The sequence below is a fragment of the Methylocystis sp. Se48 genome, from assembly GCF_056269425.1.
Genome location: NZ_CM149850.1, coordinates 1820624 through 1878294 on the forward strand (window position 1 = coordinate 1820624; position 57671 = coordinate 1878294).

Annotated in this window: 51 protein-coding genes and 1 riboswitch (2 of these 52 running past the window's edge); of the genes, 37 read left to right on the forward strand and 14 right to left on the reverse strand. The window is 65.4% G+C overall.

What is annotated here, in order from left to right; translation table 11 throughout:
* Positions 1–1694 carry the 3' portion of a DUF4159 domain-containing protein gene (locus tag ACV959_RS08965; RefSeq protein WP_475739546.1) on the forward strand. Its footprint begins 1102 nt before the window's first position, so 1694 of the gene's 2796 nt are visible here — the last part of the coding sequence; the start codon falls outside the window, past its left edge; it ends in the stop codon at positions 1692–1694.
* The gene (locus ACV959_RS08970) at positions 1691–3769 is read left to right on the forward strand and encodes a hypothetical protein (RefSeq protein ID WP_475739547.1); all 2079 of its coding nucleotides are present in this window, start codon (positions 1691–1693) and stop codon (positions 3767–3769) included. Before ACV959_RS08965 ends, ACV959_RS08970 begins: the two co-directional genes overlap by 4 nt.
* Positions 3770–3807: 38 nt before the next feature.
* Here ACV959_RS08970 and ACV959_RS08975 read toward each other — a convergent pair whose 3' ends face one another.
* Complete coding sequence (locus tag ACV959_RS08975) at positions 3808–4107, reverse strand: hypothetical protein (RefSeq protein WP_475739548.1); 300 nt, start codon at positions 4105–4107, stop codon at positions 3808–3810.
* A 133-nt stretch (positions 4108–4240) separates the two neighbouring features.
* Between ACV959_RS08975 and ACV959_RS08980 the strand changes: the two genes are divergently transcribed.
* Complete coding sequence (locus ACV959_RS08980; protein ID WP_475739549.1) at positions 4241–5353, forward strand: anhydro-N-acetylmuramic acid kinase; 1113 nt, start codon at positions 4241–4243, stop codon at positions 5351–5353.
* Between the two features lie 14 nt (positions 5354–5367).
* Here the strand turns inward: ACV959_RS08980 and ACV959_RS08985 are convergent, their stop codons facing one another.
* Positions 5368–7707: a putative bifunctional diguanylate cyclase/phosphodiesterase gene (locus tag ACV959_RS08985; protein WP_475739550.1), complete on the reverse strand. Its 2340-nt coding sequence runs from the start codon at positions 7705–7707 to the stop codon at positions 5368–5370.
* A 334-nt stretch (positions 7708–8041) separates the two neighbouring features.
* On the opposite strand from ACV959_RS08985, the gene ACV959_RS08990 reads away from it, so the two are divergent.
* Positions 8042–8644, forward strand: coding sequence for a redoxin family protein (locus ACV959_RS08990; RefSeq protein WP_475739551.1), 603 nt, complete (start codon positions 8042–8044; stop codon positions 8642–8644).
* 35 nt (positions 8645–8679) lie between these two features.
* Here ACV959_RS08990 and ACV959_RS08995 read toward each other — a convergent pair whose 3' ends face one another.
* Positions 8680–9354, reverse strand: coding sequence for an alpha/beta hydrolase (locus tag ACV959_RS08995; RefSeq protein WP_475739552.1), 675 nt, complete (start codon positions 9352–9354; stop codon positions 8680–8682).
* Positions 9355–9405: 51 nt separating this feature from the next.
* Between ACV959_RS08995 and ACV959_RS09000 the strand changes: the two genes are divergently transcribed.
* From ACV959_RS09000 to gyrA, 13 genes are all read left to right on the forward strand, one after another.
* A complete protein-coding gene (locus ACV959_RS09000) occupies positions 9406–10590 on the forward strand; it encodes a hypothetical protein (RefSeq protein WP_475739553.1) in 1185 nt (394 codons plus the stop codon).
* A gap of 31 nt (positions 10591–10621) precedes the next feature.
* Entirely contained in the window at positions 10622–11179 is a 558-nt protein-coding gene (locus ACV959_RS09005) for an RNA polymerase sigma factor (RefSeq protein WP_475739554.1), read from the forward strand.
* Positions 11176–13221: a vWA domain-containing protein gene (locus ACV959_RS09010; RefSeq protein WP_475739556.1), complete on the forward strand. Its 2046-nt coding sequence runs from the start codon at positions 11176–11178 to the stop codon at positions 13219–13221. The genes ACV959_RS09005 and ACV959_RS09010 overlap by 4 nt, the downstream gene beginning before the upstream one ends.
* Positions 13222–13265: 44 nt before the next feature.
* Entirely contained in the window at positions 13266–14426 is a 1161-nt protein-coding gene (locus ACV959_RS09015; RefSeq protein WP_475739558.1) for a cysteine desulfurase family protein, read from the forward strand.
* 60 nt (positions 14427–14486) lie between these two features.
* The gene (sufB, locus tag ACV959_RS09020) at positions 14487–15956 is read left to right on the forward strand and encodes a Fe-S cluster assembly protein SufB (protein ID WP_475739560.1); all 1470 of its coding nucleotides are present in this window, start codon (positions 14487–14489) and stop codon (positions 15954–15956) included.
* 47 nt (positions 15957–16003) lie between these two features.
* Entirely contained in the window at positions 16004–16753 is a 750-nt protein-coding gene (gene sufC, locus ACV959_RS09025; protein ID WP_475739561.1) for a Fe-S cluster assembly ATPase SufC, read from the forward strand.
* A 3-nt stretch (positions 16754–16756) separates the two neighbouring features.
* A complete protein-coding gene (gene sufD, locus ACV959_RS09030) occupies positions 16757–18046 on the forward strand; it encodes a Fe-S cluster assembly protein SufD (protein WP_475739562.1) in 1290 nt (429 codons plus the stop codon).
* Entirely contained in the window at positions 18043–19284 is a 1242-nt protein-coding gene (locus tag ACV959_RS09035; RefSeq protein ID WP_475739563.1) for a cysteine desulfurase, read from the forward strand. The genes sufD and ACV959_RS09035 overlap by 4 nt, the downstream gene beginning before the upstream one ends.
* Positions 19285–19300: 16 nt before the next feature.
* Positions 19301–19678 (forward strand): SUF system Fe-S cluster assembly protein, encoded by a 378-nt coding sequence (locus ACV959_RS09040; protein ID WP_475739564.1) that lies wholly within the window; start codon positions 19301–19303, stop codon positions 19676–19678.
* Between the two features lie 12 nt (positions 19679–19690).
* On the forward strand, positions 19691–20116 hold the full coding sequence (locus ACV959_RS09045; protein WP_475739565.1) for a VOC family protein: 426 nt from the start codon (positions 19691–19693) through the stop codon (positions 20114–20116).
* 18 nt (positions 20117–20134) lie between these two features.
* Positions 20135–20509, forward strand: coding sequence for a HesB/IscA family protein (locus ACV959_RS09050; RefSeq protein ID WP_475739566.1), 375 nt, complete (start codon positions 20135–20137; stop codon positions 20507–20509).
* 126 nt (positions 20510–20635) lie between these two features.
* The gene (locus ACV959_RS09055) at positions 20636–23158 is read left to right on the forward strand and encodes a DUF2167 domain-containing protein (RefSeq protein ID WP_475739568.1); all 2523 of its coding nucleotides are present in this window, start codon (positions 20636–20638) and stop codon (positions 23156–23158) included.
* A gap of 211 nt (positions 23159–23369) precedes the next feature.
* A complete protein-coding gene (gene gyrA / locus ACV959_RS09060; RefSeq protein WP_475736291.1) occupies positions 23370–26108 on the forward strand; it encodes a DNA gyrase subunit A in 2739 nt (912 codons plus the stop codon).
* A gap of 42 nt (positions 26109–26150) precedes the next feature.
* Here the strand turns inward: gyrA and ACV959_RS09065 are convergent, their stop codons facing one another.
* Both ACV959_RS09065 and ACV959_RS09070 read right to left on the reverse strand, forming a co-directional pair.
* Entirely contained in the window at positions 26151–27494 is a 1344-nt protein-coding gene (locus tag ACV959_RS09065; RefSeq protein WP_475736292.1) for a peptidoglycan-binding protein, read from the reverse strand.
* Between the two features lie 153 nt (positions 27495–27647).
* Positions 27648–28775 (reverse strand): DUF3611 family protein, encoded by a 1128-nt coding sequence (locus ACV959_RS09070; protein ID WP_475736293.1) that lies wholly within the window; start codon positions 28773–28775, stop codon positions 27648–27650.
* A gap of 247 nt (positions 28776–29022) precedes the next feature.
* Between ACV959_RS09070 and tuf the strand changes: the two genes are divergently transcribed.
* Complete coding sequence (gene tuf / locus ACV959_RS09075) at positions 29023–30213, forward strand: elongation factor Tu (protein ID WP_475736294.1); 1191 nt, start codon at positions 29023–29025, stop codon at positions 30211–30213.
* 153 nt (positions 30214–30366) lie between these two features.
* The gene (locus tag ACV959_RS09080) at positions 30367–30930 is read left to right on the forward strand and encodes an NUDIX domain-containing protein (RefSeq protein WP_475736295.1); all 564 of its coding nucleotides are present in this window, start codon (positions 30367–30369) and stop codon (positions 30928–30930) included.
* 309 nt (positions 30931–31239) lie between these two features.
* Here ACV959_RS09080 and ACV959_RS09085 read toward each other — a convergent pair whose 3' ends face one another.
* Complete coding sequence (locus tag ACV959_RS09085) at positions 31240–32184, reverse strand: metallophosphoesterase (protein WP_475736296.1); 945 nt, start codon at positions 32182–32184, stop codon at positions 31240–31242.
* Positions 32185–32234: 50 nt separating this feature from the next.
* A complete protein-coding gene (locus tag ACV959_RS09090; RefSeq protein WP_475736297.1) occupies positions 32235–32435 on the reverse strand; it encodes a hypothetical protein in 201 nt (66 codons plus the stop codon).
* Between the two features lie 221 nt (positions 32436–32656).
* Between ACV959_RS09090 and ACV959_RS09095 the strand changes: the two genes are divergently transcribed.
* The 6 genes from ACV959_RS09095 (at position 32657) to ACV959_RS09120 (ending at position 38365) form a co-directional block, all read left to right on the forward strand.
* Positions 32657–33433 (forward strand): DUF1499 domain-containing protein, encoded by a 777-nt coding sequence (locus tag ACV959_RS09095; RefSeq protein ID WP_475736298.1) that lies wholly within the window; start codon positions 32657–32659, stop codon positions 33431–33433.
* Between the two features lie 136 nt (positions 33434–33569).
* Positions 33570–34571, forward strand: a complete 1002-nt coding sequence (gene pdhA, locus ACV959_RS09100) for a pyruvate dehydrogenase (acetyl-transferring) E1 component subunit alpha (protein ID WP_475736299.1) — start codon at positions 33570–33572, stop codon at positions 34569–34571.
* A gap of 15 nt (positions 34572–34586) precedes the next feature.
* Positions 34587–35969 carry a pyruvate dehydrogenase complex E1 component subunit beta gene (locus tag ACV959_RS09105; protein WP_475736300.1) on the forward strand — a complete coding sequence of 461 codons (1383 nt, stop codon included), beginning with the start codon at positions 34587–34589 and terminating at the stop codon, positions 35967–35969.
* Positions 35970–35975: 6 nt separating this feature from the next.
* A complete protein-coding gene (locus tag ACV959_RS09110; protein WP_475736301.1) occupies positions 35976–36128 on the forward strand; it encodes a hypothetical protein in 153 nt (50 codons plus the stop codon).
* Between the two features lie 21 nt (positions 36129–36149).
* Positions 36150–37097: a 2-oxo acid dehydrogenase subunit E2 gene (locus ACV959_RS09115; RefSeq protein ID WP_475736302.1), complete on the forward strand. Its 948-nt coding sequence runs from the start codon at positions 36150–36152 to the stop codon at positions 37095–37097.
* A gap of 128 nt (positions 37098–37225) precedes the next feature.
* Entirely contained in the window at positions 37226–38365 is a 1140-nt protein-coding gene (locus ACV959_RS09120; RefSeq protein WP_475736303.1) for an Mrp/NBP35 family ATP-binding protein, read from the forward strand.
* A gap of 60 nt (positions 38366–38425) precedes the next feature.
* Here the strand turns inward: ACV959_RS09120 and ACV959_RS09125 are convergent, their stop codons facing one another.
* Positions 38426–38845, reverse strand: coding sequence for an OmpP1/FadL family transporter (locus tag ACV959_RS09125; RefSeq protein ID WP_475736304.1), 420 nt, complete (start codon positions 38843–38845; stop codon positions 38426–38428).
* Positions 38846–38960: 115 nt separating this feature from the next.
* Between ACV959_RS09125 and tnpA the strand changes: the two genes are divergently transcribed.
* The 3 genes from tnpA to tnpC all read left to right on the forward strand — a co-directional run bounded on the left by tnpA (position 38961) and on the right by tnpC (position 41368).
* Complete coding sequence (gene tnpA, locus ACV959_RS09130; protein WP_475736305.1) at positions 38961–39413, forward strand: IS66-like element accessory protein TnpA; 453 nt, start codon at positions 38961–38963, stop codon at positions 39411–39413.
* Positions 39410–39766 (forward strand): IS66 family insertion sequence element accessory protein TnpB, encoded by a 357-nt coding sequence (gene tnpB / locus ACV959_RS09135; RefSeq protein ID WP_475736306.1) that lies wholly within the window; start codon positions 39410–39412, stop codon positions 39764–39766. The genes tnpA and tnpB overlap by 4 nt, the downstream gene beginning before the upstream one ends.
* A 69-nt stretch (positions 39767–39835) precedes the next feature.
* Positions 39836–41368, forward strand: a complete 1533-nt coding sequence (tnpC, locus tag ACV959_RS09140) for an IS66 family transposase (RefSeq protein WP_475736307.1) — start codon at positions 39836–39838, stop codon at positions 41366–41368.
* On the opposite strand, the gene ACV959_RS09145 is transcribed toward tnpC, so the two are convergent.
* The 5 genes from ACV959_RS09145 to ACV959_RS09165 form a co-directional block, all read right to left on the reverse strand.
* The gene (locus ACV959_RS09145) at positions 41332–42276 is read right to left on the reverse strand and encodes an OmpP1/FadL family transporter (protein WP_475736308.1); all 945 of its coding nucleotides are present in this window, start codon (positions 42274–42276) and stop codon (positions 41332–41334) included. The two genes, tnpC and ACV959_RS09145, sit on opposite strands and share 37 nt — an antisense overlap.
* Positions 42277–42453: 177 nt before the next feature.
* Positions 42454–42681: a sulfurtransferase TusA family protein gene (locus tag ACV959_RS09150; protein ID WP_475736309.1), complete on the reverse strand. Its 228-nt coding sequence runs from the start codon at positions 42679–42681 to the stop codon at positions 42454–42456.
* Positions 42682–42693: 12 nt separating this feature from the next.
* Complete coding sequence (gene dsrE2, locus ACV959_RS09155) at positions 42694–43197, reverse strand: sulfur carrier protein DsrE2 (protein ID WP_475736310.1); 504 nt, start codon at positions 43195–43197, stop codon at positions 42694–42696.
* 24 nt (positions 43198–43221) lie between these two features.
* On the reverse strand, positions 43222–45705 hold the full coding sequence (locus ACV959_RS09160) for a cation-translocating P-type ATPase (RefSeq protein WP_475736311.1): 2484 nt from the start codon (positions 45703–45705) through the stop codon (positions 43222–43224).
* 140 nt (positions 45706–45845) lie between these two features.
* The gene (locus tag ACV959_RS09165) at positions 45846–46181 is read right to left on the reverse strand and encodes a hypothetical protein (protein ID WP_475736312.1); all 336 of its coding nucleotides are present in this window, start codon (positions 46179–46181) and stop codon (positions 45846–45848) included.
* A gap of 156 nt (positions 46182–46337) precedes the next feature.
* A riboswitch (TPP riboswitch) is annotated at positions 46338–46432 on the forward strand.
* An 86-nt stretch (positions 46433–46518) separates the two neighbouring features.
* Here ACV959_RS09165 and thiC point away from each other — a divergent pair.
* The 9 genes from thiC to cysG all read left to right on the forward strand — a co-directional run bounded on the left by thiC (position 46519) and on the right by cysG (position 56851).
* Positions 46519–48345: a phosphomethylpyrimidine synthase ThiC gene (gene thiC, locus ACV959_RS09170; protein ID WP_475736313.1), complete on the forward strand. Its 1827-nt coding sequence runs from the start codon at positions 46519–46521 to the stop codon at positions 48343–48345.
* 189 nt (positions 48346–48534) lie between these two features.
* Positions 48535–48747, forward strand: coding sequence for a hypothetical protein (locus ACV959_RS09175; RefSeq protein ID WP_475736314.1), 213 nt, complete (start codon positions 48535–48537; stop codon positions 48745–48747).
* A gap of 516 nt (positions 48748–49263) precedes the next feature.
* The gene (gene mog, locus ACV959_RS09180; protein ID WP_475736315.1) at positions 49264–49809 is read left to right on the forward strand and encodes a molybdopterin adenylyltransferase; all 546 of its coding nucleotides are present in this window, start codon (positions 49264–49266) and stop codon (positions 49807–49809) included.
* A gap of 149 nt (positions 49810–49958) precedes the next feature.
* Positions 49959–50774 carry a 4-hydroxy-tetrahydrodipicolinate reductase gene (gene dapB / locus ACV959_RS09185; protein ID WP_475736316.1) on the forward strand — a complete coding sequence of 272 codons (816 nt, stop codon included), beginning with the start codon at positions 49959–49961 and terminating at the stop codon, positions 50772–50774.
* A 16-nt stretch (positions 50775–50790) separates the two neighbouring features.
* Positions 50791–51417: a 2,3-bisphosphoglycerate-dependent phosphoglycerate mutase gene (locus ACV959_RS09190; RefSeq protein ID WP_475736317.1), complete on the forward strand. Its 627-nt coding sequence runs from the start codon at positions 50791–50793 to the stop codon at positions 51415–51417.
* Positions 51418–51447: 30 nt separating this feature from the next.
* Positions 51448–52071, forward strand: coding sequence for an alpha-ketoglutarate-dependent dioxygenase AlkB family protein (locus ACV959_RS09195; RefSeq protein WP_475736318.1), 624 nt, complete (start codon positions 51448–51450; stop codon positions 52069–52071).
* Between the two features lie 210 nt (positions 52072–52281).
* A complete protein-coding gene (locus tag ACV959_RS09200; protein ID WP_475736319.1) occupies positions 52282–52677 on the forward strand; it encodes a cytochrome c-554 in 396 nt (131 codons plus the stop codon).
* 275 nt (positions 52678–52952) lie between these two features.
* On the forward strand, positions 52953–55367 hold the full coding sequence (locus tag ACV959_RS09205) for a TonB-dependent receptor (protein ID WP_475736320.1): 2415 nt from the start codon (positions 52953–52955) through the stop codon (positions 55365–55367).
* 74 nt (positions 55368–55441) lie between these two features.
* Positions 55442–56851, forward strand: coding sequence for a siroheme synthase CysG (gene cysG / locus ACV959_RS09210; RefSeq protein WP_475736321.1), 1410 nt, complete (start codon positions 55442–55444; stop codon positions 56849–56851).
* 536 nt (positions 56852–57387) lie between these two features.
* On the opposite strand, the gene ACV959_RS09215 is transcribed toward cysG, so the two are convergent.
* Positions 57388–57671, reverse strand: the final stretch of a protein-coding gene (locus ACV959_RS09215; RefSeq protein WP_475736322.1) for a helix-turn-helix transcriptional regulator. It continues 850 nt past the right edge of the window; the window shows 284 of its 1134 coding nt (coding positions 851–1134); its start codon lies beyond the right edge, outside the window — the gene reads right to left on this strand; the stop codon is at positions 57388–57390.

The window sequence follows — 57671 nt, forward strand, 5'->3', positions numbered from 1 at the left end:
TCGCGGACGTCGGCCTCGCGCCTGGCGAAACCTACGACGCGCTGGCCCGCTTCGTGGAGGAGGGCGGGACGCTCATCCGCTTCGCCGGCCCGCGCCTCGCCAACGCGGGCGACGATCTCCTGCCCGTGCGGTTGCGCCGCAACGGCCGCGTGCTCGGCGGCGCGATGTCGTGGGAGGAGCCGAAGGCGCTCGCCGAGTTCGACGCCGCCAGCCCCTTCTTCGGCCTCGCGGCCTCGAAGGACGTCAGCGTGCAGCGTCAGGTGCTGGCGGAGCCGGACCCCGGCCTTGCGCAGAAGACTTGGGCGCGGCTTTCGGACGGCACGCCGCTCGTCACAGCCGAACGACGGGGAAAGGGACTGATTGCGCTCTTTCACGTCAATGCGGACACGGGCTGGTCGAACCTGCCGATCTCCGGTCTTTTCGTCGACATGCTGAAGCGCATTTGCGCCATGGCGGGGGAGCCCGCGCCCGCGCAGGGAGAGGAGCGGGCGGACTCCGTGGCCGTCGGCGACCAGCGGCTTCTCGCGCCGCTGAAGGCGCTCGACGGTTTCGGAGCCCTCGGCGCGCCCGGACCGAACGCGAAAGCGATCCCCGCCAATTTCGACGGCGCCGCCAGCGCCGAGCATCCTCCGGGGCTTTACGGGACCGGGGACGCCTTTCTCGCGTTGCAGACGGTTCGCGCCGGAGAGGAGATCTCGCGGTTCGATTTCGCCGGCGCGGGAGTGACGCCCGTCGCGCTTAAATTCGGCGCGCCGGTCGATTTCCGCGGCCCATTGCTCGCCGCGGCCTTCGTCGCCTTCGTCGCGGACGCGCTGATCGCGCTCTTCGTCTCGGGCAAGATTCGGCTCAGGCCCTTCGCGGCGATCGCCGGCGCCTTCCTTGTTCTTTCCGTAACGTCGATTCCTCGCGACGTAAGGGCGGAGACGGAGACGCGGTCCGCCGCTACGCAGCGCGACCGGGAGGCGGCGTTGACGACGCGCCTCGCTTATGTTGTCTCGGGCGACGCGAAGGTCGACGAGATCTCGCGCCTCGGGCTCGAGGCGCTGTCAAAAGCGCTGTCGCTGCGCACGTCCTTCTCGCCCGGCGATCCCGCCGGGGTCGATCCCGCAAAGGACGAACTCGCCTTCTATCCCATGCTCTATTGGCCGATCGTCGCAAGCGCGCCGCAGCCGTCCGCGAAGACCGCCGCCCGGGTCGCCGCTTACATGAAGCAGGGCGGCACCATCGTGTTCGATACGCGCGACGCGCTCGACCGGCGTCCCGGCGACGCCCCGACGCCCGAAACGCAATGGCTGCGCGATTTTTCGAAAAACCTCGACGTCCCGGAACTCGAAGTCGTCCCGCGCGATCACGTGATCACCAAAACTTTTTATCTGCTCGACAATTTCGTGGGCCGCTACGCGACGGGCGACACATGGGTCGAAGCGCTGCCGCCCGAACCGAGTGAGGCGGCGGCGCGGCCGGTTCGCGCCACGGACAGCGTCTCCGCCATCGTGATCACCTCCAATGACCTCGCCTCGGCCTGGGCGCATGACAAACGCGGCCAGCCGCTTTTCCCGCTGACCCCCGGCGGCGCGCGCCAGCGTGAACTGGCCATTCGCGGGGGCGTGAATCTCGTCATGTATACGCTGACCGGAAACTATAAATCCGACCAGGTGCATGTGCGCGACCTGCTGGAGAGGCTGGGGCAGTGACCGACCTCGACCTCGCCTTCTCGCCGCTGCTCCCCTGGCCGATCCTCGTCGCGCTGACGATCGCCGGGGCCGTCGCGCTGATCCTCGCCGCCGTTGCGGGCCAGCGGGGAACGGCGCTCCGCGCGCTTGCGCTCGCGCTCGTGCTGGCGGCGCTGACCGACCCTTCGCTCGTCCGCGAAAAGCGGGACCCGCAAAAGACCATCGTCGCCGTCGTCGTCGACAAAAGCGAGAGCCAGAATTTCGGCGCCCGCGCCGCGCAGACGGAGGAAGCCCGCAAGGCGCTCGAGTCGTCCCTCGCGAAATTCGCCGACGTCGAAACCCGCGTCGTCTCCGTGACGAACGACGCGAGCGGCAATGACGGCACGAAGCTTTTCGGCGCGCTGGAGCAGGCGCTCAAGGACGTTCCCCCCGAGCGAGTCGGGGGGGCGGTGATGATCACCGACGGCGTCGTTCACGACATACCGGCCCGGGCCGAGGCGCTCGGCTTCCGCGCGCCGGTCCACGCGCTCGTCACGGGCAAAGAGGGAGAGCGCGACCGCCGCATCGAACTCGTCGAGGCGCCGCGTTTCGGCATCGTCGGCAAGGAGCAGACGATCCGCGCCCGCGTCGTCGACACGGGCGGAGACGGCGCCCGCGCGCCGATCGCCGTGCGCCGCGACGGCGAGCGGCTGCCGACCTACAGCCCCGTGCCCGGCGACATCGTCAACATTCCTGTGAAGATCACGCATGGCGGAGCAAATATCGTCGAGCTGGAGGTTCCGCCGGCGCCGGGCGAACTCACGCTCGTCGACAACAAGGCGGTCGTCTCGATCGAGGGCGTGCGCGACCGGCTGAAAGTGCTGCTCGTTTCCGGCGAACCGCACCCGGGCGAACGAAGCTGGCGCAACCTTCTGCGCGCCGACGCCAATGTGGAGCTGGTGCACTTCACCATTCTGCGTCCGCCGGAAAAACTCGACATCACGCCGGCGAGCGAACTGTCGCTGATCGCTTTCCCGACGGCCGATCTCTTTGGGCGCAAGATCAACGAATTCGATCTCATCATCTTTGACCGCTATTCGAATCAGACGCTGCTGCCGTCGATCTATTTCGACAACATTGCCCGATATGTGGAAAATGGCGGCGCCTTTCTCGCGGCAGTGGGGCCGGATTACGCGACGTTGCGCGGGCTTTATTATTCGCCGCTCGAAAACATCCTGCCCGCGCGTCCAGATGGCGCGCTGTTCGAACAGGCGTTCAAGGCGCGCGTCAGCAAGGACGGCGAAAAGCATCCCGTCACGCGCGGGCTGCCCGGCGCCAAGAGCGAGCCGCCGCAATGGGGCGACTGGTTTCGGCAGGTGGACGCCGCGGTGCTGAAGGGAAACTCCATTCTCTCGGGCGCGCGCGACAAGCCGCTGCTCGTGCTGGCGCATGAGGGCAAGGGCCGCGTCGCGCTGCTGCTCTCGGACCAGATCTGGCTCTGGGCGCGCGGTTACGATGGCGGCGGCCCCAACGCCGACCTCACGCGCCGCCTCGCGCATTGGCTGATGAAGGAGCCCGACCTCGAAGAGGAGGCGCTGCGCGCCGAAGCGCGCGGCCGCGAGGTGACCGTCGAACGCCAGACGCTGAAAGACGAGGCCGCGCCGGCGATGGCGACCTCGCCCTCCGGCGCGCGCGAGGAGATCGTGCTGCGCCAGAGCGAACCGGGCCTGTGGCGCGCCCAGCTCAACGCGACGGAGAAGGGCCTGTGGCGCTTCGAAAGCGACGGGCTGACGGCGCTCGTGAACGTCGGCCCCGCGAACCCGCGCGAGTTCCGAGAGGTGGCGTCGACGACCGAGAAGCTCGCGCCGCTCGCGGAGGCGACCGGCGGCACGGTCCGGCGCCTGAGCAAGACGAGCGACGCCGTGACCATGCCGCGCGTCGTGGAGATGCGCGACGCGAGCCGGTATGGCGGGACGGACTGGATCGGCGTGCGCCAGACGGGAGCGTCGACGCTGGTGGGGGTCGAGGTGGCGCCTTTGGGGCTGGGCCTGTGGGCGATGCTGGCGCTGCTGGGGATGGTTGTGGCGGCCTGGGCGTGGGAGGGAAGGCGGCGGTAGAGAAAGCCACCGCCACCAGGCGGCGTTCGCTCTCTCGCTCATCGGCCGCCGTTGAAATAGCCGTTGGCGTAGCCCTGACGGAACAACATCTCGTAGCGGCCGTCGAATTTGCTCTGATGGCGCCCATATTCGGCGCTCTGACCGCCGGCCTTGTCGGCTTTTCCCGCGGCGATCCCCGCGTTGTAAGAATCGCAGCCCCCCTGATCCGCGGCGCCTGGACAGCCTGCGAGATTGCCGGGGGGCGGCGGCGCTGCTGGCGTCGCGAGCGGTTGCTGGACCGGCTTATTGCAGGCGGCGAGGGCGAGCAAGGTGGCCGAAACAAGAATATAACGCGTCACATCTCAACTCCATGGCCAGGAGGCCGCCTTGATGACGCGCTGATTTGGCCGAAATTTGCTTGCCGCGGCCGGCAGGCTCGGCGGCGATGTGGGAAATCGCGTAATCTGCTCCTACCTTTCAGGAGATTCGCCCTTGCCCATCTACCGCTCGATCGGCCTCATGTCCGGCACGTCCATGGACGGCGTCGACGTCGCGCTTATCGAGACGGATGGCGACTCGGCCGTCTCCTTCGGGCCGACGGGACATTTCCCTTATAACGACGCCGACCGCGCGCTGTTGCGCAACGCGCTGGCCGAGGCCGCGACGCTGGAGGATCGCGACGCGCGGCCGGGCGTGCTCGCCTTCGCGGAACGCATGGTGACCGACCGCCATGCGGAGGCCGTCGAGACGTTCCTGCGCGACAACGCCATAGAGGCGGGCTCGATCGACCTCGTCGGCTTCCACGGCCAGACCGTGCTGCATCGGCCGAAGCAGAAGCTCACCATACAGATTGGCGACGGGCAGGCGCTCGCCAACCGGCTCGGGATCGACGTGGCCTACGACTTCCGCGCGGCGGATATCGCCGCGGGCGGAGAGGGGGCGCCTATCGTGCCGGTGTTCCATCGCGCGCTCGTGCTCGCCGGCGGCATGAAGGGCGAGGTTGCGCTGCTCAACATCGGCGGCGTGGCGAATGTCACTTACGTCGCTGACGGCGAGCCGCCGATCGCCTGCGACACCGGCCCCGGCAACGCCCTCATCGACGATCTGATGCTCCAGCGCACCGGCGCGCCGATCGACCGCCACGGCCACATGGCCGCGCGCGGGCGCGTGAACGAGGCGGCGCTGTTGCGGATGCTCGCGCATCCCTTCTTCGACCAGCCGCCGCCGAAATCTCTCGACCGTAACGCCTTCGCGCTCGAGCCGGTGATGAAGCTCGCGACGGAAGACGCGGCCGCGACCCTCACCGCCTTCACGGCGGCCTCCGTGCTGCGGCTTTTCCCGCATCTGCCGAACCAGCCGCAATTGCTCATCGTCTGCGGCGGCGGCGCGCGCAATCCGATTCTGGTGCGCGAACTCGTGATGCGCCTGCCGTGCAAGGTCACCACCGCCGACGCGGTCGGCTGGTCGGCGGACTCGATGGAGGCGCAGGCCTTCGCCTATCTCGCCGCGCGCGTGGCGGAGGGGCTGCCGCTCACCTTTCCCACGACCACCGGCGCGCCCGAACCGATGCCGGGCGGGCGGCTCGTGCGGGCGGGGGAGGCGTAGGGCTTCTCGCCCGGTCAGGCGGCGGCTGTTTCGAGGCGTTTTTCTTTCGCCACAAAGGGCGCGAGCATTTCAGGCACCTCGTCCGCCGGCACGGGCCGGCTGAAGAGATAGCCCTGCAACTGGTGGCAGCCCTGGGCGAGCAGGGCGCGCGACTGGTCTTCCGTCTCCACGCCTTCCGCGATGGTCGAGACGCCCATGGTGGTCGCGATGTCGACGATCGCGCGCACGATGGACATGTCGCGCTGGTCATCGGGCAGATTATGCACGAAGCTCTGGTCGATCTTGATCTTGTTGAAGGCGATGCGGCGCAGATAACTCAGGCTCGAATAGCCGGTGCCGAAATCGTCCAGCGAGAGGCGAACCCCGAGCTCCGAGAGCCGTTGCAGGATTTTCTGCGTCGCGGGCGTCGACTCGAGGAAGGCGGATTCCGTCAATTCCAATTCGAGACGATGCGGTGGCAGGCCATATCTTTTCAATGCTTTTGACACGATCGTCGGAAGGTCCGAATGGCGGAACTGGATCGGCGAAATATTCACCGCCACAGTGACCGGCGCGGGCCAGGTCGAAGCGATGCGGCAGGCTTCCTCGATCACCCATTTGCCGAGCGATGCGATGGCGCCGATTTCCTCCGCGATCGGAATGAACTCCGCGGGCGAGATGAAGCCGCGCGTCGGGTGCTTCCAGCGCACGAGCGCCTCAAATCCCTGAATGCGCTTCGTCGCGGCGTTCACCAGCGGCTGGAAATGGAGCAGGAAGTCGCCGCGCTCGAGCGCAACCTGCAACTCGGCGCCCAGAATGCGGCGGGCGTTGATCTCCTCGTCCATGTCCGCCTGATAGAAGCGATAGGCGTTCTTGCCGGTGCGCTTGGCCTGGTAGAGCGCGAGATCCGCCTGGCGCATGATCTCCTGCGCGCCGTCATCCGGGGCGATGGCGACGCCGATGCTGACGCCGACATTGACTAACGCGTCGTTGATGGGGAAGGGAACGCCGATCTCGGAGACGATGGCGGAGCAGGCGTGCGACAGCCATTGGCGGTCGCGCGCGGTCTCGTCCGTGAACAGAATGGCGTATTCGTCGCCCGCGAGACGCGCGATGCAGGCCTTGGGGCCGAGCAGCCGCGTCAAGCGGTTGGAGACGGCCTGCAGCAGCTTGTCGCCGGCGCCATGGCCGAGCGTGTCGTTGACGCTCTTGAACTCGTCGAGGTCGAGGCAGAGAACGGCGAAGGGAATGTTCTTGTTGCGCAGATCCGCCGCCGCCTTGCCGAGCCGCTGCTGGAAGCTGAGGCGATTCGGCAGGCTGGTGAGCGCGTCGTGCAGCACAAGGAAAGAGAGCCGGTCTTCGGCCTGTTTCTTGACCGTGATGTCGGAGCCGACGCCGCGATAACCCGAGAAGCGGCTGGCGCCGACGACCATCGGCTTTCCGCTGACCAGCCACCAGCGCCGCTCGCCCTCGACCGTCACCGCAAGGAGAATGTCCCGGAAGGCGCGGCGCGCCGCGACAGCTTCCCGCAGCTTCTCGAAACTCTCCCGGCCCTCCTCGTCGTCCGGCGCGAACAGTTCCTCGATCGGCATGTTTTTGAGAAGATTCTTTTCTTTCGCCGCCACTTGCGAAAGACGGTCGGAAACATGGCGCAGCCGCAAATCTTCGTCCGTCTCCCAGAGCCAATCGTTGGCGCTTTCCTCGAAATCGTTGAGCAGCAGATTGGTCAGCGCCCGCTCCCGTTCGAGATTGCATTGCGCGATCACGCGCTTGCGGACCAGAGCGCTGAGAAACAGCGTCAGGAAGGACATGAACGCGGCGTAGAGAACCTCGAGGATCGCGACATAAATGCTGAAAATCTCGCCGGTGGCGGCAAGGGTGACGAAGGACTGCGCGACGATCGGAAGGACGTAACTGACCGCGAGCGCTGGCACGAAGGCGATCGTGATGCTCGTGCCTATCGCGCCCGCCACGGCGGCGGCGATCAGAAGGCGCACCTGCGGGTCGCCGTCGAGATAGATCATCGTCGAGATGGAGCCGATCATTGCGCCATAAAGAAAGGCGACGGCCTGAATTCGTCTGAAGCGCGCGTCGGGAAGAAAATCCGGCCGCGGGTTTTCGCGCCAGCGCTTGCAATACGGCAGGCTGACCGCGGCGAGGGCGACGGCGCTCGTCACCAGCGCGACGAGGTAAAGCTGTTTTTCGGGCGACCAGAACAGCCATGCGAGGAACGAGACGCCGAGCGTGATCAGAGCAATCGACAGGGGCGCGAGGCGCAGCGCCATGTCGAGCTGCTCCACCTTGACGAGATTGTCGACGCCTTCGTCCGACGTGCGCGGATCTTCGGTCAACTCGGCAATCGCGTTTGAACTCATCTGACTTGGTTCCAGTTTCCGCCCCGGGAGGACGCTCAAACTGGGCCGATAGTTGTCAATAAATCCCTGCACAAACCCGAGACGCCAACGTCCGCTTCGCGAGGCCATTTGCGCGCGGACAGGGCCGGCGCGCCGCGCGAGACGCGCCGCCAAAGGCGCCGTTCAAGCTCAAGTCGAATTGGAACAACGATTTTTCGCTCCTGCGCGCCTCGAACGGCGTTTGTGTTCAATCGCCAGGCCCGCCGATACGAAACGTTCACCGTTCCGACAGTAAAGCTTATCCGGTCGGTCCCTGCGCGCCGTCTCGCGCATCGCGCCGATGGAGGCCATGCGCATGAGCACGCACACCGACGCGTCCCCTCGAAGCACGGAATGGTTCGCCACGCGCCGCAGCGTTATTCTCGGCGCCGTCGGGGTCATGGGGCTCGGCGCGAGCGCCGCCGTCGTCGAGCATGTCTGGAAAAAGAAAGACATGACGGCGCGGCTCTTCAATCCGTTCTCGATCGGCAAGTTCGATCTGCCTCCGGTGCCAGGATTGCTGGACGCGCAGGGCCGTCAGCTTCCTGGCTTCTCGGCGGCGGATCTCGCGGGCAAACGGTCGCTGCTCGTGGTCTGGGCTTCGTGGTGCCCGACATGCCGGGAGGAGCACAAGCACATCGTCGCGCTCGCCAAGCGCAATCTGGCGCCGATCTATGGCGCGGACGTGAAGGATCCGCCCGCGAAAGCGGCGTATTTTCTGGCGAAGCACGGCAACCCCTTCGTCGCCGTCGGCATGGACGAGCACACCTATCTCCAGCGCGCGCTGGGCGCGAAAGGCGTACCCGCGACCTTCGTCGTCGGTCCCGGCCCGGTCGTGGAATGGTCGACCTATGAAGGGCTGGATGAAGAAGTGATCGAAAAGGAAATCGTGCCGCGGCTGACCGCGAAGGTGGGGTAGGCCTTCTCCCCGCCGGTGCGGGGAGAGGGAGTGCGTCAGTCTCCCCGCGCGGGAATCTGAATGCGCGGCGGATTGCCGAGACGCTTGTCGAGATAGGAGTCGACATGCGCGATCAGCGGCTCGATCTTGTTCTCGAAAAAGTGGTTGGCGCCCTCGACCACCGCATGCTCGATGACGATGCCCTTTTGCGTCTTCAGCTTTTCGATCAGCCCCGTGACTTCCTTCAGCGGCGCGACGCGGTCCTGATCGCCATGGATGAACAGTCCTGAAGACGGGCACGGCGCAAGGAAAGAAAAGTCGAAACGGTTCGCGGGGGGCGCGACCGAGACGAAACCCTCGATCTCCGGCCGGCGCATGAGCAGTTGCATCCCGATCCAGGAGCCGAACGAGACGCCCGCGATCCAGCAGGCGCGCGCTTCCGGGTTCACCGCCTGCGCCCAGTCCAGCGCGGCGGCGGCGTCCGAGAGTTCCCCCGAGCCATGGTCGAAGGAGCCCTGCGACCGGCCGACGCCGCGGAAATTGAACCGCAGCACGGAAAAGCCCCGCTCCGCGAAAGCGTAATAGAGATGGTAGACGATCTGATTGTTCATCGTCCCGCCGAACTGCGGATGCGGATGCAGGACGATGGCGATCGGCGCGCCGCGCGTGGCGGACTGATGGAAACGGCCTTCGAGCCTGCCGGCGGGGCCGGTGAAGATGACTTCGGGCATTCTAAATCCCTGTGGAAACGCGGGAGCGCGCCTTTTACCACGCTTGACCGAGTGAAATGCAAGGGAATTCGGCAGTCGCGCCCGCGCTGCGGCGCCGCCCTCGCGCTGCGCTCCGCCGGCGCCTACATCTCTCTGATGACCCTCGCCGCTTTTCGCACCCGCGCCTCGATTTTCCTCGCCCTTGCGGTTTTACTCGTCTGGTTCGCCGCCGGGGCCTTCGCGCCCGCGCTCGACGGCCTGCGCGCCGCGGCCGCCAAGGACGATCCGGTGGCCCTGGCCGATGCGCGGCTTGATCGGGCTTTGACGCCAGAGCGTTTCGCAGCCGGGTTCGAGGCCGCCCTTGGCGCGGGCGACGCCGACCTCGCCGACAGTTTCGTCGATCTCGGCCGGTCGCGCGGCCTTTCGCCTTCCCCCGGCCAGAGGGAGCGCCTTTCGGCCCTCCATGCGACGGCGCGCGAAAAGACGGTCGAGGATTTCGCGGAGGGTTTCCTCCACGGCGCGCGCGACAATGGCGCGGCCTTCGTCGGCGCGCTCACGGGCGACCTTTCCGGATACGGCGACCTCCGCGACCTCTGGCATGAAGGCGAGAAGCTCAAGCGCGGCGAGGAGCCCGACCGACTCGTGATCGGCCTCGCCGCGGCGGGGCTCGCGCTCAGTGTCGCGAGCTGGTCGAGCGTCGCCGCCCTGCTGCCCGCGCGCTCGGGGCTGACGCTCGTGAAGGGCGCGCAAAAAGCCGGGCGGCTGTCGCGTCCGTTGGCCAAAACCTTGAGCGCCTCGGCGGCGAAGGCGGTCGATCGAGAGGCGCTCTTGGCCGGAGTTGCGGCGGCTGCGAAACTCGACGTCGCCGCCGCCCGCGCGGCGGCGGCCCGCGTGGTGCGGCCAGGGGCGCTCGCGGGTTTCCGAGCGCTCGGCGAAGACGCCGCCATCCTTTACCGCCGCGCCGGGGCGCGGGGCGTGACGGACGCCCTTGCTGTCGCCGAGGACGGCGCGCAATTGCGCAAGGCCGCGAAACTGGCGGCGGCGCGGGGCGGGGCCACACGCGCCATTCTCGCGACGCTCGGGCGCGGCGCCCTCGTTTTCGGCGGCCTCGCGGCGGCGGCGGTCGAGGCGATCTTCTTGCTGCTCGGCGCGCTGCTGGGGCTTGCGATGATGGCGCAGCGGCTGGGTTTCTGGCTCGGACGCCGCCGTATCTTTTTTCGCGCGCCGACCCAAGGATTTCCCAATCTCGCCGTCTAAAAAGCGGATGGGCTGAAACACCGGGGGCGTTGTGCCGGGCCAGGACTTCGCGAGCGAGGAGCCGGATGACGCGCTGGCGCGGCGCGCGGCCGGGGGAGACCGCGGCGCCTTCGCGGCTCTGGCCGAGCGCCATTACGATCGCGTGCATGCGCTCGCCTGGCGCTGGTGCGGCGCGCGCGGCGAAGCCGAGGACGTCGCGCAGGAGGCGATGGTGAAAATGGCCGGGGCGATCCGGAGCTTTCGCGGCGACTGCGCTTTCTCCACCTGGGCCTATCGCATCGCCTATACGACGGCCGTCGACTACATTCGCGCTAGGGCGAGGGTCGTGCCGCTCGCGCCCGCGCGGATGCAGGAAGTCGCCGAAGCCGCCTATTGCGACCCGCCGGACGACGGCGTCGCGCACGGGGAATTGTGGCGCGCGGTGCGGTCGCTGCCGGAGCAGCAGCGCGACGCCGTTCTGCTCGTCTACGGAGAGGACATGACGCACGCGCAAGCCGCGGCCGTGATGGGCTGCGCGGAGAAAACGGTGTCCTGGCGTTTGCACGAGGCCCGCAAGCGTCTCAAAATATCGCTGGAGGCGGCGCAATGACCGGGCCTGACCTCACGCGCCTGAAAGACGCGCCGCCGCCGCGCGAGGAAGCGAAGCGTGCGGCGCTCGCCGCCGCCATGGCGGCTTTCGAAAAAAATGAAAACGAGACCAAGGGATTCGCCTCTTCCGACCGTCTGAAGGACGCATCGTCGCCAACGGAAGGGAGCAAACCGATGCGGACTTCTCAGTTCAATTACGCGCTCGCGGCCTCCATCGCCGCTCTGATGGTCGCCGCGCCGGCGGCTTTTTATCTGTCGCGTTTCAATGCGCCTGGCGGCGTGTCCGGCCAGCTCTCGGATGCGCCCGCGGAAATCGCCGCCGCGCCGGCCGACGCGAGCAAGGCCGGGTCGGAAATCGCGGCGCTTCCGGCGCCCGCCGTCAAGGAGAGCGTCGCGCCCATGGCGACGCCCGTTCCCGCCGCGCCGCCGCCCGGCCTCTCCGGCAGGGCGATCGGGGACGCCGCGAGACCGCAGAAGCGGGCGGAAAGCTACGGCCTGCCCGTGTCGAAAACGGCGCCCCGGCGGCCGGCCGCCGCCGCGCCCGCGCTCGACGTAGGCGCCATTATGGCCGGATCCCACGAGGCCCCGGACATTCTCCCGCTCCCGGCGGGGAAGGAATTCCGCGACAAGTTCGACTCGAAGGACGTCAACCCGGTCAAACAGGTCGCGCAGGAGCCGGTTTCGACCTTCTCGATCGACGTCGACACGGCGTCCTACGCTTTTGCGCGGCGCATGATCAACGCAGGGCGTTTGCCGCCGAGGGATTCGGTGCGCGTCGAGGAGTTCATCAATTACTTCCCCTACAATTACCCGCAGCCGGAAAGTGCGGACGCGCCTTTCAAGCCGACGATCACCGTAACGCCGAGCCCATGGAACGCGCACAATAGGCTCGTGCATGTCGCCGTGCAGGGCTATGCGCTGCAGAGCGCGCAGCGTCCGCGCGCCAATCTCGTCTTCCTCGTCGACGTCTCCGGCTCCATGTCGCCCGAGGACCGTCTCCCGCTCGTCAAGAATGCGGTGCGGATGCTGGTCGACGAATTGAAACCCGACGATACGGTGGCGCTCGTCGCCTATGCGTCGGGTTCGGGCGTCGCGCTGGAGCCGACGAAGATCGCCGACAAGGACAAGATCATCGCGGCGATCGACGCGCTCGGCGCCGGGGGGGCCACAGCCGGGGCGGAGGGCATTCAGGACGCTTACCGTCTCGCCGAGGAGAATTTCGACAAGGGCGCGGTCAATCGCGTGATCCTCGCGACAGACGGCGATTTCAACGTCGGCCCGACGGACCAGAGCGAACTGAAAGGGCTGATCGAACGCAAGCGGGAGAAAGGGATTTTCCTCTCCATCCTCGGCGTCGGGCAGGGCAATTACAACGACGCGCTGATGCAGACGCTCGCCCAGAACGGCAATGGCGCGGCGGCTTACGTCGACACGCTCAACGAGGCGCGCAAGGTTCTGGTCGAGGAAGCGTCGTCGACGCTCTTTCCCATTGCGAAGGACGTGAAGATCCAGGTCGAATGGAATCCCGCGCGCGTGTCCGAATACAGGCTCATCGGCTATGAGACGCGGGCGCTCAGGCGCGAGGATTTCAACAACGACAGGGTCGATGCAGGCGACGTCGGCTCCGGCCATCGCGTGACGGCGATCTATGAGATCACGCCCGCCGGCGCGCCGAAGCTCGTGGACGATCTGCGTTACGGTAAGAAGCGCGCCCCGGACGCCGCGCCGGCGGCGGAGCCGGACGCGGAACTCGGTTTCTTCAAGCTGCGCTACAAACTGCCGGGGGAAGATGCGTCGAAGCTGATTTCGTCGCCGATCGGAGACGCGCAGGCGGTCGACCAGCTCGCCGCCGCGCCGGAGGACGTGCGTTTCTCGATCGCCGTCGCCGCCTTTGGGCAGCTGCTGAAGGGCGCGCCTTATCTTGGCAAATACGACTATGATGATGTGATCGCGCTGGCGAAGGGCGCGAAGGGGGACGATCCGTTCGGCTATCGGGCGGAGTTCGTGAGTCTTGCGCGGTTGGCGAAGTTGGCGCGTCCTTGAAATTCCTCTCCCCGCGCGCGGGGGGAGTAGAGTAAAGCAGCGCTATGGCCAACCTTCGCATCTATCTCGACCACAACGCCACCTCGCCCCTGCGCCCCGAGGCGCGGGCGGCGATGCTCGCGGCGCTGGAGGGGCCGGGCAACGCCTCGTCGGTGCATGGGGAAGGGCGGGCCGCCAAAGCCTTGCTGGAACAGGCGCGGGCGACGATCGCCCGCGGACTGGGAACGGCGGCCCGCAACGTGACCTTCACGAGCGGCGCGACGGAAGCCGCGAATCTCGTGCTGACGCCATTGGCGCAGCGCGGGAAGGATTCGAGGCCGATCGAGATTCTGCTCGTCGGCGCCGGAGAGCATCCCGCTGTGCTTCAGGGGCATCGATTCCCGGCGGAGGCGGTCGAACGCGTCGCGTTGACGCCTGAAGGCGCGCTGTCCCTGCCGGCGCTGGACGCGGCGCTGGCGCGCCATTCCGGCAAGCGAATCATGCTCGCGCTACAGGCCGCAAATAACGAGACGGGCGTGATTCAGCCGGTTCGCGCCGCCGCCGGACGGATACGCGCCGCAGGCGGCCTTCTCGTTTGCGACGCGACGCAGGCGATTGGCCGAATCGAGACGACATTCGCGACCACAGACGCGGATTTTTTGTTCTTTTCCTCACACAAACTCGGCGGCCCGATGGGGGCCGGCGCGCTTGCCGCGGCGCAAGACGCGCTCCACATAGCAGATGCTTTGGTGCGCGGCGGCGGACAAGAGTTCGGCCGTCGCGCCGGCACCGAGAATGTCGCGTCGATTGTGGGGTTTTCCGCCGCATTCGAGGCGGCGCTCCGGGGGCTGGCGAGCGAAAGCGCGCGACTCGGCGAGATGCGGGACGCGCTGGAAGCGCGGCTCCGCGAGATCGATCCGCAGACGCGGGTTTTCGGGAGCGGGGCCGCGCGGATCGCTACGACGAGCGCTTTCGCGATCCCGACGTTGCCTGCGCATACATTATTGATGGCGCTGGATCTTTCCGGCGTCGCCGTGTCAAGCGGCTCCGCCTGTTCGTCAGGCAAAGTGCGCGAGTCCCATGTCCTCGCGGCCATGGGCGCACAAGAAAAAGAGGCTTTGCGCGTCAGCCTGGGTTGGACGACGCGCGAAGAGGATGTAAAACAGTTTGGAATGGTTCTTGCGGAAGTCGTGAACCGGATCAGGTCGCGGCGTACCGTCGCCTGAAAGGGCGGAACCGGATCGGCCGGCGGGCCTTGAACCCGTCGTGACGAGGAGAAAGAGACGATGGCGGCTCGTCAGGAGACCGTTGCGCGCGTCGAGGAAATCGACGTCGACGCCTACAAATATGGCTTTACGACCGATATCGAGTCGGAGAAGGCCCCCAAGGGGCTGAGCGAAGAGATCGTTCGCTTCATTTCCGCCAAAAAGAACGAACCCGCGTGGCTAACCGAGTGGCGGCTGGAGGCTTACCGCCGCTGGCTGACGATGGACGAGCCGAACTGGGCGCGGGTCCAATATCCGCCGATCGACTATCAGGATCTTTACTATTATGCGGCGCCCAAGTCGACGCCGGGGCCGAAGTCGCTGGACGAAGTCGATCCCGAGCTTCTGCGCACCTATGAGAAGCTCGGCATTCCGCTGCGCGAGCAGGAAATTCTTGCCGGCGTCGAGACGCGCAAGGTCGCGGTGGACGCGGTGTTCGACTCGGTTTCCGTGGCCACGACCTTTAAGGCGGAACTGGCCAAGGCGGGCGTGATCTTCTGCCCGATCTCCGAGGCCGTGCAGACGCATCCCGAACTGGTCCGCAAATATCTCGGCTCCGTCGTGCCGGTGACCGACAATTTCTATGCGACGCTGAACAGCGCGGTCTTTTCGGACGGCTCCTTCGTCTATATTCCGAAGGGCGTGCGCTGCCCGATGGAGCTTTCCACCTACTTCCGCATCAACGAGCAGAAGACGGGGCAGTTCGAGCGCACGCTGATCATCGCCGACGAAGGCTCCTATGTGAGCTATCTCGAAGGCTGCACTGCGCCCAAGCGCGACGAAAACCAGTTGCACGCCGCCGTCGTGGAGCTGGTCGCGCTCGACGACGCCGAGATCAAATACTCCACGGTGCAGAACTGGTACCCCGGCGACAGCGAGGGCAAGGGCGGCATTTACAATTTCGTCACCAAGCGTGGCGACTGCCGCGGCCGCAATTCGCATATTTCGTGGACGCAGGTCGAGACGGGCTCCGCGATCACGTGGAAGTATCCGAGTTGCATCCTGCGCGGCGACGGCTCGCAGGGCGAGTTCTATTCTATCGCCGTGTCGAACGGCCATCAGCAGGTCGACAGCGGCACGAAGATGATCCATCTCGGCCGCAACACCAGGAGCCGAATCGTCTCCAAGGGCATTTCGGCGGGTCGCTCCCAGAATACTTATCGCGGCCAGGTTTCCGCTCATCGTAAGGCGGAAGGCGCGCGCAACTTTACTCAATGCGACAGTCTGCTGATCGGCCATGACTGCGGCGCGCATACGGTTCCGTATATCGAGTCGAAGAATTCGAGCGCGCAGTTCGAGCATGAAGCGACGACCTCGAAAATCTCCGAGGACCAGCTCTTCTACGCCATGCAGCGCGGCCTCTCGGCCGAGGAGGCGACGGCGCTGATCGTCAACGGCTTCGTGCGCGACGTGTTGCAGCAGTTGCCGATGGAATTCGCAGTCGAGGCGCAGAAGCTGATTTCGATCTCGCTTGAGGGGAGCGTCGGCTAAACGCCCGGCGCCCCCATGCCTGCGACCTTCAATTTCGGAAACACGCCATGCTCGAAATCAAAAACCTCCATGTTTCGGTCGACGACAGGAAAATCCTGAAAGGGCTGACGCTCACCGTAAAGGACGGCGAGGTCGCCGCCATCATGGGGCCGAACGGCGCGGGAAAATCGACGCTCTCCTATGTGATCGCGGGCCGCGAGGGCTACGAGGTCGCCGATGGCGAGGCGCTGCTCAACGGCGAGAATATTCTCGATCTCGATCCGCATGAGCGCGCGGCGAAGGGCGTTTTCCTGGCCTTCCAATATCCGGTCGAAATTCCCGGCGTCGCAACCATGACCTTCCTCAAGGCCGCGATGAACGCCCAGCGGCGCGCGCGGGGGGAGGAGGAGTTACAGACGCCGGACTTCATGAAGCGCGTGCGCGAGGCGGCGGCGAAGCTCGGCGTCAGCCAGGAGATGTTGCGCCGGCCGCTGAACTCCGGTTTTTCCGGCGGCGAGAAGAAGCGCATGGAAGTGTTGCAAATGGCGCTGCTGGAGCCGTATCTCGGGATTCTCGACGAAACGGACTCGGGGCTCGACATCGACGCGCTGCGCGTCGTCTCCGAGGGCGTCAACGCGCTGCGCTCGGAAAAGCGCTCCTTCCTCGTCATCACCCACTATCAGCGTCTGCTCGACTACATCAAACCGGACACGGTGCATGTGATGGCGAACGGCCGCATCATGCGCAGCGGCGGGCCGGAGCTGGCGCTGGAGCTTGAGGAGCGCGGCTATCAGGATTATGTCGGCGAGGCGGCCTGAGCCATGATCAATCTCGTGACAGAAGCCGACGCGGCGCTCTCCTCGCTTTACGAGGAGATGAAGGGCAAGGGCGCGACAGGCCTGCGGCAGGCTGCGTGGGAGGCGTTCTCCCGCAAAGGCCTGCCGAACCGCCGCGTCGAGGCCTGGCATTACACCGACCTCAAGGCCGCGCTCGCCAGGCCCGCGCCGATCGCGGCGGTTTCCGCCGGTGCGCCGCTGTTGCCGGCCCCGCGGGGAGCCGTTCGTCTCGTTACGCTCGACGGCGCCTTTCGTCCCGATCTTTCAGACCTCGCCGCCCTTCCGGAGGGCGTTAAAGCGCAGCCTTTGCGCGAGGCGCTGGCGCAAGGCGCACCGGGAATCATGGCGCTCGTCGCGAGTTCCGACGTTCAGACCGACGACGCGATCGTATCTCTCAACGCGGCCCTGATGCAGGACGGCGTGGTTCTGCGCGTGGCGGAGGGCGTCGCGTTGGAACAAACGATCGAACTGGCGACCTTCGTCTCGTCGGAAGAGGCGCAGTCGAGCTTCTCGCGTTCCCTCGTCATCCTCGGCAAGGAGGCGCGCGCGACGGTCGTCGAAACCGCCGGCGCGCTGTCGGCGGCGGCGGCGCAGGACAATCAGGCGCTCGTCGCCCGGCTGGCGGCAGGCGCCGCGCTCGATCTCGTCACCCATGTTTCCGGGCAGGGTGACGGGCTCGTGCGCGTTATGAGCCTCATCGCCCACCTCGATGCGGGCGCGACGCTCAATTCATTTGCGCTCGTCGAAGGGGCGGGATTGTCGCGGCGGCAGATTTTCGCCCGTCTCGATGGTGAGAACGCTCGGGTCGCCTTCAACGGCGCGACGCTCGTGCGCGGGCGCCAGCACGCCGATACGACGCTCGTCGTCGATCACGCGACGCCGCGCGGCGAGAGCCGCGAGCGCTTCCGCAGCATCGTCGACGAACAGGGCGCGGGGGTCTTTCAGGGCAAGATCATCGTGCGGCCCCATGCGCAAAAGACGGACGGCGCCATGCAATCCAAGGCGCTGCTCCTCTCCGACGGCGCGATGATGAACAACAAGCCCGAGCTTGAAATCTTCGCCGACGACGTGCAGTGCGGGCACGGCGCCACTTGCGGGCGGCTCGACAGGGACCAGCTTTTCTATCTCATGGCGCGCGGCCTGCCGCGTCGCGCGGCCGAGTCGCTCCTGATGGAGGGTTTCGCCAACGAAGCGTTCGAGGGGCTGGAGAACGACGCGCTGCGCGCGTTCTTCGCGTCGCGGGTCTCGGCCTGGCTGGCGGAGAGATCGAGATGAACCAGCACGCGCCCGTCGCGGCTTACGACGTCGAGACCATCCGCGCGGATTTCCCGATTCTCGCGGAGCGTCCCTACGGCAAGCCGCTCGCCTATCTCGATAACGCCGCCTCGGCGCAAAAGCCGCGCGCGGTGATCGAACGGCTGACGCATTTCTACGAACACGAATACGCCAACGTCCATCGCGGGCTGCATTATCTCGCCAATGCGGCGACGGAGGCCTATGAGGGCGCGCGCGAGACGGTGCGCCGCTTTCTGAACGCCGGGTCGACGGATGAAATCATCTTCACCCGCGGCGCGACCGAGGCGCTGAACCTTGTCGCGGCTTCCTACGGACTCGCCCATATCCGCGAGGGCGACGAGATCATCCTGTCGCTGATGGAACACCACTCCAACATCGTGCCCTGGCATTTCCTGCGGGAGCGCAAGGGCGCGGTGATCAAATGGATCATGCCGGACGACGATGGCCGCATCGACCTCGACGCCTACGGCCGCATGTTCACCGACCGCACCAGGGTCGTGGCGGTCACGCATATGTCGAACGTGGTGGCGACGCCGACGCCCATTGCGGAGATGGCGCGCATCGCCCACGCCCATGGCGTCCCGATCTGCGTGGACGGCTCGCAGGGGGCGGTCCATCTCGACGTCGACGTTCAGGCGATGGACGTCGATTTCTACGTCGTCACTGGCCACAAGCTTTACGGCCCGACGGGGATTGGCGCGGTTTACGGCAAGCGGAAATGGCTGGAGAACCTGCCGCCCTTCGAGGGCGGCGGCGAGATGATCGAGACGGTCACGCTGGACGCCGTGACCTACAACGCGCCGCCGCATCGCTTCGAGGCGGGGACGCCGCCGATCGCGCAGGCCGTCGGTCTCGGCGCGGCGCTCGACTATATCGAGAGCGTTGGCAAGGACGCCATCCGCGCCCATGAGGCGCAGCTCACGGCCTATGCGCAGCAACGCCTGTCGGAGATCGAGGGTCTGCGCATTTTCGGCAATGCGCCCGACAAGGGGCCGATCGTCGCCTTCGAGATGGCCGCCGCCCACGCCCATGACATCGCGACGGTCATCGACCGCTCCGGCGTGGCCGTGCGCGCCGGCACGCACTGCGCCATGCCGCTGCTCACGCATTTCGGCGTGACGTCGACCTGCCGCGCCTCTTTCGCGCTTTACAATACGCGGGAGGAGATCGACCGCCTGGCCGAGGCTTTGCTAAGAGCCAAAAAACTGTTCGCCTGAGGAGATTCTCGTGCTGATGAGCGACGCTCTCAAAACAAGCGAAACGGAAAGCCCGATTGGCGCGGTCGAAACTGCAGAGGCCGCCGAAAACGAACGGCTGACGAATGACGTCATCAAGGCGCTCAAGACCGTCTACGACCCGGAGATTCCGGCCGACATCTACGAACTCGGGCTCGTCTATCGCATCGACGTTTCCGACGACGGCTTAGTCGAAATCGACATGACGCTCACGGCGCCGGGCTGTCCGGTTGCGGGCGAAATGCCCATATGGGTGAAGAACGCGGTGAGCGCCGTCCCGGGCGTCAGCGACGTCAAGGTGAATATGGTGTTCTCGCCGCCATGGGATCAAAGCCGCATGTCGGACGAGGCCCGTGTCGCGCTCGACATGTGGTGAGAGGAGGGGGCCGTGTCCGCCCCGCGTCTGAAACCCAAGGGCGTGCTGGAAACGTCGCTTTACGTCGACGACATGGCGCGCGCCGGCCGTTTCTACTCGGAAACCCTCGGTCTGACGCCGATGGTTCAGGACAGCCGGATCTGGGCGCTCGATTGCGGACCGGCCAGCGTGCTGCTGCTGTTCGAGCGCGGGTCGACGCTGACGCCGGTGGATCTTCCGGGTGGGCGAATCCCGCCGCACGACGGGTCGGGTCCGGCGCATCTCGCATTCGCCGTGGCGACGCGGGAGTTGGCCGGGTGGGAGAGACGTCTCGCGGAGCAGGGCGTCGAGATCGAGTCGAGAATGAAGTGGCCAGGCGGCGGGGAGAGCCTTTTCTTTCGCGATCCGGATTTCCACCTCGTGGAACTGGCGACGCCGGGCCTTTGGGCGAACTACTGAGCTGAGGAAAACAGATAAATGGCTTTGCCGAAACTGAGCGTGATGAACGTGAGCCCCGCCGCCGCCGAGCGCGTGCGCGGCCTCCTTGCGAACGCCGCGCCGGGAGCGGGACTGAAGGTCTCGGTGGAAAAGGGCGGCTGCGCCGGCATGTCCTACAAGATGTCGATCGCCGAACCGGAGAAGGGCGACGAAGTGATCGATTTCGACGGCGGCCGCGTGATCGTCGATGCGAAAGCGGTGCTCTATCTGCTCGGCACGACGATGGACGTGAAGACGGACAAATTCGCCTCTACTTTCGTGTTCGAAAATCCGAACCAGACCTCCGCCTGCGGCTGCGGCGAGAGCGTGGAACTGAAGCCCGCCGATGCGTCGCGCCTTCCGGCTTCCGCTTGATCGCGCGTTTACGCCGCATTAACACTGATGATCTGTTTCGCCATTCGAACGCCTCATAAATAGCGCTTTCTTCAACTTCGGCCGCGAAGCTCCCGACTAAGCGTTTCAAGCGTCGTGGAGTGGTCGATGTCGTTTCCCAAACCGCCTGTCGTCGCGTCGAGCATGGCCATGCTTGCCGCCCTTACCGTCGTTTCGTCTGATAGCTGGGCGCGCGACGGCCAGCGCGGCGGCGGAGACGTGGTTTACGAAATGCCGCCGATGTCGGCGGACGATTCGCGCGAGATCATTTACGTCATGCCGCCGATGAAGCCCGTGAAGGGCATGGCGGCGCAGACGCCCAAACCTGCGCCGAAGCCCGCCGAACAGCCCGCGCCGGCGATCGCCGCCACGCCCGCGCCGCAGCCCGCGAAAGAGGCTGCGCCGGTTCAGCCGTCGCCGGCGTCTGTCGCCGAGGCTCCCAAATCCGCCGAGGTCCAGCCGCCTGTCGCCGAGGCCCCGAAACCGGCCGAACAGCCTGTGGCGGAAGCCGCGCCGCCGGCCGCCGATCGCGCCCAGACGCCGAGCGAGGGACAGGCGCCTGCCGAACAGCCTCTGCCGGAGCAACCGGCGACCGCTGCGGCGTTGCCCGACGCGCCGGCGGAGACGGCCCAGCAGCGTTCCGAGGCGCAGACGCCCGACGAGGAGGCGCCGAAGTCGGCGGAAGCGGCGGCGCCGGACCAGCCCGCGCCCGCTCAGCCGCCCGTCGCGGCCGAAGCGCCGTCGATCGTGGAGCAGGCTCCGATCGGGCCGCCCGTCATGACCTTCAACCCGCCGCGGAAAACGCTCGCCGCCTTGAAGGAACCAGCCGCAGGTCTCGACGCGCGAGCCTTTCAGCCGCGCGAGGAGGTCGTCGCGCCCGCGCTGGTTCCGCAGCTTCAGTCGACTGCAAAGGCGCCGGAGCAGCAGCCAGCGCCCATTGTCGCGGAGCAGCCCGCGCCCGAAGCCGGGGCCGCGGCTCCCGTGGACGCGCAGGCGTCGACCGACGGCGCCGCAACCGCCGCCGCCGACGCGGACGCGCGTATCGGCGCGCTTCTGGCGGAAGGCGTCGCCGGACCGGCGGAGGTGCGCATCGGCGATCGCGCAACCATGTGGCTGCCGGCCGGCCGCACCTTCATTCCGCTCGAGCCTGCGCGCAAGCTCGCGAAGGAGGCCGGGCTCGAGTGGCGGGCGGGCGTCCAGGGAATCGTTGCGCCGTCGGGCGGAAAGCTGCAATGGCTGGCGCCGGTCGAACTCCTCGACGACGGCTACATCAAGATCGGCGAGCCTGACGCTCTCGAGCCGGAGAAGCTTCTGGCCGCCTTCGAGGCGAGCCTGCCTGAGGTCAACGAGCAGCGGGCGCGGGTCGGCCAACCGCCCGTCTCGCTCGGCGGCTGGCTCAGCGCGCCGAAGCTCACCGACAAGCGCCGCCTATCGGCCTGCGTCAATGTCGCGACCCAGAACGATCGGGACGGCCTCGACCGTTTCTTCAATTGCGAGGCGTGGGCGCTTGGCCGCGAGGGCGCGATCAAGATCGGTCTCGCCGACGCCGGCGAAGAGGCCGAGCGGTTGAAGGGCGAAGCCGAAGCGCTGGCCGATACGATTGTTTTCGATCGCGGCAAGACCTATGAGGATTTCGACGCAGCGACCGACAGGGTCGCGCCATACGTCGCGGCCGACATGCTCACGCGCGACGTCGCGGCGCGGACCGCCTCGCCGTCGATCGCGGCCGAAGGCGAGAGCGGCGGCTCGATCGTCGACATTCTGTCGAGACTCCTGGAGCCAGCCCTGTTCGCCGCGGCGGCGCTCGGCCTCTATGTCTGGCTGAAGCGTCGCCGGGCGGGCGAAAAGGATGCGGGAACGGAAACCGCGGAGGCCGCGACGACGCCGGAGCCCGTCGAAGAGAAGACGCCTGCGCCATCGCTCGTCGAGCGGTTTCTGCCGACGCTTCATGCCCGCTTCGCTCGCCGGCCCGCGCAGGACGCCGAGCCGTCGCCGGTCGCTAGGTCTATTTCGCCGGCGCCTGCGGAAGCGCCCGCCGCCGCCTCGAAGGCGGAACCCGTCAACGACAAGCCCGCCTCTGCGATCGGCGGCATACTGGCGAAAATTCCCAGTATGCGCGCGGGCGCAGAGAAGAATGCTGCGAAGACGGCCGTGAGATCGTCGGCGGTGGAGAAACCCGCCGCCAACAACGTGGAGGAGCCCGTTTCCGCCCTCAGAAAGCTCGCCGCGAAGATGCGCCGGTCGGCTGAAGAGCCGGCGGCGGCGCCTGTGGACGTGTCACGCGCGCTACGGCCCATCCGAACGCTGCCGGGAGCCGCGCCCGCCACGGCCGAGAAGCTTCCCGAACCGATCATGGCCGCGCCGATCGTCGCGGAAGCGATAGAGGCGGCGGCGATCGAGCCAGAACTCATCGAACCCGGCGCGGCGGAAGGCAAACCCGCCAAGGCGCCTCGCGCCGCGCCGGAGCTAGAAAAACCGGTCGTTGCGGCCGCGACGCCTCCAAGAGAAGCCGCGCCCGCGAAGCAGCCGGTCTTCGACGAAGACGATTTCGGGCTCGTGGAGCCGGGCGACGCGGAAGCGACTTCAGCGGCCATCAACGCGTCGCGGGCGCTGCGCGAAGCGCGCGGGTGACGGCGAAACCGCGGACGGATCGGGAACCGGCTTCCGGTCCGTTCGCGGCAAGCGATTTCCCGAAAAGGCGGGCGCGCTGGCGGCGCGGGGGTGGATAAAAACCATAAGTATCTGTTTTTAAATGAATATATGCTTCCCATAAGACTGGCGCCGAGGCGGAGAATCGCCTATAGGGATAAGTGGCGAAACCCACATCCGGATTGGCGCGCCCTTGGCCGACGACGACACAAAAAAAGACGAGCCCGAAAAGCACGGATCTGACATCAAGCCGGTCTCGATCGCCGACGAGATGAAGCGCAGCTATCTCGATTATGCGATGAGCGTGATCGTGAGCCGCGCGCTGCCGGACGTTCGCGACGGCCTGAAACCCGTGCATCGTCGCATCCTGTTTTCGATGAACGAGAACGGGCACATGCCGGACAAACCCTATGTGAAATCGGCGCGCATCGTCGGCGACGTCATGGGTAAATATCACCCGCATGGCGACGCGGCGATCTATGACGCGCTGGTGCGCATGGCGCAGCCCTTCTCGATGCGGCTGATGCTCGTCGACGGACAGGGCAATTTCGGCTCGGTCGACAACGACCCGCCGGCGGCCATGCGTTACACCGAGTCGCGCCTCGCCAAACCCGCGCTTGCGCTGCTCGAGGACATCGACGAAGGCACGGTCGACTTCCAGCCGAACTATGACGGCAAGGAGCAGGAACCGACCGTCCTTCCGGCGCGCTTCCCGAATCTGCTCGTCAACGGCGCCGGCGGCATCGCCGTCGGCATGGCGACGAATATTCCGCCGCATAATCTCGGCGAAGTCATCGACGCGGCGGTCGCGCTCATCGACAGGCCCGACATGACCGTCGCGGAGCTGATGGAGATCGTGCCGGGTCCGGACTTCCCGACCGCGGCGACGATCCTCGGGCGCGGCGGCATCCGCAACGCCTACGCCACCGGCCGCGGCTCGATCATCATGCGCGCCAAGGCGGAGATCGAGACGCTGCGCAAGGAGCGCGAGGCGATCATCTTTACCGAAATTCCCTATCAGGTGAACAAGGCGGCGCTGATCGAGCGCATCGCTGAGCTGGTCAAGGAAAAGAAGATCGAGGGCATCGGCGATCTGCGCGACGAATCCGACCGTGACGGCATGCGCATCGTCGTGGAGCTGAAGCGCGAGGCAGTGGCCGACGTCGTGCTGAACCAGCTCTGGCGCCATACCGCGCTGCAATCGAGCTTCGCGGTCAACATGATCGCGCTGAACGGCGGCCGGCCCGAGCTGATGACGCTCGCCGACGTGCTGCGCGCCTTCATCGACTTCCGCGAGACGGTCGTTACGCGGCGCACCAAATTCCGCCTCGCCAAGGCGCGCGATAATGCGCATTTGCAGGTCGGCCTCGCGATCGCGGTCGCGAATATCGACGAAGTCATCCGCCTCATCCGTAATTCGGCCGACGCCGCCGCCGCGCGCGAAGCGCTGATGGCGCGCGACTGGCCAGCAAAAGACATGGCGCCGCTCGTCGAGCTCATCGCAGACCCGCGCCACAAGCTCTCGCATGACGGCACAATCCGCCTTTCCGAAGCGCAGGCCCGCGCCATTCTCGATCTGCGCCTGCAACGTCTCACTGCGCTCGGTCGCGAAGAAATCGCCGAGGCCTTGAACAAGCTCGCCGCCGAGATCGCGGAATATCTCGAAATTCTCGGCTCGCGCGAGAAACTCTTTGGCATCGTGAAGGACGAGATGCTGGCGGTGAAGGAGGCCTACGCCACCCCGCGCCGCACGCAGATCGTCGACTCCGACGGCGAGGTGGAGGACGAAGACCTCATCGCCCGCGAGGACATGGTCGTCACGGTCTCCCACGCCGGCTACATCAAGCGCGTGCCGCTCTCGACCTATCGCGCGCAACGGCGCGGCGGCAAGGGCCGATCCGGCATGCAGACGAAGGAGGAGGATTTCGTCCACCGGCTCTTCGTCGCCAGCACCCACACGCCGGTCCTATTCTTCTCATCGCTCGGCAAGGCCTACAAGGAAAAGGTCTGGCGGTTGCCGCTGGCGGCGCCGCAGGCGCGCGGCAAGGCGCTCGTCAATATGCTGCCGCTGGAGCAGAACGAGCGCATCACCAGCATCATGCCGTTGCCCGAGGACGAGTCGACCTGGTCGAAGCTCGACGTCATCTTCGCGACGACCGGCGGCACGGTGCGGCGCAACAAGCTCTCGGACTTCGTGGACGTGCGCCGCAACGGCCTCATCGCCATGAAGCTCGACGAGGGCGAGGCGATCGTCGATGTGGCGACGGCGACGGAAGCCGATGACATTTTGCTCACTACGCGCGACGGCCAGTGCATCCGCTTCGCCGTGCCGGAGGTGCGCGTCTTCCAGGGCCGCACATCGATGGGCGTTCGCGGCGTTTCGCTCGCCGAGGGGGATCGCGTGATATCGCTCTCGATCCTGAAGCATTTCGAGGCGACGCCCGACGAACGCTCGGCCTATCTCAAAAAGGCGAGCGCCCTGCGCCGCCGCATGGGCGAGGACGTTGCGCCGGAGACGAGCGCCGAGACGGAGGAGGGGGCCGGCGCCGTCGAACTTTCCGACGAGCGCTTCGCCGCCATGCAGGCGGCCGAACAGATCATCCTGACCGTTTCGGAAAACGGCTACGGCAAGCGCACGTCGTCCTACGAGTACCGCATCACGGGGCGCGGCGGAAAAGGCATCGTCGCCATGGCGGTCAACGCGCGCAACGGCAAGCTTGTGGCTTCCTTCCCCGTGGGTCAGGACGACGAGATCATGCTCGTCACCGACGGCGGCCAACTCATCCGCTGCCCGGTCGAAGGCATCCGCATCGCGGGCCGCGGCGCGCAGGGCGTGATCGTTTTCAACACCGCCGAGGACGAGCGCGTGGTGTCGGTGGAGCATATTGAGGATGTGAGGGAGGATGAGGGAGAGGGCGCGCCGACGATATGAACGACGCGCCCTGACATTGTCTCGATGCCCTCTTTATTTAGGTCAGCTCCTCTCCAACTCGATAATCCCGCGCGTTTCAAGTTCGTGGAGGATCACTGCGCAACCGATCTGCTTAGAAACGAGATTGGGATCCCATTTGCCATCCTCGCCGTATTTTCCTTTGACGTAGTGCTGGGATCCGCTCCACAGGTAAGGAGTAAAGACCATGCGACGGCGTGTTCCCCAGCCATTATACGCTTCCAGCCGATGCAGAACGCGAGACAAACGCCAATCGGAAAACTTGTCGTAGCTCAACATCTGCAAGGCGTCGATCGCGGATTCTTCCCAAGTGAACGGCGGATTTCCGTGAGGTGGTCTGCCGGCAGGGACATGTTGTGTCCTATCCGTCAAAGGATCGCCGTTATGTAAATGCGTGTCGAATCGAGACGTGCTTTCCAACTCGTTTATGACGCCGATTACATACCAGGGCACGGCCCCGAGGCCTTTCGCCGTCTGCTCATATCGTGCGCGCCCCGCCTCCACGCGGTCAACGGCTGCCGAGATGGCTTTCGCCTTTTGGACGCTCGGCGCGAGGCTTCCGAACAACCAGAGATATTCGTCGCGCAGATCGTCGAATTTAGTGCTCTGTATCGGTTGAGCGGGGACGATCCCTGCGTCGGCGCGGCGGACTATAACTGGCGTCTCCGGAGTCTTCGGTGGCTTTCCGAGCAGCAATTCAGCCGTTTTTGGGCCAACTTCACCGTCCACAACGACGCCTGCCGAGGCTTGAAATGCGGCGACGGCCGACTCTGTAGTTTCTCCGAACAGGCCGTCGATAGGCCCGGGGTCGAACCCGCGAGTCCGAAGGGCGAGTTGGACCTCCTTCACGCGATCATCCGGAATCGGGAACTGTTCCGAACGAAGAATCGTCGGCAGTGATGTCTCTGCGAAACTCTGCGCGGAGTAGTCCACATTTGGCAGCAGAACGCCAATATCCCATCTTCGGCCATGAACCTCGCCGGCAATGACACCACGAGTGCTGTCGGCGGCCTCTACAGTGGAGCCGTCCCCACATGAAATGGCAATATGGCCGATCCGTTTAGCGGCCGAATTCGGGTATCGCAGCAGGAAAGCCCCAGGCGTCCGAGTCGCAGAATCGATGTCGACGATTTCCGCGCGGGCCTCCGCGTCTTCTCGCCATAAGCCAGTGTATGCGGTTCCGGCGGCTCCGCTTTGAAGATCGCAGCCAAACAGGAAACCGTAAGTTTGATAGACGCACCAAGTCGCGAATTCCGCGCAATCCCAAGGACCGCGCCAGTTGGGGTTCTTGTAAGGAACTGCGGCACCGTACACATATTTTTCTCCAATATGCGGGCGAGCAACGGAAAGGATCTCATAACCCTTCATTTTCAAGTCCTCATCGAAAAATCGCAATAATGAAAATCGTCACACTGCAAAAAGCGCGTGTCAACACGAAACTACGAATAATCAAAATTTGGTAACGGCCCCACGCTTCCGCGATCTGATTCCTGGCGTCTTCGGCCGCCAGACTCCCGTCTCTCATTCCTCCATTCCCTTCGCAATCAGGTACTGGTGCCGCGCCCTCAGCCCGCTGATGCTGAGCCAGGCCGCGACGCCGACGCCGATGAAATGGGCGAAGAGCAGGTTGAAGTTCACCAGCAGGGTGAAAATATCCAGAGCGCGGATGATCTTGTTGGGGTCCGTGATCGCGATGCCCGGCGGCTGCGACACCGTCTTGCCGACAAGCAGCGCGACGCTCATCCCCACGCCGACGAAGGAGTCGAGCGCGCCCAGGAAATTCACGAAACCGCCGACGGCCACGAACCAGAACGCCAGGCGTCTGTCATGGGCAAGGTAGCGCTCCGGGCGGCTGCGGATGCTGACGGCGGCGCTCACGTAGCGAAAGCAGAAAAGGCTCGAAAGCAGCAGAAGGGCGAGACTTGACGCCGCCCAATAGATGCCTTCGCTGAAGATGGTCGCGCCCGGGCTTACCGTGTGGCCGACATAGCTGAAGGCCAACAGCAGGCCCGAGACGACGCCGATGAAGAGCTGAATCCAGAAGGCCGCGCCGCCGAAGAAACGGAAACTCTGCGCCAGCCCGTCGGCGATCATCATGGCGAAATTCTGCGGCGCCGACGTGTCCAGCGCCTTGCCAGTCGCGGCTGCGGGGGGCGAGAGCCTGTCGAAGATGACGAAGCCGGCATAAATGACGAGGACGCCCGCGAAGACGTAGGCGGCCGAGCCGTGCGCGCTCTGGAGTAGATCGGCGGCCGCGCGGTTTCCCGCGTCCCAGAAGGGAAGGGGATAATCCCAGAAGAAAATCTGCTCGCCACGGCAGGCCACAGAGAGCGCGCCCGCCGCGATTGCGACGGCGAAGGACAGGTCGATCGTCTGCCGCAGCCAGAAGGCGGCGGCGCGGCGACGGTCGCGCGGGCCGCCGCCATCGATCGTCACAAAGAGGACGGCGCCCAGAAGCAAATGCGCGCCGAAGAAGAGCGCCGCCGTGAGGGCGAGCGACACGTGCAACTCGGAGAGATGGGCGCGCGTCGCCGCGTCGAGTGCGGTGCGCTCGCGGAGAAGCCCCGTTCCGAGCGCGGCGACCCCCAAAAGCGCGAAGATCCAGAAAACCGTAATGGACAGCGGATTGCGTCTCGGATCGGAAACCATCGGCAATCTCCCGTTCGAGGCGCTGGCGCCACAGGGCGCGCGGCCGGCATTTTCGCACTGCAATATAGTCCATGTGTGATCCGGCGTCCCTGCGCCAAAGCGTCCGCCGAGGGGTGAATCCGCCCGTTCCTTCCGCATTTCGCCCCGAAAGGTTCGGAACCGGCCGCCGCCCCCTTGCCCTTGGCCCTGTAACCCCGTAAAAGCCCGCCGCGCGCGGGCGACGGACCCGCCTCAACGGATTGGGACCATGGCCAAGGAAAAGTTCACACGCACGAAGCCGCACTGCAACATTGGGACGATTGGACACGTCGACCATGGCAAGACGTCTTTGACGGCGGCGATCACCAAGGTTCTTGCGGAGACGGGCGGGGCGACGTTTACGGCCTACGACCAGATTGACAAGGCTCCGGAGGAGAAGGCGCGCGGGATCACGATTTCGACGGCGCATGTTGAGTATGAGACGGCGAACCGTCACTATGCGCATGTGGACTGTCCTGGCCACGCGGACTATGTGAAGAACATGATCACGGGCGCGGCGCAGATGGACGGGGCGATCCTCGTTGTTTCGGCGGCGGACGGTCCGATGCCGCAGACGCGCGAGCATATTCTTCTGGCGCGTCAGGTGGGCGTTCCGGCGCTGGTGGTTTTTTTGAACAAGGTCGACATGGTCGACGATCCGGAGCTTCTGGAGCTTGTTGAGCTCGAGGTTCGCGAGCTTTTGTCGAAGTATGATTTCCCTGGCGACGACATTCCGATCGTGAAGGGTTCTGCGCTGTGCGCGCTGGAGAACAAGAACCCGGAGATCGGGCATGACGCGATTTTGAAGCTGATGGCGGAGGTCGATCGTTACATTCCGCAGCCGGAGCGTCCGAAGGATCAGCCGTTCTTGATGCCGGTGGAGGACGTGTTTTCGATTTCGGGCCGCGGCACGGTGGTGACGGGGCGCATTGAGCGCGGCGTCATCAAGGTTGGCGAGGAAGTTGAGATTGTTGGGATCCGTCCGACGACGAAGACGACGGTGACGGGCGTGGAGATGTTCCGCAAGCTTCTGGACCAGGGCGAGGCGGGCGACAACGTGGGCTGCCTGCTGCGCGGGACGAAGCGCGAGGACGTCGAGCGCGGACAGGTTCTGTGCAAGCCGGGCTCGGTGAAGCCGCATACGAAGTTCAAGGCCGAGGCCTATATTCTGACGAAGGAAGAAGGCGGTCGCCATACGCCGTTTTTCACGAACTATCGTCCGCAGTTTTACTTCCGGACGACGGACGTGACGGGCGTCGTTCAGCTTCCCGAGGGCGTCGAAATGGTGATGCCGGGCGACAATGTCGCGATGGAAGTGACGCTGATCGTCCCGGTGGCGATGGAAGAGAAGCTGCGCTTCGCCATCCGCGAAGGCGGCCGCACCGTCGGCGCCGGCGTCGTAGCGTCCATAATTGAATGATGGACGCGACGTCGGAATGCGATCAACCGCATTCCTTTGCGGCGGCGGCGTCGCCTCGATCATCGAATAATCCGGGCGAACGCGCCTGGGACAAGGAAAGCGCGGTTCGCCGCGCTTTTTTGTTGGCGGGCTCGAGGCAAGGGAGAGCCGTCGATGGCGCATGAGATCGTCAGCATTGAGGCGAAGCACAAGGGTTGGTCGAGCCTGTCGGTGGCCTATATCCGCTTGCCCAGCGGGCAGGTGATCAGCCGCGACGTCGAGGACCATGGCGCCGCGGTCGCCGTGCTTCCTTACGACCCCGATCGAAAGACGGTCATCCTCGTCGAACAATTTCGCGCGGCGCCGTTTCTCACGCTGGGGCAGGAGCGCACGCTGGAAGCGATCGCGGGCATCGTCGAGGGGGAGGACGGCCCCGAAGCGGCGCGACGCGAGGCGCTCGAGGAGGCGGGGCTTCAGTTGCGCGACCTCGAGAGGGTGGCGACCGCCTGGACGATGCCGGGCATCTCCACCGAGAGGATGACGCTTTATCTTGCGGCGTATCGGGCGGCGGACCGGGTCGCGAGCGGCGGCGGACTGGCTGCGGAGGACGAAAACATCCGGGTCGTCGAGATGCGCCTTGCGGAACTCGCCGCGCTGATGGAGGCGGGAGAACTTGTCGACATGAAGACGCTCGTCTTGACGCAAGCCCTGCGGCTGCGCCGCCTCGGTCTGTTCTGAGCGCCTTCAGCACCCGCCGACGAAAACGCCCGGCGCGAGCCGGAGCGCGTCGCACAGGGTTTGTGCTTTGTAGTCGTCCAGCATCTGTCGCGTGATGACGGTCGTCGAGCCGCGGTAACGGTCGATGCGGGTCCAGTCCGGGGAGTCAGGGCCGCGTTCGGCTGGCGGGGAGCGAAGCCCCGCCGAAACGCCGGGATCATCGCCGACAACGCGCCTTCCGCGCGCCAAAGCTGGATCAGCTGCGCAAAGCAGCGCAACGAGCGCGCACGCGGTGCAGAAAAAAGGGACCATTCTCGGCCTTCCGCCTGATCATATGGATGACGGCGGGCGAAAATCATGGGCGATGGCGGCGCCCGGCGCCTCCACCGTCACTTCTACGATTTCCGGCGGACGCATGAACCGCATCGGCAGCACCGATTCGCCCAATCCGCCGGAAATCACCAGGTGGCGATCCTCGACGACGTAGTGCCCGTAAATCCGGCGCGTCCGCCACCGCAATTCCGCTGCGATCGGGCCAATGAACGGCAGATTGATCTGCCCGCCGTGGGTGTGGCCGCAGAGCGTGAGGGCGACGCGATTGGGGACGCGCCGGAAGACGAAGGGTTCGTGCGCCATCAGAATGGCCGGCGCGTCGTCCGTCGCCAGCGCGAGCGTCCCGGAGAGATCGTCGTGACCGCGCCACCCCAACCGTTTGCCGCCGTAGAAGGCCATCTGATCGCCGAGGCCGAGAAGCCAGAAGGGCGTTCCGTCCTTGGTCAGACGCATGGCGTCGTTTTCGTAAAGGCGCGCCCCCATCTGCTTCAGCGCGCGCCGGGTGGATTCGGCGTCGTCGGGGGGGTCGGTGACGAGCGCGCCGTGCCACCAGTCGTGATTGCCGAGCACCGCATGGACGCCGAGCGGGGCTTTGAGTTCTGAGAGGGCCTCGGCCCATTGCTGTGCGGGAACGGGGCCGGAGACGAGATGCGTGCCGGCCGAGAAGTCGCCCAGAAGCACGGTGAGGTCAGGCTGGAGCGCGTTGGCGAGCTGCGCGATCTTGCGGATGCGCGCCATCGGCATCCAGGGCTCGCAGGCGTGCAGGTCGGTAATGACGGCGATGCGCAGCCGCAAGGGCCTCGGCCAATCCTTCGGCGTCACCCGGTAGCGGGCGACGTTGAGAAGGAAATTGGGCTCGACGACGACGGAGTAGGTCCCCAGTCCAAGTCCCGCGAGCGCGAGCCCGGCGGGCAGGCGCAGGAGGGCGCGGCGGCTAATCATGAAGCGGTCCCCGGCGGCGCCGTTTCAGGTCGACCGCCCGGGAGCTTGTATCAGGCCGCGAGGTCTTCGCCCATAAGGATCGACGGATCGCGACGGTCGCCCGCCTCCCCGTGTTTCTCGACGAATTGGGACGCCTCGAGAGCCGCCGCGACCGCCGAGATTCCAATTTCACGATAGAGCCGCGCCAGCAGGTCGTGGGGATGGCCGCCAGACTGGGTTTGGGTGAACTCCGGAGAATGCTTGTCCGACATGGCGGGTCTTCCAACTCTTACGCTCGAGGATAATAGAGAGTGACCTTCTTCGGTGAATCTCTCGTTATCGTCTTAACGAGAGACTAACGGCGCGCCGACTTCGGGCGTTTTCCGCGAGGATTTTTCCGCGGCGCAAACCAGCGTTGCATTTCGCGCGGGCATTGGCGAAAAATGCGGGGTCCGCCGGCTGAGGCCGGCTTTACGCGAGGCCGCCGCACGCCATGCGCCGCACACTACCGCCGGAGCCATGGTCGCAATCCGCGCTCTGGAGCCGCAGCGTCGCGATCTTCGCGGCGACGGTCGCGCTGCTGGCGGTGCTGCTCGCGCGTCTTCACGTCATCGAGCCGGCGTCGGCGCTCGCCTCGATCGGCGCGGCGGTGGCGCTCGCGCTTGTGGCGCTGTTGCTGGTTTGCGCGGCCGCCGTGGTCATCTGGCGCACGGGGCGGCGCGGCGTGGGCGCCGCGGTCGGCGCAGCCTTCGTCGCGCTGGCGACGCTGGCCTATCCGGCCTATCTCGCCGCCGAGGCGCTGCGCCTTCCCGTCCTCGCCGACATTTCCACCGACGTCGCCAACCCGCCGTATTTTTCCCTCTCGCGCGCGGCCTATGAGGCGCGCAAGGGATTTCAGCCCAAGGGATTGCCGCCAAAGGCCCGCGAGGCGCAGCGTTGGGCCTATGCCGACGTCGAGCCGATCGTCGTCGATCTCGACGCGGATGAAGCCTTCGCGCTGGCGCTCAGGACGGCCAAAGCGGTAGGGTGGAAGATCGTCGACCTGCGCCCGCCGGGCGGGCGGACGGGCGAGGGCCATGCCGATTTCCTCGACAAGACGCTCATCATGGGGTTCGACGAGGACATCACCGTCCGGCTGAAGCCCCTGACGGGCCAAACGCGCATCGACCTTCGTTCCGCGTCGCGCTACGGGCGGCACGACTTTGGCGCGAACGCCAAACGAATCAGGGCATTCGCAGACGAATTGCAGGCGCAGCTCGACGCCCGCTGAGGTCTGCTTCCCGCGCCGCACGCCGGGTTTCCGCCCGCTTCTGGTCCTCTCCGGACAGCGCTATCGTTTTTGAAAGGCGACTCTGGTAAAGTCTCGCCTGTTTTCCAGTTAATGGTTGGGAGGCCGAAGGCAGCCGATGGCGAACGCGAGCGACGGCGCAAGCGCGACTCAAACCGTTCCGGATTTCACGCGGGAAGAGGAGCTTCACGCCCTGCGTGAGATGCTGCTCATCCGCCGTTTCGAGGAAAAGGCCGGCCAGCTTTACGGCATGGGCGTCATCGCCGGCTTCTGTCATCTCTACATCGGGCAGGAGGCCGTCGTCGTCGGCGTGAAAATGGCGGCGCGCGAGGGCGACCAGTTCACGACCAGCTATCGCGACCATGGCCACATGCTCGCGAGCGGAATGGACGCCAGGGGCGTCATGGCGGAGCTTGCCGGCAAGCGCGGAGGCTATTCCAAGGGCAAGGGCGGCTCCATGCACATGTTCTCGCACGAGAAGGCCTTCTACGGCGGGCATGGCATCGTCGGCGCGCCCGCGCCGATCGGTGCCGGGATCGCCCTCGCGAACGCCTATCGCGGCGACGGCAAGGTCTCGATCACCTTCTTCGGCGAGGGCGCCGCCAATCAGGGGCAGGTCTACGAAACTTTCAACATGGCGGCTCTGTGGAAGTTGCCGGCGCTGTTCATCGTCGAGAACAACCGCTACGCCATGGGCACGGCCCTGACCCGCGCGGCGGCTCAGCAGGATTTCGCCATGCGAGGCGCGGCTTTTGGCATACCGGGCCGGCAGGTCGACGGCATGGACGTGCGCGCCGTGCGCGCCGCCGCCGCCGAGGCGCTCGACTGGTGCCGATCGGGCAAGGGGCCGTATCTTCTGGAAATCCAGACATACCGCTATCGCGGCCACTCCATGTCCGACCCCGCCAAATACCGCTCGAAGGAAGAAGTGCAGAAAATGCGAGAGGAGCACGATCCGATCGAGCAGGTGCGCCTGCGTCTGCTCGCGGCGGGCGTGAGCGAGGACGAACTCAAGAAAATCGACGCCAATGTTCGCAAAATCGTCGCGGACGCGGCCGATTTTGCGATGAGCGACAAGGAGCCCGAGCCGTCGGAGCTTTACACGGACGTGCTGGCGTAAGGGGCAAAGTTTCAAATGACCATAAACGTCCTCATGCCCGCGCTTTCGCCCACGATGGAGCAGGGCAAGCTCGCCAAGTGGCTCAAGAACGAAGGCGATGAAGTGAAGGCCGGCGACGTCATCGCCGAAATCGAGACAGACAAGGCGACCATGGAGGTCGAGGCGGCGGACGAGGGCGTGCTGGCGCGCATTCTCGTTCCCGGCGGCACGGAGAATGTGGCGGTCAATACGCCAATTGCGGTCATCGCGGGGGAGGGCGAGGACGCTTCAGCGATAGAAGCGCCAGCCGCGCCCGAGGCGCCACAGGCGCAGGAAGCGCCAAAGACGGCTGAAGCCGCGCCGGCAACAGCCCCGGCGCCGGCCGCGAAGCCAGCGGGCGTCGCCGCGACAGCGCCAGAAATCCCCTCGGGCGCGACCATGATCCCCATGACCATGCGCGAAGCCTTGCGCGACGCCATGGCGGAAGAAATGCGTCGCGATCCGAACGTCTTCATCATGGGCGAGGAGGTCGGCGAATATCAGGGCGCCTACAAGGTCACACAGGGGCTCTTGCAGGAATTCGGGCCGATGCGCGTGCGCGACACGCCCATCACTGAATATGGCTTCGCGGGCATTGGCGTGGGCGCGGCCTTCGCCGGACTGCGGCCCATCGTCGAATTCATGACCTTCAATTTCTCGATGCAGGCCATCGACCATATCGTGAATTCGGCGGCGAAGACGCTTTATATGTCAGGCGGCCAAATCCACAGTCCGATCGTCTTCCGCGGCCCGAACGGCGCCGCCGCCCGCGTCGGCGCGCAACACAGCCAGGACTTTGCGGCCTGGTATTCGCAGGTGCCCGGCCTCATCGTGATCGCGCCCTCGAACGCGAGCGACGCCAAGGGCCTGCTGAAAGCCGCGATTCGCGACAACAATCCTGTCGTATTTCTCGAAAACGAAATCCTCTACGGAAGGACCTGGGAGGTTCCGGCGATCGAGGATTTCGTGCTGCCGATTGGCAAGGCGCGCGTCGCGCGGCCGGGGACGGACGTCACGCTCGTTTCCTTCTCCATCGGCATGAGCTATGCGCTCGGCGCCGCCGAGGAACTGGCGAAGGAGGGGATCGAGGCGGAGGTGATCGACCTGCGCACGCTTCGGCCTATGGATACGGCGACCATCGTCGAATCCGTGAAAAAGACCGGCCGTTGCGTCGCGATCGAGGAAGGCTGGTCGCAATGCGGCGTTTCGGCCGAGATCGCGATGCGCGTGCAGCAGGAGGCGTTCGACTATCTCGACGCGCCGATCGCGCGCGTGACCGGCAAGGATGTGCCGATGCCCTACGCCGCCAATCTCGAAAAGCTCGCCTTGCCGAGCGTCGCAGAGGTTGTGGCGACGGCGAAGGCCGTATTGTACCGATAGGCGGCCATGGCGCGCGGAAAAATCGTGCTCATCGCCGTCGCCGTCGTTGGGATCCTCGCAACCGGCGTTCTCGCCTTTTCGCAGGACGGCGATTTCCGCAGGGACGTCATGCGGGCGCTGTTCGGACTCTCCGGCGGCAATACGGCTGGCGGACAATAGACAGAGAAAGGAGAGCGGAGCGTGAACGCCATCGCCCCGGCCCGTATCTTCGCCTCGCCGCTCGCGCGCCGTCTCGCGAAAGAGGCAGGGCTCGATCTCTCGACGCTCGCCGGCTCCGGCCCGCACGGCCGCGTCATCGAGCGCGACGTGAGGAGCGCGCTCGCGGGCGGCGCGGCGCGCAAGCCGGCGTCTGCGCCGGAGGCGAAGTCCGCCCCTCTCGCCGGGGCGCCATCGGCGGCGGCGACCCGTAAGTTCTACGAAATCGACTCTTATGAGGAGGTTCCGCACGACTCGATGCGCAGGGCGATCGCCCGGCGCCTCACCGAGTCGATCCAGACGGTTCCGCATTTCTTTCTGGACGTCGATTGCGAGATCGACGCGCTCCTCCGGCTGCGGGAAGATTTCAACGCCGCCGCGCCGCGGCGCGCGGACTCTTCGCCGGAGTGGAAAACCTCCATCAACGACTACATTGTGAAGGCGCTTGCGCTGGCGCTTCAGCGCGTGCCGGAGGCGAACGTCACCTTCACGCCCGAGGCCATGCTGAAGCACAAAGGCTCGGACATTGGCGTCGCGGTCGCCATTCCCGGCGGGCTGATCACGCCCATCATACGCAACGCCCAGGCCAAGACCGTTCGCGAGATTTCGGACGAGATCAGGGACCTCGCCGGCCGCGCCCGCGGGCGCAAGCTGAAGCCGCAGGAATATGAAGGCGGCGTTTCCGCTGTTTCCAACCTCGGCATGTACGGGATCCGAAGCTTCTCGGCGGTGATCAATCCCCCACAGTCGACGATCCTCGCCGTGGGGCGGGGCGAAGCGCGAATGGTCGTGAAAGACGGCGCGCCTGTCGTCGCCACGATCATGAGCGTGACGCTCTCCTGTGACCATCGCGCGGTCGATGGCGCGCTGGGCGCCGAACTGCTCGCCGAGTTCAAGCGGCTGATCGAGCAGCCCATGGCGCTGTTTGCATGAGGCTCGAATCGACCCTGACTTGCCCGAGTTGCGGCACGCGCCGAAAATTTCAAAAGCGCCATGGACGCGAACCGCGAATGACGGCATATCCTTGTTTAGAGTTACTCTAAACAAGCAGGGAGCGGCCTGTGGCGACGGAAGCTGACATTCTCAAAGCCCTTGAAAATCTTTACGGACCCGGCGGCGCGCCGCTCGCAGGCGCGGTGAGCGGCGTCAATCTTTCCGGAAACAAGGCTTTCGTTTCGCTCGCCGGGGATCCGGCGCAGGGGGCCGCCTGGGAGGCCGCGCGCAAGGCCGCCGAGCAGGCGGTGAGGGCCCTTCCGGGAATCGAGGCTGCGGTCGTGACGCTCACCGCCGAGCGCGCGGGCCGGCCCGCCGCCCCGAAAGCCGCCGGCGGCGACCGCCATCATCATCATGATCACGGCCCTTCCCCTGCGGCGCCTCCGCCGCCGCAGCGGCGCGGCATGTCTCCGACGCTGGACAAGATCCGCTTCATCATCGCCGTCGCGTCCGGCAAGGGCGGCGTCGGCAAGTCGACGACCTCGGCCAATCTCGCGCTCGGCCTCGCGGCCCAGGGCTGGCGCGTCGGCCTCCTGGACGCCGACATCTACGGCCCGTCGGCGCCGCGTCTCTTCGGCCTCCATGAGAAGCCGAAGGTCGAAAACGGAAAACTCGCGCCGCTCGAAGCCTATGGCGTGAAGATCATGTCCATGGGCTTCCTCGTCGACGAAAATGTGCCCATGGTCTGGCGCGGGCCGATGGTCACGCAGGCGTTGATGCAGATGCTCAACGAAGTCGCCTGGGGCGATCTCGACGCGCTCGTGGTCGACATGCCGCCCGGCACCGGCGACGTTCAACTCACCATGGCGCAGCAGGCCCCGATCGCCGGCGCCGTCATCGTCTCGACGCCGCAGGATCTCGCGCTGATCGACGCGCGCCGGGCGGTCGCCATGTTCCAGAAGGTCGAGGCGCCGATCCTCGGCATCATCGAGAACATGAGCTATTTCCTGTGCCCGCATTGCGGCGGCCGCTCGGAGATTTTCTCCCATGGCGGCGCGCGTCACGACGCCGAGAAGATGGGCGTGCCCTTCCTCGGAGAGGCGCCGCTCGACATAAAAATCCGCGAGACGTCGGATTCGGGAAAGCCTGTCGTCGGCGCGGAGCCGGACAGTCCGCAGGCGGCCGTCTATCTCAACCTCGCCGCCAAGGTGAAAACGCTGCTCGAAACGACGAAACAGCGCGCGGCGCCCACGATCGTCGTGGGCTGACGAATGTGAGTGCGCGCTTCCTTTCGCGGGAGGCGCGCGCCGTCATTGTTCGCAAGAGGCTCAAAAGTGCGTAGGGATGACCGAGTTGTCGCCGGCGTCCCACTTGTAATTGTAGCCGAAGGTCATTTCCCACGCCTGCACCCAGGGCGTGATCGTCGCGAGGGGGTTCGGCGCGCCGAAAGGCCGGCCAATTGACTGCGGCGTCCATTCGATGCCGGTGAAGGAGTTCTTGAAGGCGTAAACGAACGAAAAATCGAGCGACGAGTTTTTCGTGAAGGCGTAATTCGCGCCGACCGACGCGTGGTGGCGCATGATGATCGGCGAGAGAATATTGACCGTCACCGACCGCCAGCGCAGCGGATTGGTGCTGTAGTGATAGCCGCCGCGAAGCGTCAGCGACGGCGAATATCGCCACTCGGCGCCGATCGCGCCCGAATCCGTATCGGTCCAGTCGAAACCGGGCCCCTCCGCAAGGCCCATGGAATTGCGCGTAACCGGATTCGACGGATTCCCGAGCGCCGTAAGCGCTGTTCTGCTCGCACCTGTTTTGAATGAGTTGGGGCGACGATAATCGGAGCGAAAGGGGCTCCGACACATGTCGATTTCAGAGCGTAAGCATATGTCGGAGCCTGAAGCAGCTCCGATGCGGCGGATCGAGGTTTTCACGGGCGCGGGACGCCGGAGAACGTGGGGCTCCGATCAGAAGGCGGCGATCGTCGCTGAGAGCTTTGCGGAGGACGCGAGCGTTTGTGAAGTGGCGCGGCGGCACGGTCTGACGGCGCAGCAGCTTTTTACGTGGCGTCGTCAGGCGCGCAAAGAGACCGAGGCTCGCGCGGACGCAGGCGCGCCGCCATTGTTTGTTCCGGCAATCATGCAAGGGCCTGCGCCCGCGCCGCCGGCGAAGCGCAAACGCCGCGCCGTCGACCAGGAAATTGGTTCGACGCCGACGATCGAACTTGAAATTGACGGCGTTACGGTTCGGGTCGGACGCGGCGCGCAAGCGAAGACCATCGCTGCGGTGATCCGGGCGTTGAAAGTCGCCAAATGATCGGCCCGACGGGCGCGGTGCGCGTGATGGTGGCGACGAAGCCTGTCGACTTCCGCAAGGGCGCAGAGGGTCTCGCGGCGCTGGTGCGCGAGACGATGCAGTGCGATCCCTTCGACGGCGCGATCTACGTCTTTCGCGCGAAACGGACGGACCGCATCAAGCTGGTCTTCTGGGACGGCACGGGCGTGTGCCTCTTCGCCAAGCGGCTGGAGGATGGCGAGTTCCGCTGGCCGAAGATCGAAGACGGGGTGATGCGGTTGTCGGCGGCGCAATTTTCGGCGCTGCTGGAGGGGCTGGACTGGCGGCGCGTCCACAGCGTGAAGGAGACGCCGGCGCCGGCCTTGGCGGGATGATCTGCGACACAATGAATCAGGGCGTCGAAGAGCGTCGAAAGACCGCAGAAAATATGGTCTTCTGTGTCTATGGCGCAGGCGGTCGAGACGCTTCCCGACGATCCGAATGAACTGAAGGCGATGCTCCTCGCCGAGCGGGCGCGCAACGAGCGCCTCGTTCAGATCATCAAGGAGATGCAGCGTCATCGCTTCGGACGGCGCGCAGAGACGCTTCCCGATGACCAGATGCTGCTGGCGCTCGAAGAGGTCGAGCAGACGGAAGCCGGCGCAGCGGCGGAGGGGGAAGCCAAGTCCGCCGCCGAACGCGAGAAGGCGTCCAGAAAGCGCCGCACGAACCGAGGCGCGCTGCCGGCGCATCTGCCGCGCATCGAGACCGTCGTCGATGTCGAGGACTACGCCTGCCCCTGCTGCAAGGGACTGCTGCACAAGATCGGCGAAGACGTCTCCGAGCGGCTCGACATCGTCCCGGCGCAGTTCCGGGTGCTGGTGACGCGGCGTCCCAAATACGCCTGCCGCGCCTGCGAGGGCGCAATCGTGCAGGCGCCGGCCCCGCCGCGGCTGATCGAGGGTGGACTGCCGACCGAGGCGGCAATCGCCCATGTGCTCGTCTCCAAATATGCCGATCACTTGCCGCTTTATCGCCAGGCGCAGATCTACGCCCGACAGGGGATCGCCCTCGACCGTTCGACGCTCGCCGACTGGGTTGGCCGCGCCGCCTGGCATTTGCGGCCCGTTCATGAGCGGCTTCTGGAACACATCCGGTCGTCGACGAAAATCTTCGCCGACGAGACGACGGCGCCGGTGCTCGACCCCGGGCGGGGCCGCACGAAAACCGGCCAACTTTGGGCCTATGCCCGCGACGACCGGCCATGGGGCGGCGCCGATCCGCCGATCGCCGTCTATGTCTATGCGCAAAACCGAAAGTCCGAGCAGCCGCTCGCGCATCTCGCTGGCTTCACGGGCGTCGTGCAGGTCGACGGTTACGCTGGCTATCGCGCGCTGGCGCACAAGAACAGCGTGGCGCTGGCCTTCTGCTGGTCCCATGTCCGCCGGCGCTTTTACGAACTCGCCGCGGCAGGTCCTGCGCCGATCGCCAGCGAGGCGCTCGAACGCATCGGCGCGCTCTACGCCATCGAGAGCGACGTCCGCGCGCAGAACCCGGATGACCGGCGCGCGGCGCGACAGGAGAAATCCCGCCCGATCCTCGACGCCCTCGAGCCATGGCTGCGTGAAAAGCTCGCGCTGATCAGCCAGAAGACCAGGCTCGCCGAGGCGATCCGCTACGCGCTCTCGCGTTGGGACGGCCTGGCGCGCTTCATCGACGACGGGCGCATCGAGATCGACTCCAACATCGTCGAGCGCGCCATCCGCCCCATTGCCCTCAATCGCAAGAACGCGCTTTTCGCGGGCTCAGACGGCGGCGCAGAGAATTGGGCGATCGTCGCCTCGCTCATCGAGACCTGCAAGCTCAATGGCGTCGATCCGCAGGCCTATTTGGCCGACGTTCTCGTGAAGATCATCAATGGCCATCTCGCGAGCAAACTCGACGAGCTCATGCCCTGGGCCTACGCGCAGCCGGTCGCTCTCGAAGACGTGGCCTGATAACAGCGGTTACCGAGCGCCGGAACGGCCGAAAAGAATATGTGCCGCCAATCGACCATCACCGTCAGACTCGGCAGAATGTCATAGGCGAGACCCGCCTGCATGCTGGCGGGGATGTCGAAGCGGCCGTGGTCCGCGATGAGGCCGGAAAATTTGTCCATTCTCGACATCCACATCGGCGTGGAGGCGGCGAAGCCGAAGCGGAACCGGTCGGCGATGTCCCAGTCGAGGCCGACGCGCACGCCGCCGCCCCAGGACCAGTCGTAGGACATGTCCGACAATTCCCAGGGGTTCGACGAGAATGGCGCGAATGTCTTGGCGCCCTGAATGTTCATCATCTGCACCGCCAACGTCGGCGCGAGGCCGAGCGTTACGCGGCCGATCGGCGTCGCAAAACGGCGAGCGTAGGCGACGCTCGTGAATCCCTGTTGCAGATCGACGCCCGTATACCCGCCGCCGAATAGGCCGCCGAAGGGCTGTCGCCAATGACGCCAGTCATAAGATGTATTGATCCCGCCATTCGCATAGCTCGCGAGGCTCCATGCCGAATCGGCGTCGATTGGCTGAACGTAGCCGCCATTGGGAATCGGAAACCAGGGACGGCCGCTTTCCACGTAACCCGGCGTAACGACCAGCGGGACGCCGCTGGTGTAATAGCCGCGTTCGCCATTGACGACGGTCATGCCGAGCTGGAACTGGCGCTCGAGGCCGACGATGCCCGCGGGATTGGCGGCGATCGCCATCGCGTCGCGCTGGTCCGCCGTGCCGGCGCCGCCGAGCGCCTTGGAGCGCGGACCGTAGCCGATCATGAAATAACCGTCCGCCGCGACGGCGGCGCCAGCGGTGATCTGTCCGAGAACCAAAGCGGATGCGGCAGAGGCGAAGCGGCGCGAGTAGAGCTTTTTCATTTGGGGCGGCCCGAGCAGTGAAAAACGCGCGAAAAACGACGCATCACATCACGGGCACGCTAACAGAGTCTCCTTACCACAGGCAGGCGGCTGACTCGGCCGGAAGCAAAATCAGCAACAATGTTACGCTTTTGCAACACTCCCTGCGCGGCGCTCGCGGCAGTTGTAAAAAAAGCGTTAAGCGCTGCGCCGGATGACGTATCGAAAGTGACCCTGTGCTTGCTCTGAGCTTACCAATTCGTTTCCCGTCTGACGGGCGAACGCGGCGAAATCGGCTTTCGAGCCCGGATCGGTCGACAGCACCTCGAGCATGCCGCCAACCGGGATTTCATTCAGGGCCTTCTTGGCGCGCAGGATGGGGAGCGGGCAGTTGAGGCCGCGCGCGTCGACGGTCTTGTCGGTCATGATCGTCCCCGTTCAGATGAAGAGATTGACGTCGGCCTTCACGGCCTGTTCGAGATAGGTCGCCGCGCCGCCGAAGGAGACGCCGTCGATCATGTCCTCTTTCCTGAGTTCGAAGAGGTCCATGGTCATCTGGCAGGCGACGAGCCTCACGCCGCTTTCGAGCGCGACGTCGCGAAGCTCCTCGATCGTCGCGACGCCCTTCTTGGCGATCATGTTCTTCATCATCGCGGTCGCGCCGGCCGTGACGCCGGGCAGCGCAGCGACGAGATTGGGCATGCCGAGATGCATGCCCGCGATCGGCATTTTCATCGCCGGGTTGCCGAGCGGAGAGACTTCCAGATCGAGCTTCTTCTTCAGAAGGCCGAGCCCGTAGAAGGTGAAGAACAGCGTCGCGTCGATGTCCATGGCCGCCGCGGTCGTCGCGAGGATGAAGGGTGGGTAGGCCCAGTCGAGCGTGCCCTTCGAGACGATGATCGCCATGGATTTGCGGTTGTCGGCGCCCGAAGCGTCGGTCATCGAGAGTCCCTTCACGCGCCCTCGTCAGATATCGACGAGCCGGCGCCACATCCCATACCAGCCGCCCGCGCAGACGGCGAGCAGCGAGGCCAAGGCGAGCCGTATGGGTTCCGGCGGCGCAAAATGCAAGAGCCCCGCGAGCGGCGGGAAGTAGAGCCCCGCGGCGACCACCGAAAGCGCGACGGCGGCGACCGCCCAGAACAGCCGATTTTCGCGCGAAAAAGGCGATGCGCCAACCGGAAGCGCGTCTGACAGCGCCAGCGTGAGATTGCCGACGATCAGCGAGGAGAAGGCGAGACCGTGCGCTTCCGGATCGGGAAGGCTGAAGCCATTGGCGAGCACATAGACGCTGAGCACGGCGAGAAATACGGTCAAGCCCTGCACCGCGCCGAGCAGCAGGTCGCGCGTCCCGAATAAGGGCTCCGTTCGCGCACGGGGCGGCTTCAGCATAGCGTCCCGCTCGCCCGGCTGGGCCTCGAAGACCAGCGAACAGGTCGGATCTATGATCAGCTCCATCAGCACCACATGCGGCGGCAGCAAGAGCGGCGGCAGGCCCATGATGATCGGGCTGAGGGCGAGGCCGGCGATCGGAACGTGGATCGCCGTGATATACGTCAGCGCCTTGCGCAGATTGGCCGAGATGCGGCGGCCGAGCTCCACGCCGCCGACGATGGAGGCGAAGCGATCGTCAAGCAGCACGATATGGGCGGCCTCGCGCGCGACGTCCGACCCCCGCTGGCCCATGGCGATGCCGATATGGGCCGCCGCGAGGGCGGGGCCGTCGTTCACGCCGTCGCCGGTCATGGCGACGATATGGCCGTCGGCCTTGAACGCTTCGACGAGCGCGAGCTTGTTCGCCGGCATCACGCGGGCAAAAACGCGAATGTCGCGAATCTTGTCGGCGATCGCTTCCGGCGGCGTCTCGGCGATTGCGGCGCCGGTCAGCACGCCCGCGGAGACGTCGATCCCGGCCTCGCGCGCGATCGCCAGAGCCGTGGCGGGATAATCCCCGGTGACCATCGCGACCGAAATGCCAGCGCGCCGGGCCGTCGCAACCGCGGCGGGAACGTCGTCGCGGATCGGATCTTCGAAGGCGACGAGTCCGAGGAGCATGAAGGGCGCCTTCGCAGCGTCGTCCTCCGCCAGGGGCGTTTCCGCGACCGCCAGCACCCGCAGACCCTCCCGCGCCATTTCGTCCGCCACGGCGGCGAAGCGCGCGCGCTCCGTCTCATCGACGCCGGCGAGACGGAAGACGGCTTCCGGCGCGCCTTTCGCAGCCATGACACCGCCGCCTTCGACGCTCCACGACTGGATGAACGCGAGAAGCTCGGGTTTGATGGGGAAGCTCTCCACGGGCGTCCCGCCCGCCGGTATTTCGAGTTTTTCGGCGAGCGCATGCAACGCGCGGTCCATGGGATCGACCGGATTCCCGGAAGAGGCGCGCAGCGCGGCCCGTATCAGCCTGTGCTGCCCGGCGTCAGGCGCATCCGGAACGGGTTCAACGGCGCCGCCCGCATAAAGGCGCGCCACTTCCATGCGGTTTTGCGTGAGCGTTCCCGTCTTGTCGACGCAGAGCAGGGACGCGGAGCCGAGCGTCTCGGTGACAGAGGAACGGCGAACCAGCACGTTTCGCCCTGCGAGCCGGAACGCGCCGATCGCGAGAAAGATGGCCAGCACCATCGGAAATTCCTCCGGCAGCAGGCCGATGGCGAGCGTGATGCCGGCGATGGCGCCCTCGAACCAGTCGCCGTGGATAAGACCATAAGCGACGACAACCAAGGTGCAGAAGAGCAGGGCGAAAACGCCGAGCTTCGCCACCAGTTCTCCCGTGCGCTTTTGCAGCGGGCTCGGTTCGCCCTTGATGGCGGCCAGCGACGCCCCGAGCCCGCCAACGGCGGTGCGCGCGCCGGTCCGGCCGACGCGTGCGACGCCCGAGCCGCGCACGATCATGGAGCCGGCGTAGAGAAAGGGCGTGTAGTCGCCGCCCGGATCGGGAAAGGCGAGCTCCATCCCGTCTCCCGCGAGGGTCTTGGTGACAGGCGCCGATTCGCCGGTGAGGATCGACTCGTCTACCACCAGCGCGTCGCCCGAGAGCAGCACGCCGTCCGCTGGCAGCCTCTGTCCTTCGCCGACGAGAATGACGTCCCCGGGCGCGAGATCGCGGGCGGGAATGCGGCGCTCCTCGCCGTCGCGGATGACCTGCGCCATGGGCTCGGCGAGCTTTTGCAGCGCCTGAAGCGCACGCTCGCTGCGCAGTTCCTGAAACACGACGAGCGAGATCGACGCGCTCGCGCCAGCGACCATGAAGAGCCCCTCGCCGAGATCGCCGACGATGAGATACAGCGTCGCCGCGGCCGCCAGCAGGAAGAACATCGGTTCCCGAAGCGTGCGCAGCGCGATCTTGAAGACGCCGAGCGGCGGCGACTCTGGCGGGGCGTTGGGACCGTATTTAGCAAGACGGCGCGCGGCGTCTTCGGAGGTGAGGCCCTGGAGGCTCGGCTGCGTCATTCTCTGCCTGGCTGGAGTGGCTGCCGAGACACTCTAATCAGCCGGGGCAGGCCTGAAAACGCCGGGAGAAACGCAAAGGGCGCCTTTTTCATAAGCGCCCTGGAGACTTGCTTTGCGTCGAGCGATATCGCGCCGGCGGCTCAAAGCGCGTTGAAGGTCTTCTTTTTGCCGTCGTGAGTCTCGATCGTCACAGTGCGAACATACCCGCAACCGAAACCGGGGAAGGTCAAGCCGCCATTGTTCGCCGGAATGCTGAATTTGTCGCCCTTATTGTAGGCGTGATGAAGAATCTTGTCAGTCGCCGCGACGTCGCAGTCGCCGCCGTTCACGGAGATCGAGTCGAGGACGACATTGTCTTTCTTCGCCTCGCATTTCACGACTCCATCTTTCTTGGCGCAATCGACGGCGTCATCTGCGGCGCGGGCGACTCCGGCGAGCGCAGGTATGAGAACAAGGGCAAGGAGGAGCTTCTTCATGGGGGACTCAACGAGTGAGGAAAGGGCCGCGGCCCGGGACGCCATCGCAGAGCACGCCGCCACTACAGTTTCATGACGGCGCGGTTTCCCGCGTGCGGCGTTTAACGTGGCGAACGCTGAAGCCTTGCTACCGCCGGACGCGCGCGCTACGTTGCCGACAATGGCGAGGGGCGCCGCGCGTCGCGGCTGAGAAGCACCCGTCGAACCTGATCCGGGTCATGCCGGCGGAGGGAATGCCAGGGTAGGGCGGGTTCGCGCCCTACTTCCCGATTCCGCTTCCTCGGCTGGCCTCTCATCCGCTCCCCTTGAAGGAGCGCGATCCTAGGGAAGCGCGACCATGAATCTCCACGACAAACGCACGCCGCTCAGCGTCACCGCCGGCCCCATCGGCAAATCGCGCAAAGTCTATTCCTCGCCAGCCGGTCGCCCCGACATTCGCGTGCCCTACCGTGAAATTCCGCTCGATCCTTCGAGCGGCGAGCCGCCCCTGCGCGTTTACGATCAGTCGGGTCCGTATGGCTGCGATAACTTCGCGCCGGATCTTTCCGCCGGTCTGCCGGCGTCGCGTCCGTGGCTCGCGACGCGCGCCGGGTTGGAGACCTACGAAGGCCGCGCCGTAAAGCCCGAGGACAACGGCTTCGCCGAAGGCGACCGGCTCGTCCCGCCATGCCCGGCCGAGCGCAGGCTCTATCGCGCCGCCGGCTCGGCGCCTGTCACGCAATTGGAATTCGCGCGCGCCGGCGTCATCACCGAGGAGATGATCTATGTCGCGCATCGGGAGAACCTCTGCCGCGAGCGCGCGCTCGACGCCGCCAAAGAGCGCATCGACGACGGCGAGAGCTTCGGCGCGTCCATTCCAGAATTCGTGACGCCGGAATTCGTTCGCGACGAGGTCTCCCGCGGTCGCGCCATCATCCCGGCCAACATCAATCACCCGGAACTCGAGCCGGTCATCATCGGCCGCAATTTCCTGGTGAAGGTCAACGCCAATATCGGCAACAGCGCTGTGACCTCCTCGGTGGCGGAGGAAGTCGAGAAAATGGTCTGGGCCTCGCGTTGGGGCGCCGACACGGTGATGGACCTCTCCACGGGCCGCAACATTCACAACATCCGAGACTGGATCATCCGCAATTCCAGCGTGCCGATCGGCACGGTGCCGATCTATCAGGCGCTGGAGAAGGTCGGCGGCGACGCGCTGAAGCTCGATTGGGAAGTCTTCAAGGACACGTTGATCGAGCAGGCGGAGCAGGGGGTCGATTACTTCACCATCCACGCCGGCGTGCGCCTTGCCTATGTGCCGCTCACGGCGAACCGCGTCACAGGCATCGTCTCGCGCGGCGGCTCGATCATGGCGCGCTGGTGCCTCTCCAAGCACAAGGAAAGCTTCCTCTACGAACGCTTCGACGAGATTTGCGACATCATGCGCAAATACGACGTCTCATTTTCGCTGGGGGACGGGCTGCGCCCCGGCTCCAACGCCGACGCCAACGACGCGGCGCAATTCGCTGAGCTGGAGACGCTCGGCGAACTGACGAAAGTCGCTTGGGAAAAGGGCTGTCAGGTCATGATCGAGGGCCCCGGCCATGTGCCGATGCACAAGATCAAGGCCAATATGGACAAGCAGCTCGCGGTCTGCGGCGAGGCGCCGTTCTACACGCTCGGCCCGCTCGTCACCGACATCGCGCCGGGCTACGACCACATTACGTCTGGCATCGGCGCCGCGATGATCGGCTGGTTCGGCACGGCCATGCTCTGCTACGTCACGCCAAAGGAGCATCTTGGCCTTCCGGATCGTGATGACGTGAAAACGGGCGTCATAACCTACCGCATTGCCGCCCACGCCGCCGACCTCGCCAAAGGCCATCCCGCCGCCCGCGCGCGAGACGACGCGATGAGCCGTGCGCGTTTCGATTTCCGCTGGACGGATCAATTCGAGATCGGCCTCGACCCCGACACGGCCCGCGAATATCACGACGAGACGATGCCGAAGGAGGCGCACAAGGTCGCGCATTTCTGCTCCATGTGCGGGCCGAAATTTTGCTCGATGCAGATCACGCAGGATCTGCGAAAGGAAGCCGCCGAGATCGCGGAACGCGAGAAGGGCATGGCGGAGAAAAGCGCGGAGTTTCTGGAGAAGGGGGCGCAGATCTACGTGCGGGAGTGACCCTTGCGCCTGCCTTCGCGGCTCATACTCGCCACGCACAAGCTGCCTCGCTGTTTTTTTTGGCGAGGAATGCGCCCATATTGACGACAAACCGCCTGTATCCGCCGGGGAATTGGCGTGACACTTTGATTACGAAAGCCGGCTGTCCCGCGCCTGTCGCCGGCGGCGCGAAATCAGAGGAGGAACGCCATGGCCAATCAAGATTCGAACCTTCCAAAGGACAAATACACCGGCATGCGCGAATTCGATTTCGCCATCACACCGAATGTCATCATCTGTGCTGCCGCGGGAGCCGTTCTCGGGCTCATTCTGGCTCTCTGGGGCACGACCGACGTCGGCATCGTCGCGGCGACAGTGATCGTCTTTTCGATCCTGTCTGGGATATTCGGCATGTTCGTCTGAAAGAGATTGGTTTCGGCAGCTCCGAACGTCCCGGAGAGTGCGCTCGGCCTTCCAAGGCCGGGCGTTTTTTTTAGCTCAGCTTCGGCCGCGGTCGTTGACGCGCACCACGACCGATCAGGCCGTGGATAACGAGAGCAAAAAACACACGCTTCATTCGATGCTCAACTCCACGAAGACGCCACATCTTCAGAGACGGACAGTCGTATCTCGACGATATGCGACTGAACTGATCTCCATTTCACACTATTGATTGAAGTAATTATGTTTATAAAAAATTATTGTGAAATATTTGATTGTACATAAAAAGAGATAAACATCACGTTTACATGGATTTTTCGATATCTTTACGTGTGGTCTTATAAAATATATCTCCTACGATGCTGGCGTCCTGCCTGAAAATCATGCTTACAGCTTTCCAGTTCCAGCGCCTGGCGTATTTTTCTGTGCGCTTCCCGCCCTCTGGAGGCCGGCTGACAAACGCGCCTGGAGGCGCCAAAAAACGGTGGGAGAAAACGCATGACAGATACGAAGCGCGCCGCCGTGATCGGCGTCGTCACCGCCTCCGACCGCGCCAGCGCGGGGGTTTACAAGGATGAAAGCGGACCGGCGATCGAGGCCTATTTGACCGCCGTCCTGACCACGCCTTTCCGCATTGAGCGGCGTATCATCCCCGACGGCTTCGAGACCGTGCGCGACACTTTGATCGACCTCGCCGACAATGTCGGCTGCGACCTCGTCGTCACCACCGGCGGAACAGGGCCGAGCCCGCGCGACCTCACGCCGGAGGCGACCCTTGCCGCCTGTCCGCGGGAACTGCCGGGATTCGGGGAGCGGATGCGGCAGGTTTCCTTGTCGCAGACGCCGACCGCGATCCTCTCGCGGCAGCTCGCCGCCCATCGCGGCAAGTGTCTCGTGATCAATCTGCCGGGCAAGCCCGCCGCGATCGAACTCTGCCTCGACGCGGTGATGCCGGCCGTGCCGTACTGCCTGGACCTCATCGGCGCGGCCTATATCGAAACCGACCCAGCGCGAGTGAAGGCGTTCCGGCCCAAGCCGAAATAACCGTCCGTACGGGCAGGCGTTCGCGCGTGGCGCGACAATGCGAAGGCTTCTCTTAACGTCTTCCCGTCTGTATAGGGAGATGCGCGTAAAGCGGCGCGAGTCGCCCGTGCGCGCGTCGTCGACACTGCCGCAGGCGGGGGCTGCAAGACATGAGCGATTTGCGTCTGGTCGTGGTGGGCGCCGCGGGCCGTATGGGCCGTATGCTGACGCAAACCATCCCCGACACGGTGGGCGTGCGGCTGGTGGCGGCGCTGGAGGCCGAAGGGGCGTCCTGCCTCGGCGCCGACAGCGGCGCCGCTTTCGGGCAGGGGCCCAATGGCGTGCCGGTTACGAGCGACGTCGCCGCCGCTCTCGCGCAGGCCGACGCCGTCATAGACTTCTCCGCGCCTGCCGCCACGGTCGCCATGGCGATGGCCGCCGCGAAGGCGCGCGTCGCCCATGTCATCGGCACGACAGGGCTTTCCGACGCGGACCTCGACGCCATCGCGGCGGCTGCGCGCGAGACGGTCGTCGTGCGTTCGGGGAACATGAGCCTCGGCGTCAATCTGCTTGCCGTGCTCGTCGAGCGCGCGGCGCAGGCGCTCGGGCCGGCCTGGGACGCCGAGATCGTCGAAATGCATCACAAGCTCAAGGTCGATGCGCCGTCCGGCACGGCGCTGCTGCTCGGCGAGGCCGTGGCGAAGGGCAGGGGGATCGCCCTCGCGGAACACAGCGCGCGCGGGCGCGACGGCGTCACCGGCCCGCGCAAGGCCGGCGACATCGGCTTCGCGGCGCTGCGAGGCGGCACGGTCGTCGGCGACCACACGGTGATCTTCGCCGGCGCCGGCGAGCGCATCGAATTCTCTCACCGGGCCGAGGATCGCGGCATTTTCGCGCGCGGCGCGCTCGCCGCGGCGCTCTGGACCCGCGGAAAGGCGGCGGGACTTTATTCCATGGCCGACGTGCTGGGCCTCACCAGCGCCTGAGTTCTGCGGGACACCAATGAGCATGAATCGCACTCTTGTCCTCGTCCGGCACGGCCAGAGCGAGTGGAACGCCAAAAATCTTTTCACGGGCTGGAAAAACCCGGATCTCACGCCGCTGGGCGTGGAGGAGGCGCGGCGCACGGGCCGCGAATTGCGCCGGCTCGGCCTTCAGTTCGATATCGGCTTCACCTCCGCCCTGCTGCGCGCGCAGCACACCTACGACCTGATCGTCGAGGAACTGGGACAGCAGGGCCTGCCCGCCCTGCGCGACCGGGCGCTGAACGAGCGGCATTACGGCGATCTCTCCGGCCTCAACAAGGACGAGGCGCGCGAGAAATGGGGGGAGGATCAGGTTCACCTGTGGCGCCGCTCCTACAGCGTGGCGCCGCCGAACGGCGAAAGTCTCAAGGACACTGTCGCGCGCGTCGTGCCCTTTTACGTGCAGAAGATGCTGCCGCTCGTTTTGCGCGGCCAGCGGGTTCTCGTCGCCGCCCACGGCAACAGCCTGCGCGCGCTCTGCATGGTGCTCGACCAGCTCTCGCCGGAGAGCGTCACGACTCTCGAACTCGCCACCGGCGAACCGATCATCTACGAGCTCAACGCCGATTCGACCGTCGCGTCGAAGCAGGTGCTGGAGCGCTGACGGCGCGCACGGACGCCCCTACATAGAGGCATGTCCGAAATCGCGCCCGGCGCCTTTCATTATCCCGGATTTCTCGACGCCGCCGCGCAGGAGCGATTGGCGAGAGACATCGCGGACGTCATCGCCCGTGCGCCGCTCTACGTCTCGCGCATGCCGAAATCCGGCCTGCCAATGTCCGTCCGCATGACCAATTGCGGCGCGCTTGGCTGGATGAGCGACAAGGAACGCGGCTACCGCTACGAGCCCCGCCACCCCGAAACCGACGCGCCCTGGCCGCCGATTCCGCGGAGGCTGCTCGACGCGTGGACCATGTTGACGCGCTATCCGAAGCCGCCGGAAGCCTGTCTGGTGAACGTCTATTCCGGCGACGCGAAGATGGGCCTGCATCAGGATCGCGACGAAACCGACTTCGATGCGCCGATCCTCTCTCTGTCGCTCGGCGCCGACTGCCGGTTCCGATTGGGCGGAAAAAGGCGCGCCGACAAGACGATCGTCGTTACGCTCGCATCCGGCGACGCGTTCGTGCTCTCGGGACCGGCGCGGCTTTGCTTCCATGGCGTGGATCGCGTCGTTCCGTCTCTTCTCACGCCCCTGCCCGCACCGCTCGCAGGGCTTGGCGCGCGGGTGAATCTCACGCTGCGCCGCGTGACATGATCGGGAGCTGAAGATGCAGTTCAGGTCAGGTTCACCAGCGTCGGGATAATGTCCCGAGCGGAGACGGAGAGTGGCGTATTGTGTCAGGGCGGCCCTTCTTGTAGTTTCCAAAGCGTCTAAAAAGCGCCCGCACGGCGCCAGTGTTTGGCAGGCGCGTTTCAAAAACAGGCGGTCGCTGAGGGGCCGCCGAGGATGAGGAAAGGATCAAGGATGAAGACGATTTCCCTGCTGACGTTCGCTGCGAGCGTCGCTTTCGCCGCTTCCGCCAGCCAGGCTTTCGCCGCCGGCGACGCCGCCGCGGGCGAAAAGGTCTTCGCCAAGTGCAAAGCCTGCCATCAGGTCGGGCCGGGCGCCAAGAACGCCGTCGCCCCGGAGCTGAACGGCATCAGCGGCCGCAAGGCCGGCTCGGTCGAGGGTTACAACTACTCCGAGGCGATGAAGGGCTCGGGCATCACCTGGGACGAGGCGTCCTTCAAGGAGTTCATCAAGAACCCGAAGGCCAAGGTCGCCGGCACCAAGATGATCTTCCAGGGCCTCGCGTCGGAAGGCGACCAGGACAACGTCTGGGCGTATCTGTCGCAGTTCAAGGCCGACGGCTCGAAGTAATCCAGACGTCCCAGCGGCATTGGAAAGCGGCCCTGATTCAGGGCCGCTTTTTGTTTCATAAATGCAACAGTCAAGAAAATAAGTAATGTCTTAAATGAAACAATTCCAACATGGGATTTGATCTGTTTCCTCCAATTGAGATGACAAAATTACAAGATTTCCAAGCTGTCTTGCGCCCCGTTGACCGTTCAGATTACGCGGGAATACTCAAAAGCATGAAGCGGCCCGGTTCTGACTGAAATCGGGCGTCTGATGTTCGAGAGGAGCCCTCCGCGATGCGTTTTCCCCCCGTCGTGAAAAAAGTCGAGCGATCGCTCGTAAGCCTGTGCGCGCTGTCGGCCGCCCTAGCGCTGACGGAACGGGCGGCGTTTGCGCAGCAGTCCTTGCCGACGATCGACGTCGGCGGCGCGCGGCGCACGGCGACCCGCGCGCCAACCCCGCGGGCGGCGCAGGCGAATCCGGCCGCGCCCGCCGTCGCCGACCGCACGCCGGTGGTCAGCGCGCCGCAGCGCGCGCCCTTCGTTCCCCAGGGCGAGCACATCTGGCGCGGTCCGACCGATGTCCATGGTTATTTCGCGGGCGGCACCTCGACGGCGACCAAGACCAACACCAAGATCATGGACATCCCGCAGTCCGTCACGATCCTCACCAAGCAGCAGCTCGAGGATCGCAACAGCCTGACGTTGAATCAGGCGCTGCAATATGTGCCGGGCGTGACGGTGGCGCAGGGCGAGGGCCAGCGCGACCAGCTCACCATACGCGGCCAACCGACGACGGCGGATTTCTATACCGACGGCGTGCGCGACGACGCCGAATATTACCGTGATCTCTACAACATCGAGGCGGTCGAGGTGCTGAAAGGGCCGAGCGCGCTGATTTTCGGGCGCGGCGGCGGCGGCGGCGTGGTCAATCGCGTCACGAAGAAAGCCGATGGCGAGACTCTGCGCAGTATGCAGGTGAGCGCCGGCAGCTTCGGCCGCAAGCGCGTTTCCGTCGACGTCGGGCAGGCGATCGCGGATTCGCTGGCCTTCCGCGTCAACGGGCTATACGAACAGTCCTACAGCTATCGCAATTTCTTCAATCTCGAACGCTACGGGATCAACCCGACCTTCACGTGGAAGCCGTTCGAGAAAACCTTCGTCACGCTCAGCTATGAGCATTACTTCGACCGCCGCTTCCTAGACCGCGGCGTTCCCTCCGTGAGCTTCGATCAGTCGCCGCTCGCGCTCGCGGCGCGCGGGCTCGGTCTCGGCAATTATTTCCCGGGCTATCCAGCGCCGGTCGACAACTGGACGTTTTTCGGCAATCCCGACAATAATTATTCGAAGGTGGACGTCGACCGCGCCGTGCTGGCGATTGACCACACGACTGATTTCGGCCTCAACATCAAGAACCAGACGGTCTTCGCGAATTATGCAAAATATTACGCGAACACCTTCGCCAACGGGGCCGTCGCCTTTACGGGCTGCGGCGCGGTTCCGGCGCCGTGCGTTCAACTCTCCGGCTACGACAATGAGACGCCGCGTCAGAACATCTTCAACCAGACGGATCTGACCTATACGCTGCACATGACGCCGGACATCAAGCATACGCTTCTGGCCGGCATGGAATTCGGCAACCAGAAATCCGACGGCAACCGCAACAATGCGCGCTGGGGCAACTTCTTCACGGGATCGTCGAATTTCAACACCTTCATCGGACTGCCGACGGTCTACTGGCCGGTCGTCTACAACAACCCGAATTTCCGTCGCCACACCGACCTCGACCTCGCGGCCGGCTATGTACAGGATCAGATCAGCGTCACGAAATATGTCGACGTCATCGCCGGCGTGCGGTTCGACAGCTTCAATCTGAAGTTCGTCAACAATCTCCCCAATCCGACGCCGACCCTCGACAACTACTGGGGCCAGACGCTGATCAGCAATACCAACCGCTGGTCGCCGCGCTTCGGCCTCGTGGTGAAGCCGTTCGAGCAGTTGTCGCTCTATGGCGCCTATTCGCGCTCCTTCCTTCCGCCCGCGGGCGATCAGTTCAATACGCTGACGATTTCCGCCTCCAATCTCCAGCCGCAGGGATTCGAGAACTTCGAGGCGGGCTTCAAGGCGGAGATCACCCCGACGCTGCTCTTCACCGGCGCGCTCTATGATTTGCGCCGCACCAATCAGGCCATCGCGGTCAACGCCTTCTACAATGTGCTGACCGACACGCGCACGGTGGGCGGGGAACTCGGCCTCGTCGGCTATGTGACGAAGGAGTGGCAGGTGTCGCTGGGCTACGGCAATCAGCACGCCTATGTCACGAGTTCCGACCGCGTGCCGGCGATCGCTGGCGGCGCGGTTCTCTTTTCGGAGAAGGGCAAGGTCGTGCCCTCCGTGCCGCAGAATACCTTCTCATTCTGGAACAAATACGACGTCTCGTCGCTCATCGGCTTCGGGCCGGACTTCCTGGGTCTCGGCGCGGGCGTCGTCTATAACGCCAAGTTCTACGCTGCGCTCGACAATACGGTGATCGTGCCGGGATACGCCCGCGTCGACGGCGCCGTCTATCTCAAGCTCAACGAGAACTGGTCCGGCCAAGTCAATATCGAGAATATCCTGGGCGCGAAATATTACGCCTCGGCGCACAACAACAACAATATCATGCCCGGCGCGCCGACATCCGCCTATGTGACGATCAACGCGAAGTTCTGAGACGACTCTCCCCCGGCGCTTTTTCGGCGCCGCGGGATAGGATATGCGTCATCCGATCCAGGACAGGCTCGACCGTGACGCGCAAACCCGACGAAATTTCTTCCGATCTGATGCAGCCCCTAGAGACGCTGCCGGTGTTCTTTCCGCTTGCGGGCAAGCGGGTGGTCGTCGTCGGCGACGGGGAGGGGGCGGCCTGGAAAGTCGATCTCGCCGCCGCGACGGGCGCCTGGGTCGACGTTTTCGGCCGCGACCCCTGTGACAGGCTGCGCGAGATCGTCGCCGCCCGCGAGAATGTCGCGCTCCATGAGCGGGCCGTGACGCCGGCGGACTTCGAGGGGGCGGCGCTGGCCTTCGGGGCCACCTTCGACGACGGCGAGGCGGAGGCGGCCCGCAGGGCGGCGGATGCGGCGGGCGTCGCGCTCAATCTCGCCGATCGGCCGGCGATGAGCGACTTCATCATGGGCGCGATTGTCAACCGTTCCCCGCTCGTCATCGGGGTTTCAACGGGGGGAGCTTCGCCGGTGTTTGCGCAGGCGGTGCGGGGGCGCATCGAGTCGCTGGTGCCGGCGACCTTCGCCGCCTGGGCGAAGGCGGCGCAGGACTGGCGCCCGCAGATTCTGGCGTCGGGGCTCGACTTCCTGGCCCGGCGCGACTTCTGGCGGCGCTTCACGCGGCTGGCCTTTCGCGACATCGAACGCGCGCCCTCGGAGCAGGATCGCGCGGCGCTTCTGAAAGAAGCGCGCGAGGCGAGCGACGCCGCCGCGCGCGGCCGCGTGACGCTCGTCGGCGCGGGACCGGGCGATCCGGAACTGCTCACGCTCAAGGGGATGCGCGCGCTTGCCGGGGCGGACGTCGTCCTGTTCGACGATCTCGTGCCGGCGAGCATACTGGACTTCGCGCGCCGCGAGGCGACGCGCATCAATGTCGGCAAGCGCGGCTATGCGCCTTCGGTCCGGCAGGAGGAAATCACCGCGCTTCTCGTCGAACTGGCGCGGGCGGGCAAAAACGTGGTCCGGCTCAAGGGCGGCGATCCGCTCATCTTCGGCCGCGCCAACGAGGAAATCTCCGCGCTCCGTCAGGCGGGTTTCGAGATCGAGATCGTTCCCGGCGTCACGGCTGCCTGCGCGGGCGCCGCCGCGCTCGGCGCGTCGCTCACGAGCCGTGAGACCGCTCGGCGCGTGCAGTTCATCACCGCGCATACGAAAGACGGGGATTTCCCCGAAGATTTCGACTGGGGCGCGCTCTCCGACCGGCGCGCGACGACCGCGGTCTATATGGGGAACCGCACGCTGCCGGCGCTCTCGCGGCGTCTGCTGCAGGAAGGCATCGCGCATGACACGCCGGCGTTTCTGATCGAACGCGCCTCCACGCCCGAGGAGCGGATCATCCGCGGCACGATTGCGGATCTGCCTGAAAAGGCTTCCGGCGCAAAGATTGCCGGACCGGTGATGGTGCTGATCGGCTGGGCGCTGGTCGAAAGCTGAGCGCGGGAGCGAGCGGTTATAACGCTCATTAATACGACCTGCCGTCACAACTTCGAAGGGCGTTTGCCCTGGATGGGGCGCCGCCTTACGCCGGGCGGACGAAAATCGCGTCGATCCGTGCGGAGTCCCGCGCCGAACGAGGCGACGTTGAGCACGTCTTACGTAAGGCATACAAACAAAAAATATGAATTACGTATTTAATAAATATATTGCCTGCCAAAGATCGCCAGGAAAATAAAAATATATTTAAATTCAATAATTTACGAATTACGTATCTCATAATTATTGTGCCGCCCGTTTGGGGCGACGCAAAAAACCGCGCCGATTGCTCGGCGCGGCTCTTCGTGAGCTCGGCTGCAGCCTCTGGCGTGTGAGCGGCTTACAGGCTTGGCCGCCCGACACGCGCTCCCGCCCTAATTTCGGGAGCGTCCCACATGACGCGGGCGTAACCGCCCGGCGCTTCCGGCAGAAAATTTCCGGTTTGGCAAGCTAGCCTCCTGAGCCTTCGTCTTCATCCCCCATTTGGGGTATGCGCGTCATTCCTCGGGCTTGTCGGCCGCCGCAAGGACCGCCACGCGGCTCAGCAGCGCAACGAGTTCGCTCTGGCGGGAAATTCCCGTCTTGGCGAAGACCCGTTTCAGAACCGTGCGCGCCGTGCTCTCCGCAATGCCCAGCCGCTCCGCCGCCGCCTTCGGCGCGACGCCGAAGCCGACAAGCGCCGCTACGCGGGCTTCCCCAAGCGTGAGGCCGAGAAAATCCCGCAGCAGGGCGGGGTCCGCCGGCTCATCCGCGTTCGGCTCGAAAAGGAGAATTATCGCCC

Bases quoted from the DNA above. Each gene is read 5' to 3' on its own strand.
- ACV959_RS08985 (WP_475739550.1), bottom strand. From the start codon at position 7,707: ATGAGTTCAAACGCGATTGCCGAGTTGACCGAAGATCCGCGCACGTCG.
- ACV959_RS08990 (WP_475739551.1), top strand. From the start codon at position 8,042: ATGAGCACGCACACCGACGCGTCCCCTCGAAGCACGGAATGGTTCGCC.
- ACV959_RS08995 (WP_475739552.1), bottom strand. From the start codon at position 9,354: ATGCCCGAAGTCATCTTCACCGGCCCCGCCGGCAGGCTCGAAGGCCGT.
- ACV959_RS09010 (WP_475739556.1), top strand. From the start codon at position 11,176: ATGACCGGGCCTGACCTCACGCGCCTGAAAGACGCGCCGCCGCCGCGC.
- ACV959_RS09015 (WP_475739558.1), top strand. From the start codon at position 13,266: ATGGCCAACCTTCGCATCTATCTCGACCACAACGCCACCTCGCCCCTG.
- sufB (WP_475739560.1), top strand. From the start codon at position 14,487: ATGGCGGCTCGTCAGGAGACCGTTGCGCGCGTCGAGGAAATCGACGTC.
- sufC (WP_475739561.1), top strand. From the start codon at position 16,004: ATGCTCGAAATCAAAAACCTCCATGTTTCGGTCGACGACAGGAAAATC.
- sufD (WP_475739562.1), top strand. From the start codon at position 16,757: ATGATCAATCTCGTGACAGAAGCCGACGCGGCGCTCTCCTCGCTTTAC.
- ACV959_RS09035 (WP_475739563.1), top strand. From the start codon at position 18,043: ATGAACCAGCACGCGCCCGTCGCGGCTTACGACGTCGAGACCATCCGC.
- ACV959_RS09040 (WP_475739564.1), top strand. From the start codon at position 19,301: ATGAGCGACGCTCTCAAAACAAGCGAAACGGAAAGCCCGATTGGCGCG.
- ACV959_RS09050 (WP_475739566.1), top strand. From the start codon at position 20,135: ATGGCTTTGCCGAAACTGAGCGTGATGAACGTGAGCCCCGCCGCCGCC.
- ACV959_RS09055 (WP_475739568.1), top strand. From the start codon at position 20,636: ATGTCGTTTCCCAAACCGCCTGTCGTCGCGTCGAGCATGGCCATGCTT.
- ACV959_RS09065 (WP_475736292.1), bottom strand. From the start codon at position 27,494: ATGAAGGGTTATGAGATCCTTTCCGTTGCTCGCCCGCATATTGGAGAA.
- ACV959_RS09070 (WP_475736293.1), bottom strand. From the start codon at position 28,775: ATGGTTTCCGATCCGAGACGCAATCCGCTGTCCATTACGGTTTTCTGG.
- tuf (WP_475736294.1), top strand. From the start codon at position 29,023: ATGGCCAAGGAAAAGTTCACACGCACGAAGCCGCACTGCAACATTGGG.
- ACV959_RS09080 (WP_475736295.1), top strand. From the start codon at position 30,367: ATGGCGCATGAGATCGTCAGCATTGAGGCGAAGCACAAGGGTTGGTCG.
- ACV959_RS09085 (WP_475736296.1), bottom strand. From the start codon at position 32,184: ATGATTAGCCGCCGCGCCCTCCTGCGCCTGCCCGCCGGGCTCGCGCTC.
- ACV959_RS09090 (WP_475736297.1), bottom strand. From the start codon at position 32,435: ATGTCGGACAAGCATTCTCCGGAGTTCACCCAAACCCAGTCTGGCGGC.
- ACV959_RS09095 (WP_475736298.1), top strand. From the start codon at position 32,657: ATGCGCCGCACACTACCGCCGGAGCCATGGTCGCAATCCGCGCTCTGG.
- pdhA (WP_475736299.1), top strand. From the start codon at position 33,570: ATGGCGAACGCGAGCGACGGCGCAAGCGCGACTCAAACCGTTCCGGAT.
- ACV959_RS09105 (WP_475736300.1), top strand. From the start codon at position 34,587: ATGACCATAAACGTCCTCATGCCCGCGCTTTCGCCCACGATGGAGCAG.
- ACV959_RS09110 (WP_475736301.1), top strand. From the start codon at position 35,976: ATGGCGCGCGGAAAAATCGTGCTCATCGCCGTCGCCGTCGTTGGGATC.
- ACV959_RS09125 (WP_475736304.1), bottom strand. From the start codon at position 38,845: ATGGGCCTTGCGGAGGGGCCCGGTTTCGACTGGACCGATACGGATTCG.
- tnpA (WP_475736305.1), top strand. From the start codon at position 38,961: ATGTCGATTTCAGAGCGTAAGCATATGTCGGAGCCTGAAGCAGCTCCG.
- tnpB (WP_475736306.1), top strand. From the start codon at position 39,410: ATGATCGGCCCGACGGGCGCGGTGCGCGTGATGGTGGCGACGAAGCCT.
- tnpC (WP_475736307.1), top strand. From the start codon at position 39,836: ATGGCGCAGGCGGTCGAGACGCTTCCCGACGATCCGAATGAACTGAAG.
- ACV959_RS09145 (WP_475736308.1), bottom strand. From the start codon at position 42,276: ATGAAAAAGCTCTACTCGCGCCGCTTCGCCTCTGCCGCATCCGCTTTG.
- ACV959_RS09150 (WP_475736309.1), bottom strand. From the start codon at position 42,681: ATGACCGACAAGACCGTCGACGCGCGCGGCCTCAACTGCCCGCTCCCC.
- dsrE2 (WP_475736310.1), bottom strand. From the start codon at position 43,197: ATGACCGACGCTTCGGGCGCCGACAACCGCAAATCCATGGCGATCATC.
- ACV959_RS09160 (WP_475736311.1), bottom strand. From the start codon at position 45,705: ATGACGCAGCCGAGCCTCCAGGGCCTCACCTCCGAAGACGCCGCGCGC.
- ACV959_RS09165 (WP_475736312.1), bottom strand. From the start codon at position 46,181: ATGAAGAAGCTCCTCCTTGCCCTTGTTCTCATACCTGCGCTCGCCGGA.
- thiC (WP_475736313.1), top strand. From the start codon at position 46,519: ATGAATCTCCACGACAAACGCACGCCGCTCAGCGTCACCGCCGGCCCC.
- ACV959_RS09175 (WP_475736314.1), top strand. From the start codon at position 48,535: ATGGCCAATCAAGATTCGAACCTTCCAAAGGACAAATACACCGGCATG.
- mog (WP_475736315.1), top strand. From the start codon at position 49,264: ATGACAGATACGAAGCGCGCCGCCGTGATCGGCGTCGTCACCGCCTCC.
- dapB (WP_475736316.1), top strand. From the start codon at position 49,959: ATGAGCGATTTGCGTCTGGTCGTGGTGGGCGCCGCGGGCCGTATGGGC.
- ACV959_RS09190 (WP_475736317.1), top strand. From the start codon at position 50,791: ATGAGCATGAATCGCACTCTTGTCCTCGTCCGGCACGGCCAGAGCGAG.
- ACV959_RS09195 (WP_475736318.1), top strand. From the start codon at position 51,448: ATGTCCGAAATCGCGCCCGGCGCCTTTCATTATCCCGGATTTCTCGAC.
- ACV959_RS09200 (WP_475736319.1), top strand. From the start codon at position 52,282: ATGAAGACGATTTCCCTGCTGACGTTCGCTGCGAGCGTCGCTTTCGCC.
- ACV959_RS09205 (WP_475736320.1), top strand. From the start codon at position 52,953: ATGCGTTTTCCCCCCGTCGTGAAAAAAGTCGAGCGATCGCTCGTAAGC.